Raw genomic sequence first — 57671 nt, forward strand, 5'->3', positions numbered from 1 at the left:
ATCTTTCAATGCTAAGATCAAAGCCTTTAGAGCAACATCGAGAGGTGTAAGGGATGTTAAATTCTTCTTATTCAGATTATCGAAAATATATGCATAAAAGATATCCCCCCAACTTTTCCGCTTGATCCTGGTTTACACAGGTTAGAACATAAAAAAAGTAATGCCGATAACATACTAATAGCGTATCCTAATGAAAAAACGTAGGGCTCGAAGGATAGACAGGGTAGAAAAAGAAGAGGCCGCTTTTTCAGAGGCTGAAGAGCAATTTATCAATTTAATAGCCCAAATAATAGTGAATATAACTCTTGAACAGGTCAAAGATCAAAACAAAAAGACTTGAAAGGTATCGTTTATACTAGTAAACGGGACTCGAACCCCGGATGTATAAGAAAGAGCTGATTTACAGCGCTATATGAAATGCTCATATGAAGTAATAGCAGAAAAGAGCATAAACGCAAAAAAATAACCGTCTAAATATCAGGGATTTAGATGGTTATTTTTATGTTCTTGCGGAATGGACGGGACTCGAACCCGCGACCTCCTGCGTGACAGGCAGGCATTCTAACCAGCTGAACTACCACTCCTTTTGTTCCCCTTTAAAGTTAGAACCTCTTGTCTCTTTCGAGGTTGCAAATATAGAGACTATATATTAATTCGCAAACTTTTTTTTCAAATAATTGCAACTACTTAATTTGCAGCACCTTCTTGCATCTTTTCAGCATTTTCAGCAAACTGAAGGGCATCGATAATTTCCTGAATCTCGCCATCCATGATGGTTGGCAGGTTATACATCGTTAAACCAATGCGGTGTTCGGTAACCCTTCCCTGCGGATAGTTATAGGTCCTGATCTTTGCTGAACGGTCGCCGGTTGACACCATTGTTTTACGTTTAGCCGCAATATCACCGTTCTTTTTCTGCAATTCGATGTCGTAAAGTTTACTACGCAGCATTTCCATCGCAATAATCCGGTTACCCAATTGCGAACGTTCACGCTGGCACACCACTACAATACCCGAAGGCTTATGCGTTAACTGTACCTTGGTTTCTACCTTATTTACGTTCTGACCACCCGCACCTCCCGAGCGCGAAGTTTGCAACTCGATATCGGCAGGGTTAATATAAAGATCAATTTCTTCGGCCTCAGGCAATACCGCTACCGATGCCGCCGAGGTATGTACACGTCCCTGGGTTTCTGTATCGGGCACACGTTGTACGCGGTGTACACCACTTTCGTATTTTAACTGGCCGTAAACATCTTCGCCACTCACTTTTAAAATTACCTCTTTGTAACCACCTGCTGTACCTTCTGTTACATCAACGGTTTCTACATTCCAGCCTTTAGTTTCGAAAAAGCGGGTATACATCCGGTATAAATCGCCTGCAAATAATGCGGCCTCATCTCCACCTGTACCACCACGAATCTCAAAAACAGCGTTCTTAGCATCTTCCGGATCTTTAGGAATCAGCATCACACGAATGGCACTTTCCATTTCTTCCTGCTGTTTTAACAGTAAATCCAGCTCCTCTTTCGCCATTTCGCGCATTTCAGGGTCTTTCTCTGCCGTTAAAATTTCTTTATTGGCATCGATATTACTCATCACATTCTTGTAAATCTTGTATTCATCTACAATTTTGCCCAAGTCTTTATATTCTTTATTTAAAGCCGCAAAACGTTTCATATCCTGTATTACATCAGGATTACTCAATTGCTCTTCTACATCTTCCCAACGTAGCTTTATAGCTTCTAATTTATCTAACATATTTATTCTTGTTGAAATTTTCCCGTGTCTGGCATAGGCCAAAAATTTGGGAAAATGCAAAAATAAGGAAAAAAGCTGAATTTGTTTGTTTAGACCGTATGGTTAATTGGCCAACTGTGTGAATTGATTAAGCGCTTATGCATAAACTGAAAGCCAGATAGCTTTATTGGAAAACGAAAGGTTCTGTTCCAATGGCAGCCAGTAGCCCTGCTATCTCTCCAAGTCCTCGCTCATACTTTGCTCCGGGCTTTCCGTTCTATCAGATTTAGGAACAGCAGGCATTTGCCAGACATGAGCTTATTCTAATCCTTCGGCTTGGTAGTATTCCAACTTTAACTCTTCCCCGTCAAATACAGCATAGGAATTGTAATTGAGCCATTCGCCAATGTTTACATATCGGCTTCCCTTACCCAGATCGATATCGAGCGGCAGGTGCCTGTGCCCAAAAATAAAATAATCGAAATGTGTTTGCTGCAATTGTTCTTTAGCATAAATGGCCAGCCATTCTTTATCCTCACCTAAAAAAACTTCCTTTTCTGTTTGCGCGGCCCGGCTTCCCCTGCTCCAGCTATTGGCAATACCAATGCCCAAATTGGGGTGTAAACGCGCAAATAGCCATTGGCAAAGCTTGCTTCTAAAAATCTTCCGTAAAAATTTATATTTACTGTCGCCCGGACCAAGGCCATCACCATGGTGCAGGTAAAATTTCTTTCCGCCGCGCTCCATAATCATTTCATCACTGATAATTTCCATCCCAATTTCCCTGGTAAAATAATCGCGCACCCACATGTCATGGTTTCCTTTAAAGAAATAGATTTTTATACCCGAATCGGCCATTTGTGCCAGTTTTCCCTGCAGCCGAATAAAACCTTTCGGTATTACCTTCGCATACTCGAACCAGAAATCGAAAATATCGCCCATTAAAAAAAGCTCGGCGCAGGTTGGTTGTATGAAATTTAGCCAACTTACAATGCGTGCCTCACGTACGCGGCTTTCAGCATAACTGGGTGTACCCAAATGAAAATCGGAAGCGAAATAAATATTCTTGGCCATGTACCCGCAAAGGTAAGGTAAAAAGACTAAAGCTTAAAGGTACATAATCAGTGTAATCCTAAAATCTGTGCAATCCTCCCCGAAGGGAAAAAAGACTAAAGCGAAAAGACTAAAACATAAAGCCTTATGATCCTTGTAATCCTAAAAATCTGTGTAATCATCCCCGAAGGGTAGAAAGGCTAAAGCGGAAAGACAAAAGGCCAAAGCCACTTAATCGGTGCAATCCTAAAATCTGTGTAATCCTTTTATAAAAACATATATTAGTAAATAAATCTTGTTGAATATGAAAAAACAAATTGTATTGAGCTTATTTGCAGTAAGTCTTTTCGCCTGTAAACCAGAAAAGCAAGCCGCAGAAAAAATAACATTAATGAAATATCCCAACACGAAAAAAGATAGTACCACCGATAATTACTTTGGCAATAAGATAGCCGATCCTTACCGCTGGCTGGAAAACGATACATCAGCCGAAACCAAAGCCTGGGTTGACGCTGAAAATAAGGTAACCCAAAATTATTTGGAACAGATTCCTTACCGCGCCGATATTAAAAAACGGTTAACCGACCTCTGGAATTACCCCAAAGAAAGCGCTCCATTTAAAGTTGGCGAATATTATTTCTTTACCAAAAACAATGGCTTGCAGAACCAAAGCATCTGGTTAATTAAAAAAGGGCTGGATGGTGCAGAAGAAGTTTTCCTCGATCCAAATAAACTCACTGCTGATGGAACTGCTGCTGTTTCGCTGCTTGGCTTTTCGCACGATAAAAAATACCTGGCATACTCTGTTGCCCAGGCCGGATCAGACTGGAGTAACATATATGTAATGGAAGTGGCCACCAAAATGAAACAGGGCGACGAACTGAAATGGACCAAATTCTCGGGTGCGGCCTGGCGTGGCGATGGTTTCTACTACAGCAAGTTCGATGAGCCGGTAAAGGGCACCGATCTTTCTGCAGCTAATAAGTACCAGAAAGTATATTACCACAAACTAGGCGATCAGCAGAAAAATGATCAATTGATTTTTGAGGATAAAACCAACCCGAACCTGTATTTTGGGGCCAGTGTTACCGAAGATGAACGCTTCTTAGTTATTTACGCCAATGCCGGTACTTCGGGCAATGCTTTATATTATCAGGATTTAAAATTAGCCGGCAGTAAAATTGGCCTGCTGGTAAAAGGTTTTGAAAATAACCATGGCGTAGTAGATAATGTGGGCGATAAACTTTTATTAAGCACCGATCTGGGTGCCGAAAACAAACAGATCGTACTGGTCGATCCGAAGAATAACGATCCTAAAAACTGGCAGAAAATAATTCCCGAGTCAAAGCTGGCCATGGAAAATATTGCTACAGGCGGTGGCTTTTTATGGGCAACTTATTTAAAAGATGCCAGCACCAATATTGTTCAGTTCGATTTAACCGGCAAAAAAATTAGCGAAGTAAAGTTACCCGCTATTGGTACAGTTGATGGTTTTGGCGGCTACAAAGAAGATCAGGAATTCTTCTATTCCTTTTCTAACTTTACTACACCAAGCTCCATTTACCGCTACGACCTGAAAAAAGGCGAATCTACTTTATACAAAAAATCGGCAATACAGCTCAATACCGATAACTACGAAACCAAACAGGTATTCTATCCTTCAAAAGATGGCACAAAAGTGCCCATGTTCATTGTACACAAAAAAGGCATCAAGCTTGATGGCAACAATCCCGTTTATTTATACGGCTATGGTGGTTTCCAAATTAGCTTAACACCCGGATTTAGCCTATCGCGCATGTTGTTTTTAGAGCATGGTGGTATTTATGTACAGCCCAGCTTGCGTGGCGGAAGCGAATACGGTGAAGCCTGGCACAAAAGCGGTATGCTCGAAAAGAAACAAAATGTTTTCGATGATTTTATCGCCGCTGCCGAATACCTGATAAAAGAAAAATATACCAATCCAGCTAAAATTGCCATTTCAGGTGGCTCAAACGGAGGGCTTTTGGTGGGTGCCTGTATGACCCAAAGACCCGAGCTTTTTAAAGTGGCCCTACCAGCAGTTGGTGTTTTAGATATGTTGCGCTACCATAAATTTACCGTAGGCTGGGGCTGGGCAGTAGAATATGGAACCAGCGATAAAAAAGCTGATTTCGATTACCTGATCAAGTATTCGCCGCTGCACAATATAAAAAGTGGCGTAAATTATCCGGCTACTTTAATCACTACGGCCGATCATGATGACCGCGTGGTACCTGCACATTCGTTTAAGTTTGCAGCTACTTTGCAGGAAAAATATAAAGGCGATAACCCGATGCTGATCAGGATTGAAACCAAAGCTGGTCATGGTGCCGGGAAACCAACCACAAAACTGATTGAGGAATCTGCTGATGTATGGAGCTTTGTATTTCAGAATTTAGGTATGGGGTGGTAATTTTTTGTCATTCTGAGAAATTCGACCCAATGCGAAAATCCGTCATTGCGAGAAGGCTTTTTCAGCCGGCGAGGCAATCTTACAATGATCGCTACTTAGTGAGCACATTAAGATTGCCTTGTTCTTCAGGATGGCGAAACAAACATATCCCACTAAACCTATAGACCAATTATAATTTGCTTTAAAACCTCAAAAAACCTTAACTTTTGTTTTTAATAGCAGCAGAACATATAAAATATTGAATACAACAGATTTACAAAATTATCTGGAATATTTCTAAATAACAAAATTGATAATACTTTATTTCGTAACTTTGCATCAAATTTTTTTTTAATGATCACTACTGATATAGCCGTAATAGGCGCTGGTCCGGTGGGCTTATTTGCCATTTTTGAAGCCGGTTTATTAAAAATGCGTTGCCATTTAATTGACTACCTTCCTCAGGTTGGCGGTCAGCTGTCTGAAATTTACCCTAAAAAACCGATATACGATATCCCGGGCTACCCTTCTGTTTTGGCTCAGGAGCTTATTGATAACTTAATGGAGCAGGCCAAGCCTTTCCACCCAACGTTTACTTTAGGCGAGCGTATTGAAGGCTTAGAAAAGCGTGGCGAAGCCGATTTCGTTTTAACTACGAACATGGGTACCGTTATCGAAGCTAAGGTTGTGGTAATTGCAGGAGGTTTAGGTTGCTTTGAGCCACGTAAACCAGCAGTAGAGAACTTAGAAAATTTTGAAAACGGAAAGGGTGTTAACTACATGATCCTTGATCCGGAAAAATACCGCGATCAGAAAATGGTAATTGCCGGTGGTGGCGACTCTGCTTTAGACTGGACGATTTACCTAGCTGAAGTTTGTTCGGAACTTACTTTGGTACACAGAAGCGAGAGTTTCCGTGGTGCACCAGATTCGGTTGCTAAAGTAATGGCACTGGCCGAAAGCGGAAAAATTAACCTGATTTTAAACAGTAACCTTCAGGCTGTACACGGAACCGATAAATTAGAAAAGGTTGAGATTGTACAAAACCGTACCATGGAAAAAACGGTTGTAGATGCCGATCATTTAATTCCTTTATTTGGTTTGAGCCCTAAATTAGGCCCGATTGAAGACTGGAACCTAAACATCAGCAAAAGTGCAATTGAGGTAAACGTTGATGATTATTCGACGAATATCCCAGGTATTTATGCAATTGGCGATATCAACACCTACACCAATAAGTTAAAATTAATTCTGTGTGGTTTCCACGAGGCGGCATTAATGAGCCACAGTGCTTATTCTTACATGAACCCTGGTGTGAAATATACCATGAAATATACAACTGTAAACGGAGTTTCAGAATTTTAAGCTTTCTGCTATATTTGCGGTTATAAAGAGAGCTAAAAATGGAGAACAACATTAACATATATATGCAAGAGCCGGATGGCTCGGTTACCGAACACGTTGCACCAACCGACATGGGCCTAAGCCTGATGGAGTTTTTAAAGGCATCAGAATATGATATTCTGGCTACCTGCGGCGGAATGGCCCTTTGTGCTACCTGCTGTGTCGACGTTTTGGAAGGTGAAGAGAAACTTAACGAAATGACAGACGATGAGTATGCCATGTTAGATACTTTACCTGATTTATTACCCAATTCGCGTTTAGCCTGCCAACTGCAGTTAAACAACAATATGGACGGACTAAAAGTGAAATTGCACGGCGTAAGCTAATTGCAAACTACATAAAACTAAAAAAGGCGATACCAAAAGTATCGCCTTTTCTATTTCAGACCTCACAGGTTTTAAAAACCTGTGAGGTCTTGTTTCTTCTACTGAATACTCACCTTTTGCGTGGCCACATTCCAGCCATACACCTCAACTGCTAAATTATTTTGCGTGCCAGTATATTCTACTGTAACGGTTTTACTTTCGCCCGGTAAAATACTCACATAGTTATCATCATAAAATGCAGGTAATATCCTTTCGTTGCTGGTACCGTTAATTAAGGCTACACGGTTAAAAAATGCAACCGGATTTCCTGAAGCATTGCTTAAGGTAACTTCTACCTTACCATTCTTTTTAACCGCAGCAACTTTCAATGGTGCCTGTTTTATGTTTTTCAGGCCAGAATATTCGCCATCTTTTCCAGGCAGCCAGTAAATATTTTCGCTCAATATGTTTTGCTTCTGATCCAAAATTCTTAACGAAACAAATACCCCATCTTTTTTATCGAGCTTGGTTAAAAACTCATTTAAAGGGAACAACCTTCTTACCGACGATGGTCCAACTGAATTAAATACCTGCGAGTAGAAATAATCCTTCCCATCCATATCGTAGGCTTTGGCCTGCACCATCAGGTTGTTACGGGTAGTAAAACCATTGTTTACGATGGTTACCATACTATCCAAAGGATTCATCATTACGTGTAGCGGTTCGCTACCTTTTCTTAAACCATATAAACAGGCGTTAGGGTCGAGGTAATAATCGTACATCTGCCCGCGCATGGCTGTCCACGGGTTTTGGGTTTTCCAGATGATGGAACCGGTGTACCAATCCCACATTTTGTTCGAGAAACCTTCCATTAAAGCACGGTACTGATCGTAATTGGCCAGTTGCGCTTTCATGGCAAAGTCTTTAGCATCTTTTGGTTTACCATAAGGATTAAGATATTGCTCGTACGAAATGTATTTATGATAATCCCATACCGAATCTGGCTTGGCTTTATATTGAGGTGCAATCAGGTTTTTCTCCGGTATAAAGCGAAGTAAAGAAGCATAATCGCCCACTCCTACCGAACCTACCTCCGAGTTGTAAGGGAATGTTTGTGTTCCCCAGAAGGTTTTAATATCCTGAATGCCATAAGGTCCATCGCCGTTACCACCAATAGCATTGTACGACATTTCATCGCTATTAGAGAAATCGAAAAACTGACGTGTTCCGTCTAACCTTGGAAGAATATCATTTTTTAACGGATTTAAAATATCATCAGGTGGGGTAATTTCATTTCCACCGCACCAAAACGCAAGTGAAGCATGGTTTCTGATTAACTTGATCTGATCTTCAATCGCAGTTAAAACCAAAGGATGATCATCCGGATAGTTTCTTCTGGTCCATTGATCTTCTTTTTTCATCGGATCTACCCAACGGCCATTACAATCGCCGCTAAACCAAAAATCCTGAAAAACCAACAAACCATATTTATCGCAGGCATTGTAAAACTCCGGCCTTTCTAAAATGGCTCCGCCCCAAATCCTGATCAGGTTCAGGTTCATATCTTTGTGGTAACGCACTTCAGCATCGTAACGGGCATCGGTAAAACGCAGCATCGCATCCGAAATAATCCAGTTACCGCCCTTTATAAAAATCTTTTGACCATTTACAAATGTGCCCATGCTTTTGGTATGGTCGTTCCAGATATTGTCAATCTGGCGGATGCCTACTTTAAGTGCTTCCTGATCCAATACCTGTGCTGAGGCAACAAATTTGATCTTTAAATCGTAAAGGTTTTGATCGCCATAGCCACTTGGCCACCACAGTTTCGGATTTTCTATTTGTAAATCAGAAAGCTTAACAGTAGTAGTTTGGTTGGCAGCAATTGTTGCAGGTTGTTTAATTACCTTTCCTGCTATTTCGTATTGTAGCGTGCCAGAAATCGTGTTGCCGGTTGGGTTTTCTACTTCAACAGTAACCTTCACCGTTGCCGGATTTTGCTTACCCATTGCTAATCTTTTACCCGGAACCAACGTAACTACATGAGGGTTTTGGAGATTTATGCTTTTGGTTTTTTCGATGGTAACTTTGTCCCAAATACCGGTGTTACGGTCGCGGGTAGGCTGAATCCAGTCCCAACCCGCAGTATATTGTGTGGTTAACCCTTTGGCAATAGTTCCGTCGCCACCCTGGCCACCATTGGGATTGCCAGGAAAATCGGGCGGATATACAATTACGGCCAACCTGTTTTTACCATTAGCCGCAAGTAGTTTGGTAATGTTATACTGCGCCCTCAAATGCATCCCCACCTGAGTTTTAGGATTTACCTTTTTACCATTCAAATAAATTTCGGCTTTGTAATTAATTCCCCTAAACTGTAACCAAACCTGCTCATTCCCTGTTGCACGCTCGTCAAAATCTTTTACAAACCAATAAGTATAATGATCGTTACCGGTGTGGTATACATCGGCAATCTTTTCGTTGTTCATGCCATAAAATGGATCGGGCACTTTTTTATTGTTCAACAAAGTGGTAAGCACCGTTCCGGGCACAGTAGCCGGCATCGAGTTATTGAGCACGAAACCTGTTTTAGAAATTGCTGTACCATCTGATTTAACATCTTTGACATTGGTACAAATCCATCCCGAATTTAATTCGTAACGCTGTTGCGCACCTGCGATTAAACCCGAGCAACATAAAAGAAGTAGAAATATTTTCTTCATACAATGAATGAGTGAGTGAATTAATGAATGAATGAGAGAATTTTGAATGACGGAATTACCTTTTGTCGTATCTTAACATTCTACCATCCTCTCATTCATTTTATATTATTTATTTGAAAAAGGTCTGTCTGTAGGTTTTACACCCCAGGTTGCCGATGGCGTATTGCCCATATAAATCTGCATATTTCCACCGGCCATAACAGCTTTGTGCAAAATAAACGATTTGGTGTAGGGCTTGCCGTTTAGTACAATTTTCTGGATGTACTTATTTTCGGCGCTATTTCCGATTACTTTAATATCGAACTTTTTGCTCCCTCCAAGTGCAATGCTGGCTTCGTTAATTAATGGTGTACCGAAAACATAAGCGCCATTTGCCGGATTTACCGGATAAAAACCCATAGCGGTGAAAACATACCAGGCACTCATTTGCCCAACATCTTCGTTGCCGCACAAACCATCGGGCTTAGCAGAATAAAAGTCTTTATCTATTTTGCGGATCAAATCGGCAGTTTTCCAGGGCTGACCTGCGTAAGTGTATAAATAAGGAATGTGGTGGTTGGGTTCATTTCCCTGGGCGTAATTACCAATCAGGCCACTGATATCGGGCGAACCATTGGTTCCCAAATCTAAAGGTAGGGTAAACAGCGAATCGAGTTTATTGATAAAAGGTTTATCGCCTCCAAAAAGATTAATCAGTCCTTCTACATCCTGAGGTACCAGCCAGGTATATTGCCAGGCGTTACCTTCTACATAATCATCTTCACGGTGTTTGGATGAAAAAGGATCGAATGGACTTCTCCAGTTCCCGTTGGCCATTTTTCCCCGCATAAACTGAACATTAGGATCGAAATACTTGCTGTATAATTTTGCTCTTTTACTGAAGTAGTTGTAATCGGCGGTTTTGTTCAGTGCCTTAGCCATCAGCGCAATACAGTAATCATCAATGGCATATTCCAAAGCTTTACCAACCGATTCGTTTACCTTATCTGCAGGAATATATTTTAGCTCCTGAATGTACTCGATTCCATCTGTTTTCTGCATGGCCGATTGTTTCACTGCTGCATAAGCCAGGTTTACATCAAAACCACGATATCCTTTCAAATAAGCGTCAACAATAACCGGCACAGCATGATAGCCTACCATGGTGTTGGTTTCGCTTCCCATTAAATGCCAAACGGGTAATTTGCCCTGCTGCTTATAAATGGCCAGCATAGTATTCACCACATCGTTCACTTTATCCTGGTGCAGGATGGTAAACAATGGGTTGGCTGCACGGTAAGTATCCCACAGCGAAAAAGTAGTTAAATTATTAAAGCTGGCTTTTTTGTAGACCTTTTTATCGGTGCCCAGGTAATCTTTATTGACATCGTTGAACAACGAAGGCGCAACCATGGTATGGTATAAAGCGGTATAAAATACTTTTTTGGTGTTATTAGAAGCATCGATTTTCACCTTAGCCAGTTCTTTTTCCCATTTCGCATCGCTGTTTTTAACAGTTGCGGCGAAATCCCAGTTGGGTAGCTCTGTTTTTAAGTTTAAAATGGCATTATCGATACTTACCGGCGACAGCGCCACTTTGATTTGCAGTTTATTATTATTGATGGCTGCAAAATCGACAACTGCTTTCAGCTTTTTACCTGTTAATGCTTTTCCACTTTTAACAACAGTACTATCATATAAAGTAATGGCTTTAAATGGTTGCGAAAGCTTAATTACAAAATACAAGCGCTGATCGCTGGACCAGCCTTTCGAATTTCTGTGCCCAACAATCGTAGTGGCATCGAGTTGTTTAAAGGAGGCTGATACCGGGGCATCCCAGCCAATCCCTTCAATTAAATCGATGATAATATGTGGGGTTTCGGCGGCATTTTTAAAGGTATATTGGTGAAAGCCTACCCTTTCGGTAGCCGTTAATTCGGCTTTGATTCCATACTTATCGAGTAATACACTGTAATAACCAGCTTTTGCTACTTCATTCTCGTGCGAAAAGGTAGATAAATAACCTGCCGGATCGCTGGCTGTTTTGCCTTTTTCTAAGCGGGTTTTTCCGGTGGCAGGCATAATGGAGATATCGCCTAAATCGCCGATACCCGTACCGCTCAAATGGGTATGTGCAAAACCGGTAATCGTGTTACTCACGTAATTGTAACCACTGCACCAGTCCCAGCCTTCGAAAATGTTATTGGGTCCGAGCTGTACTGCACCAAAAGGCACATTGGCACCAACAAAAACGTGACCGTGTTTTGCCGAGCCAATTAGCGGATCGACATATTGGGTTAATTCCGTTTTTTGCTGCGCAAAGGCTTGATTAACGCATAAAGAGGCAGTTAAAAATAGAATAGATGAGATTTTGTTGAAATGCATGGTGTATCCTACGATAGGTTTTAAAGCCCTAAAAGTAAAACGTTTTACGTTAATTTTCATTTAAAATGAAAAAGAATTACATCCAAGCTATAATAACTCAAGCTATTTATTTCGCTATTTCCAACACAATTACATGGTCTGGATCGGTATTACCCACCCTGGTATTTATGCTTATTTTTCCGTTTTTAAAGGTATAATTTACTGCCGTTTTATCTTTTAGCAAATAGGCTTTATTAACTTTTTTAGCCGGAATATTTTCTAAATCAAGCGTAGTGGTTTTACCATCCAAAATGTGGATATAGATATTTTTATCGGTTTGGGTAATACTTCCCCAGTCTTGTGGTTTAATGAATCCTGCATTAGTGTTGTAAATACTTTCGCCATAAACCTTCAGCCAGGCACCCATGCCTCCCAAACGCTCCTGAAACTCGGGCTGGATTTGACCATTTGGCATTGGCCCGATGTTAAGCAACAGGTTAGAACCCAAACTGGCAGCCTTAACTAACATACTTACCAGTTCTTTGTTCGATTTGTAATGCGTATCGCTCAAATTATAGCCCCACGAGTTTGAAATCGTTTCGCAGGTTTCTAACGGAAGTTTATCTGATGCTTTCTGAAAACTTAATCCCGACTTATTTTCTCCGGGAAGATCGCGTTCAAACATCTGGAAATCTTCGCCGGCAAAAGGACTCAGGTGGTGGTTATTCCCGATCATACATTGCGGCTGTAACTTATGGATGAGACCGTAAATTTCATCGTATTTCCAATCTATACGCGAGGTTCGGTCTTTTTCACCTTCGGGTGCAGTTTGGTCCCAATGGCCGTCGAACCAGATGCCACCTATTTCGCCATATTTGGTTAATAATTCGGTAAGCTGATTTTTCATAAACTGCAGGTAACTGGCATAGTCGCCTTTACCAGTTCTACCCGAATTTTGGCCGGTACGCCCGGTTTCATGCGGATAATCTTCACGGCGCCAATCCAGCAAAGAATAATATAAGTAAAGTTGTATCCCCTGTTTATGGCATTCATCGGCCATCATTTTCACAATATCTTTTTTATATGGCGTGTTCATGATGTTGAAATCCGAATATTTGGTATCCCACATACTAAAACCATCATGGTGCCTTGTAATTAGCGTAATGTACTTCATACCGGCATTTTTGGCCATGGTTACCCATTGTGCAGCATCAAACGACGTTGGGTTGAAAAAATCTTTCAGGTTGGTATAGTTGTGTACATTCAGCTTCCGTTCGTTCATAACCCATTCGCCACTTCCGGGAATACTAAATGGCCCCCAGTGAATAAATAAGCCAAACCGGGCATCGTTAAACCAGGCGCGTTGTTTTAAATTGGATGCTGCAGGCACATAATCCTGCGCTTTTAACTGCAGGCCTAACAACAGGACAAAGCCCAATATTGCTAATTTTTTCATAAGACGGATGTGGTATATTTGGTTATTTTTTTAGTTTATCGAAGCAGTAGCCTTAGTTGGTTTTCCAATTACTTTATAGTTTCCATCACCTTTTAAAATGGCTAAAATCTGTGTTTGGTTAGTAAACAGGTTTTTAGCCGCAGCCAGTTCTTTATCATATTGAAAACTTTGCTCAATCCTTCCCTTTTCGTAAAAATAACGGCTTACAATCTGGGTTTCGAGCACTCGTTTAATTTCTGCTTTATGATTTACCAAATCTGTTTTTTTAGAGGAAGTAAGCTTGTATTTCAGATTTTCGAGATCGGCTTTTACTTCAGCAGATTTGTTTTCTTTTTCAGCCTCCGCGCGCAGGTCAGAAAGTAATCTTTCGGTGCGGCTAAGGTAGGTTAAATCTTTATCAGCCAAACTGCCCGAAAATATAGCATAATCGGCATCAGAAAGTTGAAAGGTTTTAGCTGCAGCTACAGTTGGTTTTTCTTTTTTGTACTGGTTAGCATAACTGAAGAACAGGTTTTTATTCAGCATAGAGATCGTTATCGGACTCAATTTTGATGCTTCGACCACTATATCCGGATAAACGCCATTGCCACTATACACATTTCTACCGGCTTTGGTTTGGTACATTACCATGGTAGAATCGGCAAAGCGTTCGGCCACACCATCAGCATTTTTATGGGCGTAATCCAATTTCTGAATACAACGGCCTGATGGTGTATAATATTTAGCTACGGTTACCTTTACTAAACTGTTATAAGGCAGGTTAAATGTTTGCTGCACCAAACCTTTGCCATAACTGCGCTGACCAATTACAATGGCGCGGTCTAAATCCTGCAAAGAGCCTGCTACAATTTCGGAAGCCGAAGCTGAATTTCCATTTACCAGGACCACCAAAGGAACTGAGGTAGAAACCGGCGCAAAAAGTGTTTTATAGGTAAGGGTTTTTTCTACATTTTTACCTTTTTGGGTAACCACTAACTGATCTTTATTTACAAAAAGGTTTACAATTTTAACTGCTTCCTGCAAAATCCCTCCACCATTATTTCTCAAATCGAGCACTACGCCCTTGGGGTTTTCTTTTTGGATGGCCAGTAAAGCATCCTTAACCTCCTGACCTGAGTTTTCTAAAAATTTATCGAGTTTAATGTAACCAATACCATCGCCCACCATGCCCGAGTAAGAAACATTCGGCTGTTTAATTTCTTCGCGGGTTAGTTTTTTGGTCAATTCTTTACCATCCCTGATCACAAGCAAATCAACCGGAGTACCTTTTGGGCCACGTAACAGCTGACTGATTTCGGCACGATCTTTACCTTTAACAGCAATTCCGTTAATACTTACCAACTGATCGCCAGGTTTTACTTCGCTTTTATAAGCCGGGTATCCTTCGCTAATATCATTTATAAATAGTTTGCCATCAATAAAAACGGTACTGGCTCCAATACCACCGTACTGCGTGCTTACATATTTCAGCTTATAATCTTCAATTTCCGATTCTGGTACGTATTCGGTATAAGGATCCAGGCTATCGAGCATGGCATCAATTCCGGTACGCATCAATTTTGGCGCATTGGTATCATCAACATAGTTAATATTGATTTCCTTATATAGCGAGGCAAAAATATCCAGGTTTTTAGAAACCAGAAACAAATCTTCTTTGAAAGAAAAAGATAAAGCAGCCACACCCAGGCCAGCTGCTAAAAGACCATATTTTAGTTTCTTCATAACCTTATTATTTTAGTCCCAAAAGGCGCATTTAAATAAAAGGCTGCTTATGGGGGAAAATTATTTATCGTTTTAGTAGAAACGTAAATGTACAAAAAGCAATAAATATTAAAAACAGCTTATTTGGGGCAGGCGTAAATTAAGCGTTACGCAATAAATCCTGCAAATAATAGGAATATATGGGTTAATCTTTTTTATTTATGCCGGGCAAACAGCCAGGCGGGTATTTCGGGTGTGAGCAATAGCGGAATGGTAATGAGGTTATGATCTAACTTGTTATAGGTGGTAAAGTACAAATTGGGATTGCCTTTCATCTCCTGATATAAATGTTCGCTTCCCTCGTATGGATTTTCATTGTCCTGTCGGCCATGAATTAACCAGATCGGTTTTTGACGGATTGCGCTTATATTACCAAAATCGGGTACTGCAGCAATAAAAACCATAGCAGCAAAGGTTTTTGGCGCAATATTCATCAGATTTTGCGCGGTAGATGCCCCCATAGAATAGCCCACCAAATAGATGCGCTTAGTATCTATCTCCGGGTATTTATTTTTTACCTCGCGGATCAACTCCAACAGTAAATGTACATCTTCTGATGGTTTAGAGATCAGGCAATTCCGCGTGGAATCCAGATAATAATTGGATGAACGCGTTTGAAACTGTGGTGCAATTACGAATGCCGGATATTGCTGGCGAATATCTGGTCGCAACCAAATTCTGGCCAGTGGTTCTAATTGCCTTTCATTATCTGCGCCTATCCTGGTTGAGTTATGAAAGGTAATAACCAGCGGGTATTTTACATTTTTGGTGTAATTTTCCGGCAATAACAATCTATAATTAAGCGATGTACTCCCTTTAATAAAAGTTTGTTTGAGATATTGATCGGCAGATAAGTCGTTTAATTGTTTTCTGGTTTGAGCCGATGTTAGGCTGTCAGGAAAAGCATCGTTAAATACCTGTTGTTGTGCCGATAATTTAAGGGCACTTAACCAGAGCAAGAATGCGAGTATAAAAGATGCAAATTGCATGAGAAAGCGAGGTAAAGCGAGCGCCTGTACGTATTAAATTGACAACAAAAAGCTTAAATATGTTGTACTTAGAAAGGTGAAAACTGGAATCTTACAGCCTGTTTCCCTTGGTATCGGCCAGTGCTTTCTGAATGGTAAACTCAACGTAGGTACGGTCGCGTTTAACCAGGCGCATTAAGTCTTCAACCAGTTGATCTTCTTTACCAGGCTCAAATGCCAAAGGTTCGTTCGCCAGATCGCGGTATTTCCGTAAGAATTTGGTTTTTACTTTAAATGCGGTTTCAGAAGTGAGTTGAAAATTAGCCATGGCATATTTTATTTGATGCAAAAGTAAAAAATATTTGTTCAGGTTAATACCTTTTTATGTGATCTGACAAAAAAAACAGACATTCGCGAAAAATTCTTGCACGATAATTGTGTTAAAACTGCGTTATAAAATCTAACCCGGAACAAAAACCACAGGGAGCGTTTTAAAAAGAGGCCATATTGCCAGATCAATTTAAAATTCGCGCAAGCAGGTTTTTGATTTTATAACCTTAAAAATTAAACTAAAATGAAAAAGATCATCTTCTCTATTGTTTTCCTGACATTGGGTTGGGCAACATCAAAGGCACAAACATTTAACCTGGGGGTTAAAGCAGGTGTGAACCTGGCTAAGTTGAATTCGGATTTCGCGAGCGAAGAAAACCGTTTAGGCTATCAGATCGGTGCATGGGCACGTATTGGCGGTGCAAGTTTTTATGTACAGCCAGAGGCTTACATTGGCAGCAAAGGCAACAAATTTATCAGCTTCCAGCAGGATAATGGTAACGAAGTATCGGCAGAAGGAAAAGTAAAATTTACTACACTTGATGTTCCGGTTTTACTGGGAACAAAATTTGGCGCTAAAAACCTTAACTTCCGTTTAATGGCTGGTCCGGTTATTTCATTCATATTAGATGAAAATTCGACCTTTAGCTCGGCTTACCAACAGGCAACAGATTTCGATAACTATAAAAACCAGGCACTGGGCTTACAGGCAGGTGCAGGTGTTGATGTAGGCAGTATTTCGGTTGATTTACGTTACGAAGCTGGTTTATCTAACATCAGCAAAAGCGAAAAGTATAGCCAGAAACCTAATCTTTTCCAATTAAGTTTAGGATTTAAGATTTTGTAAAAATTTACAACAAAGGGCCTGTTAAAATATACTTAACAGGCCCTTCTTCATTTAGCCAAAAGTTTATCTTATAATTGTTAAGCTTCCGCTTATTTTGCCACAATCGGTTTTCATATCAATAACAAAATAATAAACACCAGCCGGGAGTGGTTTTCCGTTGTAGGTTCCATTAAATTCTTTTGCATATCCCTTTGAGTAAAACAGCCGATTCCCAAGCCTGTTAAAGACAGAAAATTCAGCTTCCGGATGGTTTTCTGCTCCATTAATCTTCCAGGTATCATTTACACCATCGCCATTGGGGCTTATAGAATTCGGCACTTGTAAAACCCTGTCTTCAACCTTTGTTAAGTCGATAACTTCGCTTTTTACTTCGCAACCATATTTATCTTTTACCCATAACTGATACTTATCAGGTTTAAGTTTTTGAAAATTAAGTGTATTGGCGGCTACATTGCCATTTGCATCGGTCCAGCTATAAGTAAAAGGGTTGGTAGATCCGACTACGTCTACCCCGCTAATACTTACCGATTTTCCATCGCAACTGATAGTGGAGCTTATTTTAGAAAAATCGATTACAGAGAGCGGCGCAATGCCTACTGTAAAAGTACCAACTACATTTGTACAACCATTCCCATTGGAGGCCGTTAAGGTGTATGCTCCGGCTGCTACATCGCGCAAAACCTCTTCGTTACTCACTATTGTACCAGTTTGATCTGCCCAGCTAAAAGCCAATGGGGTTTGGGTCTCATATGCGGTAATACTTACGCTGCCATTATTTTCGTTGCAGGTTAGGGGTTTAATTTCAGCAGCTTTTGCCTTATAGCTGATATTGGTATTCAGGATGGTATAAACGGCAGAGACAGATTCGCAGCCACCGGGCTGACCTACTTTTAAATAATATGTTCCACCGGGCACATTTTTAAGCTCCCGCTCATTGCCAACCAGATTGTTATTGGCATCAAACCAATTAAATACACTGGCATCACTTACATCCAATTGGGTAATACTACCCGTCGAATTTCCACAAAAGGCATCTTTGATAATTTTATTCGCGTCTGATATAATTGATTTGGAGAATGCAGCGGTAGCCCCATCCACATTGGTACCCGTACTGGTTATTGCGGCTGTTAACGTACCGTTATATTCCCATGTCCCGTCGGCACCGGTTGGTATTGAGGCAATAAAAGTTTTACCCTGGCAATCCGGGCATTCATCATCGTAAAAAAGTTCGATAAGTGCATTTGGAAGGTAAATACCGCTTGCTGATGTAGCAGTAATTGTTGTAATCCGCGAAGGTGTAATGTTTTTACCGGGCGGGATATCTTTAAAAGCAATTGCAGCTAATGTATTACAATATGTGCTATTTTTCAAGATACTAACCGGATAAGAAGCATCGACCAATATGCCCAATTCATTATAGGCAATTACATTCTGATCGGCAACATCTACACCACCAATAACGCCTGCCAAACAATTATACAATTCGATGCCGTATTTTGTATTTCCAAAGTTTTCACTGTTTAGCCCAGGCCCGATTACATTACGCCTAATCGTATATTTTTGTTTTACATTGTCGACTTTTATCCCTTTTAACTGTGAGGCAATGTAATTATCGGAAATGATAAGATTTACATTTTCACCATTGGCAAAAATGCCTGTAGACTGTAGTTGTGGAAAGGTTTTTGTTTTAGTAATATCAAAACCAATTACATTAAAAGAAATATTCACATTCCCTGCTAAAGCACCTAATGAAATGGCATTGGAATTACCTGAAACAAGGTTTCCGTGGGCAGCGGTATTTCCGCCAATTGTCGAATTTTTGAGATAACTCAAATCAATACCTACAACATTTCCGGCAGGACTCTTTCCACCTGGATCTAACCCGATAATATTGGAAGAAATGGTAATATCATCCTGCACAAAAGGCTGGGTTGGCGAAATTACAGAGGTATAATTATTGCCAAAACCGTTTTGCTTATTGGGCGCTCCGATAATAACGTGTGCTGCATTTTTCAAAAAAACCGCGGCTTTTCTGTCGTCTGCAGGAATACCAGCCTGAGATATAAAATTACTGAAGTAAATACCATAAATCTCAATATTCATTATTCCATCTATAACCAGGCCGTGAAAAAACGGGCTTGCACCACGAACTAATTTAACCTTAATGCTTGGGCTTTCCAGTAAGCTAGTAGGTTGGGTGGTGGCATCTATTACTATGTTTGAAGTGAGCGCAGGTAATTCTTCGGTAAGGGTAATGGTTATGTCGCCTGCTGAGATTGCAGGTATATTGAACTGAATGAGATCGGCTGTTGCTGTACCGTTTGCATTGGCTCTGAGAATAGCTTCGCGCAGAGAGCCTGAGCCAGCGTTTGCGTTATTTACCACCACAAATGTTGCCGCTTCCAGCCGGAAACAACCTAGACTAATAAGCAGAAAAAGATATAAAAACCTCATTTTTATGCAGTTAATCGGTTTTACAAGTTAGTAAAATTGGCAAACAAGAACAAGAAAGCCCTGGTTAATAAAACCAAGGCTTTCATAATACATTAAAATACGGCTATTGATTGGCTGTATTATCCAGCAATGGCCTGTTCGCTGCTGTAGCGGAGGTTACTGTCATATCTCCCCTGGCACCAACAGTGAAGGCTCTTCCGCCCAAAAAACCTACGACACCATTTGTTGTCCCATTTCGCGAAATAATATTGGTTGACGAAGATGGGTACCTTACATATAACTCATAACTACCCACGGGTACAGCAATAAATGCAGATCCGCTTTTATAACCAATATTGGTTGCCACTACAGTTTCTACTGCGGTAACTGAATTCTTAATTACCAGGTTCATTGCCGCTGTTCCGTTTGGAATAGCATTAACAAAACGAACATACGAAACCGTATTGCTTGATGTTGACGGAGGCAATACATCTTCTAAAACAAACGACTCGGCTGTTTTAGTTGTACTGTTGTATATGCCACAGGTGTATAGCGAATAGTATTTTCCATTGGCCAAAGCCGGATTCACCTCAGAGATAGTAACGTTTGCATTAGCTGCAGCTGTTGAAGGTATAATTCCATTTATCTTATAAGTGCCGGGGTTGATAACACTATAATTAGATGCCGGATATACGCCTCCGTAAGCTGTTCCGGTTGTACTTTCTGAACCAGTAGCACTTAATATCCCTGAAACTTTTGTACCGTTGGCATAAAAATTTACAGAAGGCGCACCAGCAGCAAAATTGAAATATTTAATCCTGGAAATACTTGTTGCATCTACAGGCACATCAATAACCTGTATGCTATCATCTTTCTTACAAGAAGATGTAAAAACCGTTACCAGCGTAACCGCCAGCAAACCTATATATTTTATTTTCATAACGTGCTAATTAAGGTTGAACAATCCAGGTTTGTTTAGTGTGATAATCGGTTGCCAATCCACCAATTACACTTAGTGCATCTCTGTTCCAAACATACTCTGAGTTATAACGCGGACGAATTCTGTAAGCTGGTTTACCCGCATTATCAGAGTATAGCGTAGTTGGAAAAACATAGCCCAGGTATACCTGCTTCCCTGTTGCAGGATCGGCATCGGTGTAATGATACCTTCTCATGTCCATCCAGGTTTCTAAATGTCCCCAGCCCCATTGTGCAATATATTTCTGACACATAATCTGTGTTAGGGTTAAATCGGCTGCTGCTGCAGGAACAATTGCAGTAGCACTCATGTAAGCTGTTTTTTCTGCACTTGTGATCTGTGTTGGCGACTGATTATCTTCAATGTTTCTGGCGTTAACAAAATCAATGTGTGCTGATATACCATTTTTATAGGCTGCTAAAGCAGTTTCCTTATCACCTTTTTTAAATGCCGCTTCTGCTTTAATAAACTGCAATTGAGCATAGGTCATTACAGGCAGCTTGCATTTATCAGAGAAAATATATCTCCCTTGCGTGTTGGCTGCCGGTGCAGAAATTGACGCAATGTTCCAGAAGTTATTAGGCAGCTGACTTGCTGTAAATGCTCCTGTTCCTGCCGCTGTTACAATTCCCCTGTAAACACCGTCTGGTGCTGGCGCCAACATACGTGTCATTCTTGGATCTACTACTCCCGTAAATTGCGTTCCATTCAGTAGATTAACAATAAAAGGAGTTTGTCTGTAAGTTTGCATATTTCCCCTTGTTGGGCCTAAGAAATTTCTGTCGTCATTTCCTGTAACACCTGGATAAGCCATCAAAGCATCGTCTGCGTTACTTGTAAAAGATTTATCAACCGCAGCAATTACATCATCTGGCTTGTAACTGGCTTTATTGCTATAATGGTTTAAGTTCAAGGCCAGCATGGCATAGGCCAGCTTGGTCCATTTAGCACGATCGCCTTTGTAAATCAAGTCTGTTTTACCTAAGAAAGCCGCATCTACTGCCCCGTCTGTTCTGGCTAAATTAGCTATAGCAGCGGTTAACAGGCGCTGAACCTCCTGGTAAGCATATTCCTGACTGTCGTAATTAAACAAATACTTGGTTGGATCTATGGCTTCTTTGACAATAATCTCTCCATGTACATCGGTTAACGACTGCCATCCCCATGCTTTTAAAATCTGGCCAACGCCTAACAAATCCCAACGTTGCTCAGCCTCTGCCTTAGTATTCATATCTACTAAATTCTGACCTAAGCTCCAATACACATCTCTCCACAATTCAGCGCCGTTATCAGATGCCGGATCGTAACCTTGCAAATCCCAGGTAGTACCAGCTGTTGTCGAAGTCCAGTTTTGGGTATACCTTCCAATAAACCTTCCGTCGTATTGTGGTGCGGTTACCATCCAATGCAACATTGGCGACAAATATAAATTTGCAGTTACTGTTTGCGGGGCATTTGGATTAGTATTTACATCCAGATATTTCTTGCAGCTACTTAGGGTAAATAAAAACCCTGTTAGTAGTGTTATATATATATATTTCATAATCTTTTCCATTATAATCCAATCTTAATTCCAAAGTTTAAACCAATAGGCATTGGAAAATTACCATAATCGATACCAGAAGCACCCGAGCCACCAACAGCAGCAGTATTTCCGTTAACAACAGGATCTAAACCAGTGTAGTTAGTAATCAAAAACAAATCTGTTCCGGTTACAAAAACACTTGCACTTTTCACAAAATTCTGTTTCTTAAGCATCGTTTGTGGCAACTTATAACTAAAAGTTACATCTCTTAGTCTAATCCAGTTGATATCCTTTTCTATAAATAGCTCTTCGCTTGCCGTTGAATAAAATGTATTTTGATAATAAGGAACAAATGCTATGTTATTCGGAGTTGGGCTTGCGGTATTCTCTCTACCATCTTGCAACACCCCTGGAATAATCCTCGGGGTCATTCTATCCACAGTATTGTTAGCTAAACCAATGGTAGTTAAGAAATGCTGGGTAGCGTTCAATACATCTCCACCCTTCCTGATATCGAGCAGGAATGACAATGACATATTTTTATAGGTAAATGTATTAGATAAACCAATTGTAAAATCAGGTTGTCTGTCATAACCACCTTCAATAAAGGTAGTAGAACGTACAGGAACTCCTGTTGTAGGATTGATTAACAACTGGCCCTGGTTATTCCTTAAATAAAACAACCCGGTTAATGATCTGGTCGAATTGCCTGGTGTGTTACCATTACGCACATTGGCGTATAACCAGGTATCAGACACATAAGATTCTGGAAGGGCATTAGGAAGAGAAAGTACTTTACCTCTTGCCGACTCGAAGTTGGCTAATACATCCCAGTTAAAATCATTTGTTTTTACCGGATTTCCGCGCAAGGTTAACTCAATACCCTGGTTTCTGGTAGAGCCACCATTAAGGTTTAACAAGATAAAACCTGTTGCGTAACTACTTCTAATATCATTTACAATCTGATCGGTGGTTTCTTTACGATAAACCGTTATATCGAGGCCTAACCTGTTATTTAAGAAACCTAATTCGGCACCAAATTCATAAGATTTGGCAAATTCTGGTTTTAAGCCTGGATTTGGACCTGTAAATCCATAGCCATAACCACCACCAGAAGTTGTTTTATTCTCTAATGTTGGTACGTAAGCGTATGGCCTGGCATCTTTACCCACATTTGCATAGGCAGCCCTTAACTTACCATAATAGAACACATTTTTAAGCCCTTTGAAAGCGGGTACATCCGTAAATACAAAACTTCCCTGAACTGATGGATACCAAAAAGAGTAACGATCAATCGGAATGGTAGAAGTACGGTCATTCCTAATGGTTCCGGTTAAAAACAGGTAATTTTTATAGTCGAAAGTAGCTCTACCGAAGAAGCTTACCAAACGGCGTTGGCTAATTGAAGTTCTAACTAATTTTGTAGCTACGTTATTTAGTGAATTAAAATTAGGATCTAAAAATCCTTCACCATATCCGGCATCAACATTTGATTTTAAATTCTGCAGGGAATTACCAAGCGTAGCATCAAAGGAAATATCTTTGGTTAGCTTTTGCTTGTTAAAATTAATCAAGTTTTGCAGGTTAATATTTCTGGTTATGTCGTTGGCAACATCAATTGTTCCGCCTCTGCTAAATGCTGAAGCACTTTCGGGGTGACGCACAATTAAGTTCTGATTGGTATAAGAATCCATACCAATATTGGTTTTAATATTTACCCACCTAAATGGTGTAATAGTTAAACCCAGGTTTGAAATGATCCTGCTTGTTTTTGAATTGATGATATTCTTATTTACATTAAAATAAGGGTTATCAATTTCAGCATTACCTGCCGATCCAAAGGCGAGCAGTTTTCTCGTTCCCGCAGCAGTTAAATAGTTCGATGCATCATCGGTTTGTGGCCAGGCCAATAAGCCTAATAAAGGACCTATACTGCCTTTTAGCGGCTGATCGTTGACTGCATAACTGTAATTCATAGACAAATCAGTTTTCAACCAGCTATTTACAATACCCTGAGAAGCTCCGGTTAAGTTGATTCTCTGATAGTCGGAGTTTGGCACAACACCACTTTGATCGGTGTAAGCACTCGAAATACGGTAATTAACTTTATCCGAACCACCTTCAAATGAAAGGTTATGTTTTTGGGTAAAGCCCGTTTGGAAGAAATCTTTTACGTTATCATAAAACTGTGTTCCATCGGGATAGGCAGGGCCGAAATACTGGTAAATATTGTTCAGGGTAGACACAGATCCGGGAACGCCACTACCGCCTAAACCATATTGTTTTTGAATTTCCGGATAAGCACGGGTGGCCTCTACCCTAAAACTGTTGCTGTAATTAACTGCACCAGCACCGGCCTTTGCCCGTTTGGTTGTAATTACAATTGCTCCGTTTGCTGCATCGATACCGTAAAGTGCTGCTGCCTCAGGACCCTTCAATACAACCAGGCTTTCGATATCTTCGGGGTTGATATCTGCAGAACGGTTAGTAAAATCTACTCCCCTGTTGCTAAAAGCAGTATTTGAACTCGCATCAGATACAAATGCAGAAGTATTTAAAGTTTTATTATCAATAGGCAATCCATCCACAATCATCAGTGGCTGGTTACTGCCGCTGATAGAACTTACCCCACGTATGGTTATTGATGATGAAGCACCGGGAACTCCTGAAGAACTGGTTACTTCAACACCTGCAACCCTTCCTTGTAAAGCATTGATAAAGTTTTCGCGTTGTGTTTCGGCTATGGCTGCACCACTTACCGTTTGTTGCGAAGTTCCAAGTTCCCGTTTTTTAACGGTATTACCCAAGGCGGTAATTACGACCTCATCCAAACCCTTTGAATCGGATTTCAATGCCACATTAATGGTTGTGTTCGCTCCAACGGTTCTTTCTATAGTGGTATAACCAACAAAAGAAAATACCAGCACATCGCTTCTTAATGCTTTAATTGTATACGATCCTTCTGCACCTGTTTGCGCAACAATGCTGCTTCCTTTTACACGAATGGAAACGCCTGGTATAGGCCCGTCTTCCGACGTAACCCTACCGGTAACGGTTATTTGTTGCGCAATGGCGTGAGCCAGCAACAAAAACGTACCAATAAAAATTAATAGTAGCTTTTTTTTCATAAACTGCCAGTTTAGGGAATGAAATGATTGTTTAGTTGTTTTTAGTTAGTCTTGCAAAAACACGCACAATAACGCATTTTAATGCTAATATCATAAATGTTTTGGAATAAAAAAACTAATTAACAAACTATTTACCAGTAGCTAACAACATTAAATTGCAAAAACACGCAAAAACACGCAATTTTTAGAAAATTTAAAAATCTTTGTTACATTCGCTCACCAGACAATATTTTATGCTGAAGAAAGAACGTCATGATTTCATTATGCGCCAGATTAACCTGCACAATCGCGTGCTCACGTCTGATCTGGTTCAATTGCTGAATGTTTCGGAGGACACGATTAGAAGGGACCTTCAGGAATTGGTTGATGCAAACCTGTTGTATAAAGTGCATGGTGGTGCCTTATCTAAATCTTATCACAGTTCTTTTGATGACAGTACGGTTTATGCACGGGACAGCAAGATTACCATTGCAAAAAAGGCCGCCAAACTGATTAAAGACGGTATGGTGATTTTAACCGGCGGAGGAACCACAATCCTGGAGTTGGTAAAACTATTGCCCCAGGGCATTTCGGCTACTTTTTTTACCATTAGCCCCCTGGTAGCTGTAGAACTGGCGAAATACAACAACGTTGAAGTAATTTTAATTGGTGGCCTGTTTTCGAAAAACTCACAGGTTACCTATGGCGGACAGGTGATTACCCAGCTTTCTGAAATAAAAGCCGATTTATGCCTGATGGGAACCAGCGCAATTCACCCGGAAGAAGGTTTAACCGATACTTATTGGGAAATTAACCAGTTAAAGAAGGCCATGTTGGCCTGCGCCAAAAGAACTGCAGTATTGTGCATTTCAGAAAAACTGGATATCGCCCTGCGACTAAGGGTTTGCCCCTTAGAAAGCATCAGTTACCTCGTAACTGAATTGGATACAAATGATGAATCGCTTTCGCGGTACCGCGAAAAGGAATTGAATATTTTATAAAAAAGCTTCTCAGATTCAAGCCTGAGAAGCTTTTTTCTTTATTAAAACGATGGGTCGGGGGGCGTATTGGTATTGTTATCCCGCTCGGGAAAAGGATAAGGGAAGAAATTACGCTTACGATCTGTTAAAGGCTGATTAAACCGCCTCATGTCTTCGAGTTTTAAGCCCGACATAAACAACTCAATACAACGGTGCTTGTAAATGAGATCTAATAGCTCCTGCTGGGTATATGGTCCAGTTAAAGGAAGCAATCCTGCGCCAACCCCTAAAGGATCCTGAGCAGGCGTTTTAGTAACTACTTTATTTAGCTCTGTTAAAGCACTGACCAAATTAGGTGTTGCCTGACGGGCATAAACCTCTGCTTTAATTAAAGTCATCTCACCAGGAAGGTAAAGCGGAAACGGAGCCAGGGTGCTGGCCGCAAAACCTTTAATGCGAACAGTAGTATTAATTGTAGTGTAAAACGGAATACGCAAATCCCCGGCATCAGGCATAAAGACGCCAGTTTGACCCAGGTTGATATTTTTTGGCTGCACCACATTATTGGTGGAAGTAGCAACTTCAAAAATGGAATTCAAATTCTGGGCATCGTAGTTGAATAAAGACGTTTTGGTCAGATCAACCGCATTAGCAGCACTTAAAGCAAGCGTATAGTTACCCGCAAATAGCGCATACCTGGCTTTTAGGGCATTCAGCGTATTTGGAATATCTACTCCTGCCGGAACATTACCTAAAAATGTTGCGCTGATTGGGTTTGCCGCGATCACTGCTTGAGCACTCTCAATGGTTGCAACCGCTTTGTTAAAACCTTCTGCCCGGGTAATAAAACCAATGTTCTGACCAATGCCCGCTGGAACTTTTTCCCAATATTCGGAAAGGTTTCCAAGAGCCATAGCTTTAAAAATGCTGGCATGAGCGATTAAACCCGCAGCATAATTTTTATCGGCTAAATTGGCTGCATTGTTGATCACATTATCGGCATCAAAGATAACCTTGTTTGCCGCAGTCCAAACATTCAGTACAACGCTATTGGTACCATCAACTTGAACTCCTCCTACCATTAACCTTTCCTCAGAAGTATTTCCGGTATTGATCGAAATCAGTTCATTTGTGGTAATCCCATTTAGTGTAACAGAAGCGTATAAAAGGCCGGCACGTGTTGTCGAAATACTTTTTTGGAGTCCCGTGGTTACTCCGGTTAGCGCCCTTGAAGAAGTCATTACATCTTCAGCAACGGGGGCATTAGGATTGAGATACTCCTTCTTACAAGCAGACAGGGCAAACAATCCCATAAAAAACGTATAAAGCGTATATTTTTGTCTTAAATTTTTCATAACCATTATTTTAAAATTAGAACCTTGCCTGTAAACCAATAGAAAAGGTACGTGGAATTGGCACTGAGCCAAAATCGATATTCCTTAAAATTGTCGATTGCCCTCCTGCGTTTACCTCGGGATCATAACCTTTGTAATTATCCCATGAAACTAAATTCCGTCCACTTAAATTAACTGTTAAATCTTTTACAAATTTTACTTTGCCGATGTTATAACTCAGCGAAATTTCTCTCAGTTTTACGAAAGAACCATCATCTATACGCCATTCTTCTACGTTATAAACTCCTGCCACATACCCTCTTGGCAATTGCCCTAAATCTTCAGCTTCAGTTACTTTGCCGTTACCTACCCCTTGTCGGGTCCTCCAATCGGCATTCCATATATCGCCACCCTGAACAGCATCTAACTGAATATGGAGGCTTAGTTTTTTATAGGTAAAGTCGTTTACTAAAGATCCGGTATAGTCGGGATTTGGATCGCCCAATACTTTACGCAAAACAACACCCGAAGGCTGGCCATTGGTTCGTTGCGCATCGTAAGTGGTCGAGGTGAGTTGCTTACCCAATTCTGTTTGCGGAATCCCCAGAGCGTTTGTTAATAAGCTACCATCGCTATTTCGTGCAAAGAAAGTTCCATAGAAAACCCCTACCGGATATCCATCGGTTATTGATACCGGTGCTCCGGCATTGGTTGCAATTAACCTTTGCGCACCTGAACCTACAATTTTGTTCCTGTTGCGGTTATAAATCAAAGTGGCCGTCCAGGTAAAATCTGTTGTTCTAACCGGCACACCTGTCAACATCAGCTCAATTCCTTTATTTTTCAAGGTACCTCCAATGTTATCCAATACGCTCGAATAACCTATGGTTGGTGCCACAATCACATTAAGCAACACGTCTTTCACCCGCTTATCGTACCAGCTAAATGTTAAGCCTAAGCGGTTATTGAAAAACGACATATCTGTACCGATTTCCAGCTCTTTCTGGCGCTCTGGTTTTACACCGGTATTGGCCAGAATACTACTTGATGTTAGTGACGTTTTGCTCGTAATTGCGCCAGGCGTATACACATTAAACCTATCGTAAGCACCGATACCGGTTAGATTTCCTGATTCTCCATAAGCCGCACGAAGTTTAAATGCATTCCACCAGGATGAAACACCAAGGTTTTTCCAGTAATCAGCCGAAGATAAAACGTAACTCACATTTGCTTTTGGATAGAACTGCGTGCGGTTATTTTCGCCAAACACCGTTGATTGATCTACCCTAACTGCACCTGTTACAAATAAGTGGTCTTTATATTTGAAATTCTGTTGCAGATAGGCTCCGCTAATCGAGAATTCAGACCTGTTATCGTTATTGGCTAAAATAGTACTCGCTCCGTTAACCGTTTGTACAAAAGGTGCAAGTCCGCGACCATTAAGCAAACTGAACAAATCTTTCTGATATTGGAAAGAGCCCCCCAATTGTGTGGTAGAGCTTAACCTATCAGATATTTTGGCATCGTAAGTAAAATTTAACTCATTGTTAAATAAGGTGGTGGTTGCATTCGCAGCGCTGGCATATCCATTTAAAGAAGGGTCGAGGCCAGGCCCGCCGCCATAAAACCCTGTACTTACATTATACGCAAAGGGTGGAATATAAGTAGTTCCATTTTGAATGCTGTTATCAACCCCCATGGTGTAATCGATGGTAAGATTTTTAACTGGTGTTAACTTTATTCCTGCATTAGCAATGATGCGGTTGGTAAACTGACGCTGCTGAATATCTTCAATTACCGAAACAGGATTTACCCTCCCACGTTCACCAACAGATTTTAGGTTCCCCGAAACGTCTCTGGTGAAAAGGTCATGAAAATTGCCGATAATGGTTACGGAATTCATTGGCGAGAAAAAGGAGTTTCCATCTGGTTTTTCGTTAGCATCGCTGTGGATATAATTAAACCCAGCTGTCATTTTGGCCCACTTATTAATGGTTTGATCCAGATTAGCCCTAAAATTCATCCTCCTGAAATTGGTATTTTTGATAATACCCTGATTGGCAAAGTATCCGGCAGAAGTATAAAACTTAGTATTGTCATTTCCACCCGAAACAGAAACGGAATTATCGGTACCCACACCTGTACGGAAAATATAATCCTGATAGTTATAACGGGTTACCGGAGTGGTATTGGTTAAAGTTGGCGTTAAGATATCCTGAGTTTGCGCATCAACAGAGCCACCAAACTTAATTGGAGCCTGATTTACCTCTATCTGCTTCCGTAGCTCGCTAATGGTAAGGCTGGTATTGAAACTCACCTGTGGTTCGCCGGTTTTCCCACGCTTGGTAAAAATCTGAATTACACCCGCATTTGCCCTCGAACCATAAATTGCCGCAGCAGCTGCACCATTTAAAACCTCAATGTGGTCAATGTCTGCCGGACTAATATCCACCATCCTATTCTGCCCGAGGCTTCCCACCTGAATACCATTATTGATATTGTCGTAATTGCCAGATGTATTGGTTACCCTTGTGGTAGAGTTATTTATAATTACTCCGTCAATAATATAAAGTGGTTCTGACGATGAATTAACTGAGCTGATACCCCTTAAACGAACTGAAATCCCTCCTGCCGGATCGCCCGAATTCTGGCTGATCTGCGCTCCGGGTGTTTTGCCTTGCAAGGATGCCAGGGCATTTCCGCTGGGTGCTTTGTTTAAATCGTCGCCTTTTACAGTACTTACATAACTACCCAACTGTTTCCGGGTGGTTCCCTGCGAAGTACCGGTAACAATAACCTCATCAAGGCCTACTGCATCGCCAGCAAGTTTCACACTGAGTTGCACTTTATCGCTGCTACCCAAATCAACTGACTGCAGGCTACTTTTATAGCCCACATAAGAAAACTGAAGCTGGTATTTTCCGGGATTTAAATCAACCGAAAAGGTATAACCTCCGTTGGCATCGGTACTGGTAGCCAAAGTGGTATTTAATATTTTAACAACCGCCCCAGGTACAGGATCGTTGTTAGCTGCATCGGTAACCTTGCCGCTAATGGTGTACCGTTTGCTTTGTGCTTGTGCCATTCCTGTAAATAAGAGCAACAGAAATGGGATCATCAAAATTACGAAGAGCTTTGACAACCATTTTAGGTAACTTTTTTCCATAAAATTTGGTTTTGGGTTGAAGATTAGTTTAAAACAAATTAAACAAAATACTGCACAAACCAAACTTTAAGCTACACAAACTACTTTACAATCAGCCGATAACGCTCGTTTGAGCTACTCTGGCAAGCTGATTTTACCCATACAAACCGCTGGCACTCCCTGCCGGTTTCCAAAATTTATTGGTTTACCGCAAAGCGTTTCGTTGGCTAAAACAGCAAATAAAACAGCTTCCTTAGCATCAGGGTTGATATTCAGCTCATCAGTGGTTGAGAAATTACAAAAAGGCAGTTCGTTATGAAGCAGTTTTACCAGTAAAGGGTTGTGCATGCCCCCACCGCTCATGTAAACCGAGGCTTTCGCTTCATCGCCAAAACACCTCCTGATGGCATCGGCAATTGTGCGTGCCGAAAAGTGGCATAAAGTGGCCATCACATCCGCTTTTGGAATATCTGTAGTACCCGACTGCTGCTGTGCATTGCTCAGGTATTCGAGATTAAATAGTTCTGGTCCCGTTGTTTTAGGGAAACCCAATTCAAAGAAACTGCAGTCCAACAGTGCATGCAAAAGCTTTTCGTTTAACTGACCAGAGCCGCCCACCGCTGCATTTTTATCATAAAACAGGTTAAAGTGCTTTTGCATGTACTGATCCATTAAAGTATTTCCGGGGCCAACATCTGTCGAAAAAACCGCACTGGCTTCAGTACTTCCAGGCAGGTAGGTAAAGTTTGCAATTCCACCAATATTAAGCATTACACGGTCTTCGCCGGCCTTTGAAAAGATCAGATAATCGCCGTAAACCGCCAATGGAGCGCCCTCGCCACCTGCTGCTAAATGTTTCTGCCTAAAATCAGAAAGTGTAATGATACCCGTTTTAAGTGCAATATGATCTCCATCGCCTATCTGCAAAGTTCCGTTCGGGTAATCTCCGAGCCGATGCAATGATTTGGGTGCATGAAAAATAGTTTGCCCGTGGCTGGCGATAAAATCGATGGCTTCATGATTATACCCCCACCCCTGCAAGGCTTCGTTAATTAATTGGGCATGTGTATTGGCAATGTGCTCGTTCATGAGACACACCAACTGCAAATCGACCTCTTTTTTAGAGAAAACAGCTTTAATCTTCGCCCTGAAATCATCGGTATAATCGCCTGTTTTAAATTCCAGAACTTTTATATCGGTTTCGGGTCCGCTATGCTTAACCGAACAGAGCGCAATATCCAGCCCGTCCATAGAGGTGCCACTCATTAGTCCTATAATTAAACGCTCGGCTTTAGCTGCTTTTTCGTACAACTTTTGGATCTGTGTGTTCATATTGATTTTTACTTAAAAACGAACAAACGTTTGTCTGCACCATTAACTCAATTTTATAAAAATACTTGCAATAAAAGTAAATATCCTGTGTTAATAATTGGGCATAACTCTCTATATTTACTGCTCCGTACATTAAAATCCATATAAAAAAATGGCTAGATTAAATTTACTGGAGGAGACACGTTTCGAGAAACTACCCGTTAGCGTGTTCGAAAATCCAAAAATTGCTTCCATTAATGTAGCAAACCGCATCGCGGAACTCATTAAATCAAAGCAAGCAAACAACGCACCTGCAGTACTGGGCTTAGCAACAGGTGTTACTCCAATTGCAGTATATGCCGAACTGGTTAGACTGCACAAAGAAGAAGGTTTAAGTTTCAAAAACGTAATTACGTTCAACCTGGATGAGTATTATCCAATGGCGCCAACTGCGGCACAGAGCTACGTTACTTTTATGAACGAGAATCTTTTCGATCATATCGACATCGATAAAAAGAATGTTCACATTCCTGACGGAACACTTGCACTTGAAGACATTCCGGCGTTTTGTTTAGATTACGAAAAGAAAATTGGTGATTTAGGCGGTCTTGATATCCAGATTCTGGGTATTGGTCGTACCGGTCACATCGGGTTTAACGAGCCGGGCTCTGCACCAAACTCAGGAACACGTTTAGTTACCCTTGATGACCTTACCCGTCGCGATGCTGCACGCGATTTCGGTGGTAAAAGCTTTGTACCAACAAAGGCGATTACCATGGGTATTGGTACCATTTTCAAAGCCAGGGAAATTATATTAATGGCCTGGAGCCGTAAAAAAGCTTCGATCATTAAAAAAGCGGTAGAAGGAGAAATTTCTGGCGATGTACCTGCTACATTCCTTCAGCTATCTGATCATGTTGAATTCATTCTTGATGCTCCGGCAGCTTCAGATTTAACACGTTTTGATACGCCATGGTTGGTAAAAGATTGTATCTGGACCGATGCTTTAATCCGTAAGGCAGTGATCTGGTTGGCCAATACTTTAAATAAGCCGATCTTAAAATTAACCGAAGACGATTACAACAACAATGGTATGGCACAACTGGCAACCGAAAAAGGGCCGGTGTACAATATCAACATCCATATCTTTAACAAGTTACAACACACCATTACAGGCTGGCCAGGTGGTAAACCAAATGCCGACGATTCTCAACGTCCGGAAAGGGCTGAACCAGCTAAAAAAAGAGTAATTATCTTTTCACCACACCCTGATGATGATGTGATTTCGATGGGTGGTACTTTTATCCGTCTCGTTGATCAGAAACACGATGTACACGTGGCTTATCAAACTTCCGGAAACACCGCTGTTTGGGATGATGACGCACTTCGCTTTGTAGAGTTCAACGTAGATTTTACAGAGAAAATGGGCATGGATAATTCGCATTTAAAGGAGCTTTACAATAACATGAGAGCCTTTATTGAGCAGAAAAAACCAAACCAGATAGATACACCGGAGATCCAAACCGTTAAAGGCTTAATCAGAAAAGGAGAAGCTATTGCAGGAGCAAGATATTGCGGTTTAGAAGATGATCACATTCACTTTCAGGCGCTTCCTTTCTACGAAAGTGGTAAAGTGCAGAAAAATCCGGTAACCGATGCCGACATCGAGTTAACCATGGAGCTTTTGCAAAAAGTTAAACCCCACCAGGTTTATGCCGCCGGCGATTTCGAAGATCCACATGGTACGCACATTGTTTGTTTCAATATCATTCTTGCAGCTTTAAAGCGCCTGCGTAAAACTGAGGCCTGGGCCCAGGATTGCTGGCTATGGATGTACCGTGGCGCATGGCACGAATTCGAAACTCACGAAATCGAAATGGCTGTGCCAATTTCTCCGCAAGAACTTGAACGCAAAAAATATGCAATTTTCAAGCACCAGAGCCAAAAAGACAGAGCTGTTTTCCCTGGCGATGATTCAAGAGAATTCTGGCAACGTGCCGAAGACCGTAACCGCGAAACAGCTAAGGCTTACGATGATTTAGGTCTTGCAGAATACGAAGCCATGGAAGCTTTTGTACGCTGGAAATTTGAAGATTAGATTTAGTTAATCGATATCAATCCTGCTTTGTTTACTCAAAGCAGGATTTTTTTTCTCTTCCTCCCAAGTCTGAAAGGCCAGGAGGGCCACACTCCGCGAAACTTCGTAAGCAAGTTATTTCTCATTGTAAAAACAATACTATAAATTAGTTTTATCAAACCAACTAACCATGACCGAAACTAAACAAAGATTGCTTTCACTGGATTTTTTTAGGGGATTAACGGTAGCCGCAATGATTTTAGTGAATAATCCGGGTAGTTGGGGACATATTTATGCTCCCTTAGAGCATGCTGAATGGAACGGGTGCACACCAACCGATTTAATCTTTCCATTCTTCCTGTGGATTGTGGGTGTGTCTATCGCTTTTGCCATGAGCAGCAGCAAAGCTGATCCGGCCACGCATCAAAAAACCATCATTAAAGCGATAAAACGTGGTGTTACCTTGTACCTCTTAGGATTCTTTTTAGCCATTTTCGGAAAAATTATCAGCGCAATCACTACCGAAAGTACAATCCTAGAAGCTTTCCAAACGGTTAGGTTATTGGGTGTATTACAAAGAATAGGTATCGTTTTTATCATTAGCAGCATCATCTTCCTTAAAGCTTCGGAAAAAACAATATTTAAAACATTAATCGTAATACTGGCGGTTTACTGGGCCTTAATGAATTTTATCCCCGTACCTGGTGTAGGCTATCCGAATCTGGAGAAAGAAACCAATTTAGCGGCCTGGATTGACAGGGGTATTTTAACTGAAGCACACACCTGGGCCTCGTCGAAAACATGGGACCCCGAAGGGATTTTAAGCACATTACCTGCCGTTGGCACTTGCTTATTTGGTATTTTGGTTGGTATTTGGATGCGCCGAAAAGATGTAGATAATGCCACAAAAGTAGCCTGGCTTTTTACCGCAGGCATTGCCGCCGTTGTATTGGGTCTCCTTTGGGATTTACAGTTCCCGATTAATAAAGCACTTTGGACAAGCTCATATGTACTTTACGCAGGTGGGTTGGCAAGCATTGGCCTCGCGCTATGTTACTGGATTATTGATGTACAGGGCTACAGGAAATTTACAACCCCCTTTGTGGTATATGGCGTTAACGCCATCACCGTTTTCTTTTTGGCAGGTTTAATGCCCCGGGTGTTAAACCTCATTCAGGTTACCAAACCTGACGGAAAAAAAACCGGATTGTTGGTCAGGTTTTATGAAACCTGTTACACGCCGTTTTTTAGCCCAATAAATGCCTCACTGGTTTGGGCCGTTACCTATGTACTGGGTTTCTATGTATTATTATATTTCATGTACAAAAAGAACATTATTATTAAGGTTTAGTACATTTATACACTATTATTAAATCGACCTCTAACTCAAAAATTGAAAAAGAAAACCACTATATACGACATTGCAAAGGAGCTGAATGTTACGGTATCTACCGTTTCGCGAGCATTAAGTGGCTTTCCGGCCATAAGCGATACCACAAGAAAAGCAGTGGTAGATATGGCGAAGAAATTAAATTACAGCCCAAACAAGCTGGCCTCAGCATTAAAATCGGGCAAAACACATATTATTGGGGTTATTGTACCCAGCGTACAGGCTCATTTTTTTGCATCCATTATCCACTGCATAGAAGATGGTTTAAAAGATAGCGGATACCGCGTAATTATCTATCAGTCTAACGAATCGGTAGAGAATGAAATAAATGGTGTAAAAACTTTATTAGAGGCTCAGGTTGATGGAATTATGGCTTCTCTATCGCTGGAAACGCAAGATGTAAGTCACTTTGCCGAAATTGTTAAGCAAAATAAGCCTTTGATTTTATTCGACCGGGTAAACGCAGATTTAAAGGTACCGACCATTACCCTCGATGATTTCAGGGCAGGATATATTGCCACGCAGCATTTAATTGATAGTGGCTATAAAAAAATTGCTTTTGTAACTACTATCCACCAGATTAAGATATTTAACGATCGCCTCGAAGGTTATAAGGCAGCACTTGCAGATAATGGCCTGCCTTTAATGGAAGAATACATTATTTTTGGCGGCTTATCCATTAAAGACGGCCGTTTTGGTGCGGGGAAACTGATGCGCAGCCCAAACAAACCCGATGCTATTATTGCCGGAGACGACTTTACCGCTGTGGGTGTAATTAAAAAACTTAAAGAAATTGACGAAACGCCTCCCGAAATCGGGGTTATCGGTTTTGCCAACGAAGCATTTTCGGCCTATATTACCCCTAATTTATCTACCATCGATCAACATGCACCTCAAATCGGTAAGGCATGTGCTAAGATGTTCCTGAAAATGATTAACCAGCAAAATCCTTACAGCAACATGGAGCATATCGTACTCGACCCCACAGTTGTAGAAAGAGAATCGACCAATAAAAGGGCGCTTTAGCCCTTTATTCTTTGGCCAGCGGCACTTCTACCCCTACCGGACCACTAGGTTCACTTTCATTTTTTAAGCGGTCTAAAGCCGTTACCAGATAGCTATAGCGCTTTCCGCTCTCTATACCGGTATCAATAAATGAAAGATAATCTTCAAAACTTATTTTGATGATGTTTTTAGGATCGAGTATCGAAATTTTCTCGCCCTCACTAAAGCGGTAAACTACAAAACCCGAAGCGGTTTCACCATCTTTAGCTTTCAACGGAAGTTGCCATTTCAGGTGCACACCATCTTTCATGGCATCGGCAGTTAGGGCCTGTGGTTCGTTTGGCGGTACTTCATCCAGCCAGGGCATTTGAGGAGGTAAAGCCGGATATTTATAAAAATCATTCTTTAACGAATCGCCTACCGCCTTTGCTACGGTACTCAAAGATTTTGAGCTAAAGAACACGCTTCCCTGAATCCGGTTGTTATCTCTTAAATACCTGATCTGATTCGGAATTTCGCTCATGTTTCTCCATGCAGCCTCTGCCCTCGAGTTTACCAGATAAGCCCCCTGGCCAATATAAACGTGCCTGCCATAAGTATTGTTGCTCCACCAATCAACCAAAACACCATATGGCGCAACCCTTCTGGTAAATGTAAAATAAATCTGCGGGTTAATATAATCTATCCATCCTTCCCTTACCCATTTACGGCTATCGGCAAAAAGCTCGGCGTAGTTAGATAAGCCACTTGTAGCCGAACCTTCAGGGTCTTCATTTTTATTTTTCCAGATCCCGAAGGGACTGATCCCGAATTTTACCCATTTTTTGTAGTGGTGAATACTATCGTCTAATTGTTTAATCAACAAATCAACGTTATTGCGCCTCCAGTCTTTAATGTCTGAGAAATTATTGGGGTATTTGTAAAAAGTATTGCCATCGTTAATGGTTTGGCCTTCTACTTTGTAAGGATAAAAATAATCGTCGAAATGAATGCCGTCTATATCATATCCTTTTACTACATCCAGAATAACCTGCACAATGTATTCCCTAACCTCAGGAATCCCCGGATCGAACTGCTTTTTACCACCATAGGTGAAAAACCAATCAGGATGTTTACGATAAGCATGGTTCTCGCTCAATACAGCATTACTGCTCATACTGGCCCGGTATGGGTTAAACCAGGCATGTAATTCCATTCCCCTAAAATGTGCCTCTTTAATGGCAAAAGCAAGCGGATCGTAACCTGCTGCAGGTGCCAGACCTTGTTTACCCATTAGCCACTGGCTCCATGGTTCTCTCGATTTGGCGTAAAAAGCATCGGCCGCAGGCCTTACCTGCAAAACAATGGCATTCATGCCCTGACTTTTATGGCGCTCGAGAATACCAATAAGCTCCTGTTTTTGCTGATCTACACTTAGTCCGGGTTTGGAAGGCCAGTCGATATTCGTAACAGTTGCCACCCATACTCCCCTAAACTCCCTTTTTGGTGCAATTTTTGATAAAGGTTGTGCATTTAATATATAAGGTAATACAGTTAAGGATAAAAGTGCGTATAGGAAGTTTTTAAGCATTATTTCTGTCTTATTTTTTTATTCAGGTTGTGTGTTTGTGTTAATTTGAGTACAAATGAACATTAGCAAGTAAACGATTTTTTTTAAAAACTCTTATAAGTTTATTAAAAATTTTAATTTGCGCCTCCTAAAATTAATTGTGTACCCCCATTTACCTATGGAGAACAAAAGTATATTAATTTAAAGAAGATACAGCGTTATTAAAAATGGAATCACAAAAAGTCAATAAAGGTGATAGGAACAAAATTTACTTTCTGGTAATTGTTATAGCGGCTTTAATAGGTACAAATGCTTATTTGTTTCTTAAAGACCGAAAGCAGAGCGAGAGGTTTGTGACCGTAAGCACGGAGAAAGATAAACTGCGGCTCGAGGTCGAAAAAATTGAAGTTGAGCTGGACAAGGTTAATGCGCTTAATTTAGATTTAAACGAAAAGCTGGTTGAAGAACAGAAAGAAGCACGCCAGAAGATCGATGCGCTTAAGCTGGCCTTGCAAAAAAACCAGATTACTCAGGTTGAACTGGATAAGGCAAATGCCCAGATTAATGAGCTAAAAACCTTTGTTAAGAATTATAGCGACCAGATTATCCAGCTGCAGAAAGACAATATCTTTTTAAAAAACAGCCGAGATAGCCTCGAAAACACCTTGCGAAGCATTAGTAACAAGGCATCGAACCTAGAAAGTGAAAACAGCAACCTCAATGCCAAAGTGAAAACGGCAGCAGTATTAAAACTTCAATCGGCCGAAATTGTAGCTTTCAGAACTAAATCGAGCGGAAAAAAAGTAGAGGTAACCAGATCATCTACTGCTGAAAAGCTAAGTGTTCGTTTCACCATTATCCCAAACCAACTGGCAGAAAAAGGCCATCATAACATTTACCTGAGGGTATTCGATCCGGCAGGAAACCTGCTGGCTGATGAAGGTAACCACTTTGAAGCCGACGGACAGGATATGCAGTACAGCCATTCTATTTTTATCAATTACAATAACGATGACAGTACTTATGTTATCGACTGGGCGAACCCAAAGCCCTTTATTAAAGGTATTTATACCGTAATCTTATATGCCGATGGTAACACCATGGGTAAAGCCCAGGTAGAACTGCGGTAAAATTACATTAACGCTTCTTCCCGACAATTACTTAAGCCAAAGGGAAATTTAAATAAAACGTGGTTCCAAGGCCGCTTACTGAAGTAAATTTAACGGTACCGCCTGCGTTTTCTACAGCTTGTTTAACAAAAGCCAGCCCCAGGCCTGTACCCGATGATTTGGTGGTAAAATTGGGCACGAAGATTTTATCCTGCAAAGATGGCGGAATACCTTTTCCGTTATCCTTAATTTCGATATAAGCGTTTTTCGCATCCATGTAAACAATGATGGTTATGCAGCACAAAGTATCTTCATCAATGGCTTCGATTGCATTTTTGAGCAGATTATTAAAGGTACGCAACAGCTGATCGTGATCGGCCATGATTTCGATGTCCTTATCACTTTTGTTTAGCACATCAATGGTTACATTATCGGTACTTTTAAATACTTCTCGGGCCTGTTCAATAATGGGCAATAATAAAAGCCGCTCCAACTTGGTGTCGGGCATTTTAGCGAAATTAGAGAACTCAGAAGCGATTTTAGAAAGGCTATCAATCTGTTCGATAAACGATTTGCTGAATTTATTAAACTTCAGTTCAAAGTTCGGGTCTTTTTCTTTCCACGATTTTTCCAGTAACTGAACACCCAATTTGAGTGGAGTTAAGGGATTTTTAATTTCGTGCGCAACCTGCTTAGCCATTTCGCGCCAGGCGCTCTCGCGCTCTGAGCGGGCCAGCTTAAGGGCACTATCTTCTAATGCCGCAATCATGTTGTTGTATTCTTTAATTAACGAACCAATTTCATCGTGCCTGCGCCACACAATAGGCTCGTTACGCTGTCCTATTTTTGTCCGGCTGATACTCTCCTGAATAAACGTTAAAGGACTGGTAATCTGGTTAGCAAGAAAGATAGCCAATACCCCAATCGCAACGAAAACCAGTGCGTAAATATTGATCAGGTTACTGACAAAAAGGGCTATTTTATCGCTATATTCTTCTTCGTTCGAATAATTGGGCAGGCTTAGATAGGCGATTGTTTTATTTTGGGAATTACGTACAGGTGCATAGGCCGCAGCGTAGGTTAAACTTCCAATTTTCTCCTCAAGGTTAATAAACTCCGAGCGGTGCAGTCCATTTAAAGATATAAAGGCCAATGGCCCCATTTTCCGGCCAATAATTTTATAGCTATAAAGTTTCGGATAGGTGGTCATCATCAGGTTACCGTTCAAATCATACAAATTCAGGTCGGCATTGTTAATGTCGGCAAAGTTGTTAAAATCTGCTGCAGCGCTTTCATCGTTCGAAATCATACCGTTGTTAAAAACCTGCTTTTCGAAATTCTGCTGCACCTTCCTGATCTTATCTTTCAATATCGCATCCTGCTGCCCCCGGTATTCTTTATCCATATAGTAATAGGTTACCCAACCTACAATAACTAAAGTGGCCACAACCGATAGTACAATTACGACCTGAATACGTGTTTTATATAAGATTTTATTGGCATTGATCATTAACGACCGGTTAATACTGAACCAGCCAACTTTGTCGTCATCCAGGTTCTTAATCAGCCATATTAACCCGTAAAGCAGTAATGAGAAGATGATAAACACCAGGAAAAAGAAAGATAAAGCGGCTAAACGCTCCACATAATCTACCTTTGCCTTACTAATGACAACCATTTTACTTGCCGATGGCTTATAAATTAAATGGCTATAATGCAAACTATCGTCGCTAAGGGTAATAAAGTCATCCTTTTTACCTTTAAATAAACTGCCATCTAAAGGGAAAGTATAATTACCAGATTGGTTAAGCAATTTGTTATTGCTGTAGAAAGCAATAGAATAACCTCTGAAATCTTCGTCCTTTGCCTGTTTTTGATCTCCCAAAAGATCGGGCAGCCTGTTATTGTAATTGTAGGGTTTAGAGCGCAGCTCGATAATCAGCGTACCCAATAAATTACCATTATCAACCACCGAAATAATCCCGAAGTAATCCTGATAGCCAAAAGTATTGTTTACCTGATAGAAAAAGTTAGAACCATCAATTTTTACCGAACCCGCTTCAACCAGATTTTTATATTTATCAATTGGCGGGCTATCGGCATTACCCATTGCCGTACCTAACCTGTCGTATGGATAAATCTGCGAATCGTAGCGGCTTAGATAGCCATCGAGATAATCTTTAAGGTGGTTTTTAAGCACCGCGTAATTGGCTGTTTTATTTTGATTAAAGTACCGGGCTAAAAAGTCATCTTTAGCAATTTCATTGCCCAGCGATCCGAGTGCAATAATGGCATTCAAATCCTCCGACGATTGTATTTTACGCGCCATTGGTTCGCGCAAGTTCCTTTCCTTAATATCTTTAAAGCGGGTGTATTTGATAGAAGTATTAAAGGCCAGGCAGAAAAAAACAATGGCAAACATGCCAATCGAAAAATTACGCTCCTTTAAGTAAACAGCCCTAGCAACAATAAATAAAACGAGGGCAAAAACAATGAAAAAAGCATTAAAATCGAAAAACAGCTTATAAACAAATACTCCGGTAAACCCGATCAGGAAAATAATAATCCGCTCTTTGTTGGTTACGTTTAGCTGGCTGCTAACCGTCGCCGAAATTACAGTAATAAGGTAAATCTGGAACCAGGCCAGGCACAAAATCACAATCCCCACCCAACTGGTACCGCTAAGTTTTAAGATGTTTACGATATCAAAATTGATTCGGGAGTTAAAAATCAGCCCGAAGAAAATATCGTCGGTATCCCAAACAATCTTACCGATGAAAACCATTAAGGCAGCCTGGATAAACAAACCGACAACTTTATTGCGTTTAATCCAGCCCGGAAACTGATACTGTGCCTTGTGGTTGTACATAAACAACAGCAACCAGGTAATGGCAATTACATTGAGCAGAAAATCGCCAAGCGAAGGCATTAAAAAGCTATCGGCATATATTTTAGGATCGAAAAGATCTAAGGTAAAACGATGGTTAAACCAGCCGAAATACAAATCTGTTAATCGAAAGGCCAGAAAGAAAAAGAGCAGTAAAAAAGTGCCCCATGCAATATGCCCGCGCCTTGCAATAAACGAGGATAGGGAGTTAAAAAACATGCAGATACACAACATCCCCGCCACAAAAAGCCAAAGCTGGATGCCCGAATAATAGGTATCGGTATAGCCGGGTTTAACTTTTAGCCCGAATAAAAATTTATTATCGAGGCTTTTTATGGTGTAAACATCCTTATCGGTAAAAGATGCAAAGGTTAAAATCTTGGTATTGGATAACAGCGGATCGATATCGTTTTTAAAATACTGTGTTTCTTTAAAAGGATATTGAGACTGAATGGAGATGAGAAAAATAAAGCTAAAATTGCCCTGTATACTTTTAATTACTTCATACCATCCGTTTGAAAAGAACAGAACCGAACTGCCCTCTTTGATGGCGCTGGGGTCTATTTCTGAAACTTTATAGGTGCTCCAGAATTTAAGCTCGTTATTCTGATAGGTAAATAAGTTTATGCCGTTCTGCCTGCGGTACGATTCGATAAAATCTGTAGCATACTGAGGGTTTAAATGAAATTGTTTGGCTTTGGCTACCTCTTTCTTATTGGCTAAAAAATTTTCAACGGCTCTTTCTTTGGCCAAAAGGTTTTGCTGTATCTCGTTGGCATCATGATCGAGCAGTTCACTTTTGGTAGTAAAACGGCTTAAAGAAATGGAAGTTGCAATAAGGCAACAGCCTAAAACAAGCAATAGAAATCTTATTTTTACACCAAAGCTTATTTTCATCTACGGATAAAGATATTAAATATTGGTAAAAAACAACGCCATAAACTTTGGTTTATGGCGTCGGTATTATGTTTTAAGGAAATAAAAATTAAGCAATTGCAGCACTGCTGGTTTGCACTTCGCGGCTTACTTTTTTAACCAATCCCTGCAACACATTGCCCGGACCAACCTCAACAAATTCGGTTGCACCATCGGCAAGCATGTTCCCAACTGTTTGAGTCCAACGTACAGCACCGGTTAATTGTTTAATTAAATTTGCTTTAATTTCAGTTGGATCGGTATATGGCTTAGCATCAACATTTTGATATACCGGACAAACTGGTGCAGCAATATTAGTAGCTTCAATAGCAGCCTGTAGTTCAATTTTTGCCGGCTCCATTAACGGCGAGTGGAAAGCTCCACCTACGTTTAATTTTAAAGCTCTTTTTGCTCCGGCTTCAGTTAATTTAGCACAAGCCAAATCAATACCTTCAATGCTGCCCGAAATTACCAGCTGCCCCGGGCAGTTGTAATTTGCCGGTACAACAACGGCATCAATATCAGCACAAATTTGCTCTACAACCTCATCAGCCAGGCCTAAAATAGCCGCCATAGTAGAAGGTTGTGCTTCGCAGGCTTTCTGCATAGCATTAGCACGTGCAATAACCAGTTTTAAGCCATCTTCGAAACTTAGTGCATTTGCCGCAACTAAAGCCGAAAATTCGCCTAAAGAGTGACCAGCAACCATATCGGGTTTAAAATCGGCACCTAAAACTTTAGCCAAAATAACCGAATGCAAAAAAATTGCAGGTTGCGTTACCTTGGTTTGTTTAAGTTCCTCGTCGGTTCCGCCAAACATAATGTCGCTAATGCGGAAACCAATAATTTCGTTCGCTTTTTCAAATAATGCTGCAGCTTCAGGGTTTTCGTAAAGGTCTTTACCCATGCCTACAAACTGTGCTCCCTGTCCGGGAAAAATATATGCTTTCATATTGTTAGTTTAGCGTATCACGAAGCATTTAGCGTTTCTACGCTAAATGCTTCGTGACACTTTCTACTTGTTATCCTAAATTAATCTAAACTTGCTGTAATTAACCTCAAAAACTCAGCCCTTGTTTTATCGTTACTTAAAAAAGTACCGGTAAAGGCCGATGTAGTGGTTACTGAATTCTGCTTTTGTACGCCGCGCATAGCCATACACAAGTGCCTGCACTCCATTACTACTGCAACCCCCATTGGGCTTAAGGTATTTTGGATACAATCCCTGATTTCGTTGGTTAAACGCTCCTGTACCTGTAGACGGCGTGCGAAAGCATCAACCACACGGGGAATTTTGCTTAAGCCAACAATATGTCCGTTAGGGATATAGGCAATATGCGCTTTTCCAAAAAACGGCAGCATGTGGTGTTCGCACATCGAATATACTTCAATATCTTTTACTACAACCATTTGGCTGTAATCCTCTTCGAACATTGCCGATTTTAAAATCTCATCGGGTTTTAAGTCGTAGCCGTGTGTTAAATATTGTAAGGCTTTTGCCACACGCTCTGGGGTTTTCAATAAACCTTCGCGCTCAGGGTTTTCGCCTAAATGACCCAGAATATCTTTATAATGTGTAGCTACAGCTTCTATTTTATCATCGTTATAACGGTCTATTTTTACATAACCATCTATCGATTCGCCTTTTAATACGTCTTTATCGCTCATTAATGTAGGTTTTTAGCCAAAGTATTCAACATAATTGTTTTCAGTTTCGTAGATTTTTACGCAATGTAAAATTGCACCGCTTTCTGCAATTGGTGCCCACAACTGTTTCCAGATTTCGATTGCCAGATTTTCGGTTGAGGCCAGTTTGCCTTTCATAAAATCGACATCAAGGTTTAAGTTCTTATGATCTACCTTATCTACAACATAATTATTCATTACATCTTTTAACCATTTCAGGTCAACAAGGAAACCCGTTTCGGGATTAACTTCGCCTTTAACGGTAACGTATAACCAATAGTTATGGCCGTGCCAGTTTGGATTGGCGCACTTGCCATAAACCTCACTATTTTTATCATCATCCCAATCGGTTCGGGCCAGCTTATGCGCTGCGTTAAATGATGCTTTTCTCGTTATGTAAATCATTACTATAAAATAAACCGCAAATATACTGATAAAGCATTAAGCCTAAACACCAAAGCTTAAAGAAACCAAAGTTTATCGAAACAAAGCCTTAAATTTACACTATGAAAACTTTAGTTGTTGCAGCCACAAAGGCCGAACTTTCTTACTTTTATCAGCATTTTAATTTACCGGAAGGCGATTTTGTAGAAAGCAAAAATTTTGATTTGCTGATTACCGGAGTGGGTATGGTGGCAACAGCTTTCGCATTGGGCAGGCACCTATCGCACAAATATACCCTGGTGATAAATTTCGGTATAGCAGGTTGTTTTAACCGCAATATTGAGTTGGGAACGGTATTGAATATTACTGAAGATACCTTTGCCGAATTGGGTGCCGAAAGTGGCGACGATTTTTTAACCATTACCGATCTGGGCTTTGGCGATAACCATTACACTTCGCGCGGCCAGCATAAAATAGATTTGCCCCAGGCTAAAGGCATTACCATGAATTGTGTTACGGGAAGTGAAAAAAGCATTAAACATTTGGTAGAACGCTTAAGTCCCACAACCGAAAGCATGGAAGGTGCAGCCGTTTTTTATGCCTGCAAACAGCTCCATATCGATTGCCTGCAAATCAGAAGCATATCCAATTATGTTGAACCACGCAATAAAGACAACTGGAAAATAGGACTTTCTATTAAAAACCTGAACGACTGGGCCATTGCTTTTATTGGAGAAATGAACTGAGCATGACGGATTAGTTTACCACAGTAGTTAATTTTGATTTATGAAACTTACCCTTGGCTTTTCGCCCTGCCCTAACGATACTTTTATTTTCGACGCTTTAATTCACCATAAAATTGATACCGAAGGTTTAGAATTTGAGGTTTATTACGATGATGTGGAAACGCTGAACCAGAAAGCACTAAAGGGCGAATTAAATATCACCAAATTAAGTTTTCATGCTTTTGCATATGTGGCCAATCAATATGCCTTACTCGATGCCGGCAGCGCTCTGGGCTTCGGCGTTGGCCCGCTGTTGATCAGTAAAAACCATTTTCAAGGCGAAAATGATCCGGCACTCCGTAATCCTGATGCAGGGCTTAAAGTAGGTATACCGGGCAAATATACTACTGCAAATTTCCTGCTGGGCATTGCCTACCCCGAGTTACAGAACAAACAGGAGCTGGTATTTTCTGAAATCGAATCGGCCTTGCTCGAAGAAAAGATTGATTTAGGCTTGATTATACACGAAAACAGGTTTACTTATCAGGACAAGGGTCTGAACAAAATTATAGATCTTGGTGATTACTGGGAAAAACTAACGGGCTGTGCCATTCCTTTAGGCGGTATTGTAATTAACCGTAACCTCGATCGCGAGGTACAATTAAAAGTAAACCGCTTAATCAGGCAATCGGTAGAATATGCCTTTGCACATCCAAAATCGAGTATCGATTTTATTCGTGAGCATGCCCAGGCCATGGAAGAAAGCGTAATGTACAAACACATTGAACTTTATGTAAACAAATACAGCATTAACCTGGGCGAAGAAGGCCGTAAAGCGGTTGATACTTTGTTTAAACTGGCTCAGGAAAGAGGAATTATTCCGGCCATTGAGAAAAACTTATACTTATAGGTTAAACGTTGGAAAGTTGAAACGTTCTAATATTCAACTTTCCAGCGTTACAACATTTCAAATGTTTCCTAATTCACCAATAACTTATAACCTTTTCCGTGTACATTAATAATTTCTACAGCCGGATCGGCGCGCAGATATTTCCGCAGTTTGCTTAAAAACACATCCATACTGCGACCATTAAAGTAATTGTCGTCATGCCAGATACTCAATAAAGCCTCTTCACGGGTTAACACGGTATTCTTTTTCAGGCACAACAAACGCAACAACTCTGCTTCTTTGGTAGAAAGTTTTTGCTGAAGATCGTTACTGGTAATAATCTGTGTGGTATAATCGAAATGATACTGGCCAATAGAAAACTGTGTTTCTGCCGATTCATCAGCACTATCGGTTTTATTGGCTACACGTTTAAACATGGCGTTTATGCGCAACAAAAGCTCTTCAATACGGAAAGGTTTGGTAATGTAATCATCGCCTCCCAAATCGTATGCTGCTGCCTTATCTTCCAGCATGGTCTTAGCAGTTGCAAAAATAATAGGCACATGCGCATTGGCCTTTCTAATATCTTTACCTAAGGTGAAGCCATCCTTCTTGGGCATCATTACATCTAAAATGCATAAATCGAAGCTTTGCTTGCCAAAAGCCCGCAGCCCTTCTTCACCGTCAGTGCATAGCACTACATCAAATTTACCCTTTAGCTGTAAATAGTCCTGCAATAATAAACCTAAGTTTGGATCGTCTTCTACCAGAAGTATTTTCTTCATTTTCTTAATTTTATTCACATATGTAGCGTTACCTACACTGAAAGTTTGATTCGAAATCTGCATAACGGTTTAATTTATACGTAACTTTAAATTAATACGCTACTATATTAAGTAAATTAAACCTGTTCTATTTTAATGTATCGATAAAGCAAGCTTTTGTACCGATGGTTAACAGCTTTATAAAGGTAACGATATTTCGAATGTAGTTCCTTTATCTTTTTCGCTACTTACTTTAACGGTTCCGTTTAATTTTTTAATGATATCCTGAACGTAATTCAGCCCCAGGCCAAAGCCTTTAACATCGTGTAGGTTACCCGTAGGCACCCTGTAAAACTGATCGAAAATGCGTTTAGCCTGTTCTTTAGTCATGCCTATACCCTTATCTGCAATTTCGATAATTAAATGCTTGCCGGTATTGCGCGTGCTAATGGTTATATCAGGCGTATCAGTACTGTATTTATTGGCATTATCGATCAGGTTATAAATTACATTCGATAAATGCAGCTCATCGCCAAAAACAGTGGCATTTTCGGCATTGGTATTTACGGTTATTACTGCATTTCTTTTTTGCAGCTGCAATTCCATACTATCCAGAACAATCATAATCAGATCGTTCATATCCACCTCGGTATTTTCCATATTAAGTTCGCCTTTTTCCAGCCTGGCAATACTTAAAACCCGCTCAATATGGCTACCCAGCCTAACATTCTCATCGTATATAATACCTGCCAGCCTTTTTAGCCTCGCTTTATCTTCGGTTACCTCGGGGTCTCTTAAAGCCTCGCTGGCAATCATAATGGTGGCCACAGGCGTTTTAAACTCGTGGGTCATGTTGTTGATGAAATCTGTTTTCATCTCCGAAATTTTCTTTTGCTTTAGAATGGCATACAGCGTATAAGAAAAGATAAAAACCAGCACCAGCAGCAAGCCAACTGATGAAGCCAGGGTTGCACTTAAATTAGAAACAATGGCCGAGTTTTTATCAGGGAAGCTCACAAAGAGCATTCCCGGATCACGAAAAATATCGTTTCCGAAAAGTGGTATTTTGTAGGTATTTCCGGGTAAAAACTCTCCTTTTACGTTCGAAGCCGTCATAAAGATCGTCGAGTCTTTTTTGGCCAGCGAAACACGGTATGAAGGTGCAAGGGTAATGTTATTGGCCAAAAGCTCTGCCCGCAAAATACTGCCTAACGAATCGAAATTAATGCGTTTATAAATGGGAACATTGGTTTCCTGCAATTCTTTCGATACATCTTCAACCATGCTTAAGCGGTTGTAAGAGAAGGTGTCTTTGCCTAAGGCTGCAATTTTCAGTTCGAGCTTTTTCTTGGCGATTTCATCATCACGCTTAAATTTTTTATCTAAATCAGTCGGGATTTTGGGCACATTGGCAAAACCCGGACTACCATCCCTCGGATCGAAAACCAGATACCGTAAAGTATCGGGCAAATTTTGTAAGCTTTTAAACTCGAATGCTTTGGGTGGAGCAGAAAAAGGCTTGCTGCGCATGCTATAGCCCTTTAATATCAAACTTTTGATATCAATAAACGCATCCATCTGCAAATCGAGCTTATCGCCGTTTTTGGATGTTAAGGAGGTATATTCCCTTTCCGAAATTACATTGGGCGCACGGTATGATACCCTGATAATACTATCCTGTTGGTTGAGGTAAGCTTCAATCTGGTTTTCTCTTTCTGCCTGACGCAGTTCTGCTTCCTGCACATATTGCTGCCGCAGGTCTTTAATATCAAGGGTGCGTTGCCTCGAATCTTGAATTTGCTTAAGCTTATTTTCGGCATCTTTCCGGTTAAGGTGATCGGCAACGTTTCTCCGCTGAATTTTATTCACCACGGTAGAAAGTGTTTGGTTTACCTGTTCGTCAAAAAGCTGGGATTTTAGTTTATAGGACTCCCGGATGTAATACAATTGCATTACAAACACACCGAGCAGCGCCACTGTCATTAAAACAGTAATTAACCAAAAACTTCTTTTCTTCATGAATAAGTTTCGTAACCTGGAATAAAAAACCGAAAATGAGTTATTAAAAACCCTTCAGTTTATCAAAAATACTTATTAACAGCGCCAAATGCGTGTTTTTAACATATTTTAACAGCAGGGTTAAAAAAAAATGCCGGGGCATAGGCCCCGGCATTGGTTCAAAATTGTTTGCTTAAAAAAGATTCTTTATTTAGAAAGGCAAATCATCATCCTCGCCTGGTGCATTACTTACATCAACCGGAGCTGCATAAGCTGGAGCGCCTGCTGCCGGAGCACCTGCAACTGCATTGATGCGCCAGATAACCAAACTGTTAAAATATGATGTTTTACCTGTTTTATCTGTCCATGGACGGCCACGTAAATTAAAGAAAACCTCTACCTCGTCGCCAGTTTTAAATGTATCTAATAATGCAGTTTTATCTTGTAAAGCCTCAAAACGGATATATTCTGGATATGTTGGATTTTCTGCGTATTCTACTATTAAATCACGTTTTTTAAACGTTTCACTTACTTGTTGTGTGGCACCTATTTCGTGTACTTTTCCTTTAATTTCCATACCTAATACTAATAATGTACTTATAAACATCAAATCTCTATAATTTTATTGATAACTTCGCATATATTATGATGCAAGTTTTCCACAATAAAAGCAAGGTAATTATTACCTGCAACAAGCGCCTTTCACCCTATTTACAAGAAGAAGTTAAGGCTTTAGGCTACACTATCGAAAGAGCTTTTCCAACAGGTGTTGAGCTCAATATTACCGTTACGGAGTGTATAAAGCTAAATTTGAACTTGCGTTGCGCCAGTCAGATCTTATATTCGATCAAAAATTTTAAGGCCGTTACGCCCGATGATTTATACAACGAAATTAAAGCCATTGAGTGGGAAGAACTGATCGATTTTGCCGGTTATTTCTCCGTTACTTCAAATGTGGATAACCCAAATATTACCACGCCTCTTTTTGCCAATCTGAAAGTAAAAGATGCCATTGTAGACCGACTGAAAGAGAAAAAAGGTATCCGCCCAAATTCCGGATCAGACGTAAACAAAGCGGTGGTGCATTTATACTGGAAAGATGCCGAAGCCAATGTTTTTATTGATACCTCGGGAGAAACCCTGGCCAAACACGGCTACCGTAAAATACCGGGCAAAGCACCAATGCTCGAAGCCCTGGCTTCGGGTGTAATTTATGCCACCAACTGGGATAAAAAATCGCCATTTATTAACCCCATGTGTGGTTCGGGTACTTTGGCCATCGAGGCAGCCCTGATTGCTACGAACCGTGCCCCCGGACTTTACCGCATGAATTATGCTTTTATGCACATTCTGGGTTATAACGAGGAAGTGTTTTTTGCAGAGCGCAGGTTATTAAAAGATCAGGTGATTAAAAATATCGATATCAAAATCGTAGCTTCCGATCTTTCAGAGGATGCTGTTGAAGTAACACGCAGAAATGCAAAAACAGCTGGCGTAGATACTTTAATCGAATTCGAAGTTTGCGATTTTGAGCTTACCCCAGTGCCCGAAGATGGTAAAGGAGCAGTGGTGTTTAACCCCGAATATGGCGAGCGTTTAGGTGTGCACAGTAAATTAGAACTTACCTATAAGCGCATGGGCGATTTCATGAAAACAAAATGTAAGGGCTATTCTGGTTATATTTTCACCGGAAATCCTGATCTTGCTAAAAAAATAGGCTTAAAAGCTGCTAAAAAAGTTGAATTTTATAATGGTAAATTAGACTGCAGGTTATTGGAATACGAATTGTATGATGGCTCGAAAAGGGCTCCAAAAACAGAAGACTAGTCTTTTTCCCTGAAAATTAATATATTACACGCTCTTACGTTCCATAACGTAACCAATTTTAAAGAATATGGAATTCGATGACATGGATCATATGCCCGAATGGGAGCATTTTAGCCGCTTTGGCCGGGATGATGAGGATGAAGAAAATCTATCGTCTGATGATGCCGAAAAAGTGAGGTTAAAAGTATCCAGGGCTAAGAACTTATATAACCAGGCCCGGGCAGTATATAAATATGCTGCCCTGTTCTGCGAAACTCTGGAAGGCGAAATGGCCGAAATGACCGCCAATTTAATTATGCAGAATGCGCTGATGCTTTGCCCTAAAATTGTGGGGGCCGAGGGGGCAGATATGTATATTTTACGCATGGAAAACGCTTCCATTATCAGAACCAACTGCCGCGAACTCGAAACACAGGTAAGGGCCGCAGATATGTTTGGGATCTGTACGCCCGAATACAAGGACATTGTTCTGGCCGAAATCGAAAAATTCCGCTTATTGTTTATCGAGTGGGTTAAATATTTCGAAAAAGACGAATTTGAAGACGATTGGGGTTTATATTAAACAAAACCACCTGTCCATTCAAATCTACTCTTTCACATCCCCTATCATCAGTCCCTCAATAATCTCAGTACCGCTATCTCATTAACACGACCTCGTCCCTACAACGCCTCAAACCACTCACCCAAAACCAAGCTACCTGATTATCAGCAACACAACAGCAACCAAAACTTTTTCAAAATCTAATTGTTGCTAATAATAAGTTGCCTCTCCACTTAACGTAATTCCTAATAGTGCTAAAAAATCACTTTTTAGAAAACTATTGGTTTATAACTTTCGTAAATGAGAAGAGAAACGTTAAAATTTAACACCTGTTTATGGAAAATACACTGGCATCAAAGACAAAGAATGTTGCAGGAAATATTAGAAAAATTAGAGAATACAGAGACTATACTCAGGATTACCTTGCAGCAAAACTCAAGATATCTCAAAACGCTTATAGTAAAATAGAACTTGGCTATAGTAAACTAACTATCGATCGCCTGTTCCAGATTGCTGCAATTTTAGAAGTAGAGGTACCGCACCTGTTAACGCTTAACCACAACGATCTCATCAAAATTATTGCTGATGATGAGCGCAGGGCCGCTGCAGTGGGTTAGCCATCCGCTGTTGATATCATTTATTTTTCCCGCCAGATAATTCCAATACCTTTGGAAAAATTTAGCACAATGCAGCAATCTATTGAGAAAACCATCGATTTTGTAAAAAAAACTTTAGCGAATGCAGAAGCAGGGCACGACTGGTTTCACATTGAAAGGGTTTTTGAAACCGCAAAAACCATCAATCAGCAAGAAAACGGTAACGAACTCGTTGTTGCTTTTGCAGCTTTGCTTCATGATATTGCCGACCCAAAGTTTAACCATGGTGACGAAGAATTAGGGCCTAACATCGCTGCATCTTTCCTCGAATCGATTGCTGTTGATCCCGAAATTATTAGCCATGTTAAACTGATTATCCAGAACATGTCGTTCAAAAACAGCTTTGATGCTGGCGGTTTTACCTCTAAGGAAATGCAGATTGTTCAGGATGCCGACCGTTTAGATGCTATTGGTGCCATAGGCATTGCCAGGGCTTTTACTTACGGTGGTTTTAAAAACAGGGTGCTTTACGATCCGGCTATCCCACCCGAAGAGCACCTCAGCAAAGAGAGTTACAAAAACACAACTGCGCCCACCATCAATCACTTTTACGAAAAACTACTGCTTTTAAAAGATCTGATGAATACCGAAACCGGTAAAGTTATGGCAACTGAAAGGCACAATTTTATGCTGCTTTATTTAGAACATTTTTATAAAGAGTGGTCGGGCAAGTAACCGCCTGCGACAAAATACCTAGAACTAAGTATTTCAAAGGCGTGCATCCCGGCTTAACTTTACAAAAATTCATGTCATGCACGTCTATAAACTAAAATATCACAAAAACAATGTGATGCTTATTGCTATGATTGGCTTTCCCCTGCTTTTCATTTCGTTAGTGATGTACTGCATTTTTGGTTTATTTACCTCACTCTCAGAAGGGATGATGTTAATGCTGGTTTCCCTATCCATAGTTTCGATGGCACTTATGCTCTTCTGGGTAACTAAAGCGCTTGTCTTTGTGCGCAGCGAGGTATTAATCGGTGATGATGGCATTGGCTTTAAATTAAAAAGTACTTCTTTACTATACCGCCGGACAGATTTTTTTTCGGGCTGGGAAAATGTTAGCCGCGTAACCGAAGTGTTCGATAGCAATAATGGCGGTTATTATTATCAGATCGAATTTAAGAACCCAAACTTTGTAGCTAATTTTAATCCCGTACACGATCTGGAAGCCGAAGCCGATCGCTTCTTTTCAGAACTGGAACATTATCAGGAAAATTACCACATCGGAAGTCAATTACAGCTGAATGGCAAATTACTGCCTTCAAACAGCTTTTAATTAATATTCCCGAACAGAATAGGATTATCGCCACTCAAAATACTAATATTTTTAGTTTTTAACTATCTTTGTTAGTATTAAAACATCTACCCTATGTCTGACCGGATTCGTGAAAAGCTGAATATTCTTGCTGACGCCGCTAAATATGATGTTTCTTGTTCATCAAGCGGCGGCACAAGAAAAAACGACAATAAAGGCCTTGGCAACAGCCATGTATCGGGCATTTGCCATACCTATACCGAAGATGGCAGGTGCGTATCCCTGCTAAAAATCCTGCTTACCAACCACTGCATCTACGATTGTTTGTTCTGTGTTTCGCGAAAAAGCAACGACATCAAGCGCGCGGCTTTTACCGTTGATGAAGTGGTAGACCTAACCATGAACTTTTACCGGCGTAATTATATTGAAGGATTGTTTTTAAGCTCAGGAATCTTTAAAAATGCCGATTTTACAATGGAACGTTTACTACTTGTGGTAAAGAAACTGCGTTTAGAACAAAACTACAATGGTTATATTCACCTAAAAACCATCCCTGGTGCCAGCGATGAGTTAATTAAAGAAGCGGGCTTATATGCCGACAGGATGAGCATCAATTTAGAAATGCCTACTGAAGCAGGCCTGAAACTGCTCGCCCCCGAAAAAAACCATGCCGATGTAATTAAGCCGCTCGAATTTGTACAAAAGCAGATTACCCAGTTTTCGGCCGATAAAAAACTGATTAAGCATATTCCGAAATTCGTACCTGCCGGGCAAAGCACCCAAATGGTTATCGGTGCAACACCAGAAAGTGATAAGGACATTATGTACACCGCAAATGCCTTTTATAAAAACTTCTCGCTAAAAAGAGTGTACTATTCGGGTTATGTGCCCATTAGCAACGACAGCCGTATGCCGGTTCTAGGCACGCAACCGCCATTATTAAGAGAAAACCGCCTGTACCAAACCGATTGGCTGATGCGCTTCTACGGCTTTAAGGTTCAGGAAATTTTAAACGATGCCAACCCAAACCTTGATGTTGATATCGACCCAAAATTGAGCTGGGCCATCCGCAACATGCAACATTTTCCGGTTGATATTAATCAGGCCGATTATAAAATGATTTTGCGCGTTCCGGGGATTGGGGTAATGTCGGCCCAAAAAATTGTTCAGGCCCGCAAGTTTGGAAAACTGAGGATTGACCAACTGAAGAAAATTGGCATTGCCTACAATAAAGCACGGCATTTTATAGTTTGTGCCGATAGCCCTTATCAGTTAAGAGATTATCAGGGCACACAGATTAAAGCTTTTATCCTGGCCGAAAGTAAAAGCAAATATTTAAAAACAGATAATAATCAGATGCTTTTGTTTTAAAAACCATTGCCGTCATTTCGAGCGAAGTGCAACGAAGTCGAGAAATCTCCTGTAGATCTCTCCATTACGCTGCGCTCAGTCGAGATGACAATTTTTTTATAATAATGATCTACATCTTCGACGGTTCCCTACCCGGACTCTTAACAGCAGTTTTCGAATGGTTTGAACGCAAACCCGGCAAGGTTGTGCTCAAATCAATCGAAATGTTTCAGCCCGAAGCCTTTGCCGAAAGTTTTACGGTGATCACCGATACTTCTAAAGCCGACCGCGTTTGGCTGGGGCTTCAAAAGAAACTGACGAAAGCAGGGTTGCGCAAATTTTACTGCAGTTATTTATCCGAAATCCCGGATGCCTATAACCACCTCTTCCATTTTTCGGTTTATATTTTTAAGCAGGCCGCTGGTGCAGAGGGCAATTATGGCAACGAACATGTAATGGCGCTTGCTAAATATGCCAAAAGTGTAGAACGGGAGAAACACCGGATGGAGGCCTTTATCCGCTTTCAAAAAACGGGTGATGGTTTATTTTATGCCAGTATTGATCCCGATTTTAATGTGCTGCCCTTAATTTCCAACCATTTTAAAAACCGTTATGCCGACCAGCAATGGATAATTTATGATTTAAAACGCAAATATGGTTTACACTACAATTTAGATGCAGTAACTGAAATCACAATAGGTTTTGCCGAAGGGATTAACAAGCAAAAACCTGCGCCTGCACTGATGGACGAAAATGAAGCGCTTTATGCGGCCCTTTGGAAAGATTATTTTAAAAGTGCTAACATTGTAGCCAGAAAAAACACAAAATTACATGTGCAACATGTACCTAAAAGATATTGGAAGTACCTAACAGAGAAAACTTACGAATAAATTGACCAAATTCCGGAACAAGGGGGCAAACCTTAATTTCCGGGCTTAAAAAACCAGAACTTACTGCCATGCTGACACGCCCACAAGCAATTAGCATGAAAAGTTTGACAGTTTGGTGAAAATTTGTCCCTGAAAACCTATTGGCATAAAAAGTGTTAATTGTATGCCTAGTTAAAAAACAAAATCAAAATAAAAAAATAATAAAAGTTATGGCGTTAAACCTTAAACCAATTGCTGGCAGTTCGAACAGAGTAATAGTTGAACCGGCTGCAGCAGAAGAAAAAACTGCATCAGGTTTGTATATCCCTGATACTGCTAAAGAAAAACCATCTAAAGGAACTGTAGTTTCTGTTTCTGAAGAAGATGCTGAAGGTAAAAAAGCTAGCGTAAAAGTTGGCGATGTTGTAATTTATGGTAAATACGGCGGTACTGAGTTCCCTTACGAAGGTAAAGATTACCTGATTATGCGCGAAACTGATATCTACGCGGTTGTAGGATAGATAATTGAAATGTTGCAACGTTAAAACGTTGTAATGTTTATATAAACCGGAAGATTGAAATGTTTCAACCTTTCAACATTAAAACTTTAAAATATTCTTAAAAATGTCTAAACAAGTAAAATATAACGTAGAAGCACGCGATGCCCTGAAAAGAGGTGTTGATATTCTTGCAAATGCAGTAAAAGTAACCTTAGGTCCAAAAGGACGTAACGTAATTATCGATAAAAAATTCGGTTCACCAGCAATCACCAAAGATGGTGTTACTGTTGCTAAAGAAATCGAATTGAAAGATGCAGTTGAGAACATGGGTGCTCAAATGGTGAAAGAAGTAGCTTCTAAAACAGCTGATATTGCAGGTGATGGTACTACTACTGCTACTGTTTTAGCTCAGGCTATCATTACTACCGGTATTAAAAACGTTGCTGCTGGTGCAAACCCAATGGATTTAAAACGTGGTATCGATAAAGCTGTTGCTGCTGTTGTAGAAAACTTAAAAACTCAATCACAAACTGTTGGTGAGGATAACAACAAAATTAAACAGGTTGCTTCTATCTCAGCTAACAACGACGAGGTAATTGGTGCTTTAATTGCTGAAGCCATGAGCAAAGTAGGTAAAGATGGTGTAATTACTGTTGAAGAAGCAAAAGGTACTGAAACTGAAGTAAAAACTGTAGAAGGTATGCAATTCGACAGAGGTTATTTATCTCCTTACTTCGTTACCAATGCAGATAAAATGGAAGCTGAATTAGACAGCCCTTACATTTTAATCTACGATAAAAAAATCAGCAACATGAAAGAATTGTTGCCGGTTTTAGAAAAAACTGTTCAAACTGGTAAACCATTGGTAATCATTTCTGAAGATTTAGATGGCGAAGCTTTAGCTACTTTGGTAGTAAACAAAATCCGTGGTTCACTGAAAGTTGTAGCGGTTAAAGCTCCAGGTTTCGGCGACAGAAGAAAAGCAATGTTAGAAGACATCGCTATTTTAACTGGCGGTACTGTTATTTCCGAAGAAAGAGGTTACAAATTAGAAAATGCTGATTTAACTTACCTTGGTTCTGCTGAGAAAGTTGTTGTTGACAAAGACAATACAACTGTAATTAACGGTGCTGGTAAC

General features: G+C 40.5%; 43 protein-coding genes and 1 tRNA gene (1 of these 44 running past the window's edge). 20 read left to right on the forward strand and 24 right to left on the reverse strand.

Translation table 11 applies throughout. From position 1 onward, the window contains the following. Positions 1-510: 510 nt before the first annotated feature. The 3 genes from HWV58_RS13650 to HWV58_RS13660 all read right to left on the reverse strand — a co-directional run bounded on the left by HWV58_RS13650 (position 511) and on the right by HWV58_RS13660 (position 2814). Positions 511-584: transfer RNA gene (locus HWV58_RS13650), tRNA-Asp, on the reverse strand. Positions 585-687: 103 nt separating this feature from the next. Next, positions 688-1761, reverse strand: a complete 1074-nt coding sequence (gene prfA, locus HWV58_RS13655; RefSeq protein ID WP_124558805.1) for a peptide chain release factor 1 — start codon at positions 1759-1761, stop codon at positions 688-690. Positions 1762-2058: 297 nt separating this feature from the next. Further along, positions 2059-2814: a UDP-2,3-diacylglucosamine diphosphatase gene (locus HWV58_RS13660; protein WP_175634645.1), complete on the reverse strand. Its 756-nt coding sequence runs from the start codon at positions 2812-2814 to the stop codon at positions 2059-2061. A gap of 283 nt (positions 2815-3097) precedes the next feature. Here HWV58_RS13660 and HWV58_RS13665 point away from each other — a divergent pair, with 283 nt between their 5' ends. The 3 genes from HWV58_RS13665 to HWV58_RS13675 all read left to right on the forward strand — a co-directional run bounded on the left by HWV58_RS13665 (position 3098) and on the right by HWV58_RS13675 (position 6933). Continuing rightward, positions 3098-5224, forward strand: a complete 2127-nt coding sequence (locus tag HWV58_RS13665; protein ID WP_175634646.1) for a prolyl oligopeptidase family serine peptidase — start codon at positions 3098-3100, stop codon at positions 5222-5224. Positions 5225-5557: 333 nt separating this feature from the next. Further along, positions 5558-6568 (forward strand): NAD(P)/FAD-dependent oxidoreductase, encoded by a 1011-nt coding sequence (locus HWV58_RS13670; RefSeq protein WP_039477703.1) that lies wholly within the window; start codon positions 5558-5560, stop codon positions 6566-6568. Positions 6569-6606: 38 nt separating this feature from the next. Then, positions 6607-6933 carry a 2Fe-2S iron-sulfur cluster-binding protein gene (locus tag HWV58_RS13675; protein ID WP_025141835.1) on the forward strand — a complete coding sequence of 109 codons (327 nt, stop codon included), beginning with the start codon at positions 6607-6609 and terminating at the stop codon, positions 6931-6933. A gap of 98 nt (positions 6934-7031) precedes the next feature. Here HWV58_RS13675 and HWV58_RS13680 read toward each other — a convergent pair whose 3' ends face one another. From HWV58_RS13680 to HWV58_RS13705, 6 genes are all read right to left on the reverse strand, one after another. After that, positions 7032-9635, reverse strand: a complete 2604-nt coding sequence (locus HWV58_RS13680; protein ID WP_175634647.1) for a glycoside hydrolase family 2 protein — start codon at positions 9633-9635, stop codon at positions 7032-7034. 105 nt (positions 9636-9740) lie between these two features. Continuing rightward, positions 9741-12059: a GH92 family glycosyl hydrolase gene (locus HWV58_RS13685; RefSeq protein ID WP_235972731.1), complete on the reverse strand. Its 2319-nt coding sequence runs from the start codon at positions 12057-12059 to the stop codon at positions 9741-9743. 46 nt (positions 12060-12105) lie between these two features. Then, the gene (locus HWV58_RS13690; protein ID WP_175634648.1) at positions 12106-13434 is read right to left on the reverse strand and encodes an alpha-L-fucosidase; all 1329 of its coding nucleotides are present in this window, start codon (positions 13432-13434) and stop codon (positions 12106-12108) included. Between the two features lie 30 nt (positions 13435-13464). Next, entirely contained in the window at positions 13465-15156 is a 1692-nt protein-coding gene (locus tag HWV58_RS13695; protein ID WP_175634649.1) for a S41 family peptidase, read from the reverse strand. A gap of 194 nt (positions 15157-15350) precedes the next feature. After that, positions 15351-16184 (reverse strand): carboxylesterase family protein, encoded by an 834-nt coding sequence (locus HWV58_RS13700; protein ID WP_175634650.1) that lies wholly within the window; start codon positions 16182-16184, stop codon positions 15351-15353. A gap of 91 nt (positions 16185-16275) precedes the next feature. Beyond that, the gene (locus HWV58_RS13705) at positions 16276-16491 is read right to left on the reverse strand and encodes a hypothetical protein (protein ID WP_124558814.1); all 216 of its coding nucleotides are present in this window, start codon (positions 16489-16491) and stop codon (positions 16276-16278) included. 246 nt (positions 16492-16737) lie between these two features. Here HWV58_RS13705 and HWV58_RS13710 point away from each other — a divergent pair, with 246 nt between their 5' ends. Then, on the forward strand, positions 16738-17340 hold the full coding sequence (locus tag HWV58_RS13710) for a porin family protein (protein ID WP_175634651.1): 603 nt from the start codon (positions 16738-16740) through the stop codon (positions 17338-17340). A gap of 63 nt (positions 17341-17403) precedes the next feature. Here HWV58_RS13710 and HWV58_RS13715 read toward each other — a convergent pair whose 3' ends face one another. From HWV58_RS13715 to HWV58_RS13730, 4 genes are all read right to left on the reverse strand, one after another. Then, a complete protein-coding gene (locus tag HWV58_RS13715; RefSeq protein ID WP_175634652.1) occupies positions 17404-19794 on the reverse strand; it encodes a gliding motility-associated C-terminal domain-containing protein in 2391 nt (796 codons plus the stop codon). Between the two features lie 103 nt (positions 19795-19897). Then, positions 19898-20713: a DUF4397 domain-containing protein gene (locus HWV58_RS13720; RefSeq protein WP_175634653.1), complete on the reverse strand. Its 816-nt coding sequence runs from the start codon at positions 20711-20713 to the stop codon at positions 19898-19900. 10 nt (positions 20714-20723) lie between these two features. After that, positions 20724-22295 carry a SusD/RagB family nutrient-binding outer membrane lipoprotein gene (locus HWV58_RS13725; protein ID WP_175634654.1) on the reverse strand — a complete coding sequence of 524 codons (1572 nt, stop codon included), beginning with the start codon at positions 22293-22295 and terminating at the stop codon, positions 20724-20726. 11 nt (positions 22296-22306) lie between these two features. Next, entirely contained in the window at positions 22307-25405 is a 3099-nt protein-coding gene (locus HWV58_RS13730) for a SusC/RagA family TonB-linked outer membrane protein (RefSeq protein ID WP_175634655.1), read from the reverse strand. Positions 25406-25638: 233 nt separating this feature from the next. On the opposite strand from HWV58_RS13730, the gene HWV58_RS13735 reads away from it, so the two are divergent. After that, the gene (locus tag HWV58_RS13735) at positions 25639-26385 is read left to right on the forward strand and encodes a DeoR/GlpR family DNA-binding transcription regulator (RefSeq protein WP_175634656.1); all 747 of its coding nucleotides are present in this window, start codon (positions 25639-25641) and stop codon (positions 26383-26385) included. A gap of 41 nt (positions 26386-26426) precedes the next feature. On the opposite strand, the gene HWV58_RS13740 is transcribed toward HWV58_RS13735, so the two are convergent. The 3 genes from HWV58_RS13740 to HWV58_RS13750 all read right to left on the reverse strand — a co-directional run bounded on the left by HWV58_RS13740 (position 26427) and on the right by HWV58_RS13750 (position 32175). After that, complete coding sequence (locus tag HWV58_RS13740; protein WP_175634657.1) at positions 26427-27719, reverse strand: RagB/SusD family nutrient uptake outer membrane protein; 1293 nt, start codon at positions 27717-27719, stop codon at positions 26427-26429. A 16-nt stretch (positions 27720-27735) separates the two neighbouring features. Then, positions 27736-30864, reverse strand: coding sequence for a SusC/RagA family TonB-linked outer membrane protein (locus tag HWV58_RS13745; protein ID WP_175634658.1), 3129 nt, complete (start codon positions 30862-30864; stop codon positions 27736-27738). A gap of 114 nt (positions 30865-30978) precedes the next feature. Then, positions 30979-32175: an anhydro-N-acetylmuramic acid kinase gene (locus HWV58_RS13750; protein WP_175634659.1), complete on the reverse strand. Its 1197-nt coding sequence runs from the start codon at positions 32173-32175 to the stop codon at positions 30979-30981. A 151-nt stretch (positions 32176-32326) separates the two neighbouring features. Here HWV58_RS13750 and nagB point away from each other — a divergent pair, with 151 nt between their 5' ends. From nagB to HWV58_RS13765, 3 genes are all read left to right on the forward strand, one after another. Beyond that, entirely contained in the window at positions 32327-34252 is a 1926-nt protein-coding gene (gene nagB, locus HWV58_RS13755; protein WP_175634660.1) for a glucosamine-6-phosphate deaminase, read from the forward strand. Between the two features lie 169 nt (positions 34253-34421). Further along, the gene (locus tag HWV58_RS13760) at positions 34422-35582 is read left to right on the forward strand and encodes an acyltransferase family protein (RefSeq protein ID WP_175634661.1); all 1161 of its coding nucleotides are present in this window, start codon (positions 34422-34424) and stop codon (positions 35580-35582) included. A 42-nt stretch (positions 35583-35624) separates the two neighbouring features. Beyond that, entirely contained in the window at positions 35625-36647 is a 1023-nt protein-coding gene (locus tag HWV58_RS13765) for a LacI family DNA-binding transcriptional regulator (protein WP_175634662.1), read from the forward strand. 4 nt (positions 36648-36651) lie between these two features. Here HWV58_RS13765 and HWV58_RS13770 read toward each other — a convergent pair whose 3' ends face one another. Beyond that, on the reverse strand, positions 36652-38196 hold the full coding sequence (locus HWV58_RS13770; protein WP_175634663.1) for a glycoside hydrolase family 10 protein: 1545 nt from the start codon (positions 38194-38196) through the stop codon (positions 36652-36654). Positions 38197-38402: 206 nt separating this feature from the next. Between HWV58_RS13770 and HWV58_RS13775 the strand changes: the two genes are divergently transcribed. Further along, positions 38403-39305, forward strand: coding sequence for a hypothetical protein (locus HWV58_RS13775; RefSeq protein ID WP_175634664.1), 903 nt, complete (start codon positions 38403-38405; stop codon positions 39303-39305). Between the two features lie 31 nt (positions 39306-39336). Here HWV58_RS13775 and HWV58_RS13780 read toward each other — a convergent pair whose 3' ends face one another. From HWV58_RS13780 to HWV58_RS13795, 4 genes are all read right to left on the reverse strand, one after another. After that, positions 39337-43068 carry a sensor histidine kinase gene (locus tag HWV58_RS13780; protein ID WP_175634665.1) on the reverse strand — a complete coding sequence of 1244 codons (3732 nt, stop codon included), beginning with the start codon at positions 43066-43068 and terminating at the stop codon, positions 39337-39339. Positions 43069-43156: 88 nt separating this feature from the next. Beyond that, positions 43157-44038, reverse strand: coding sequence for an ACP S-malonyltransferase (fabD, locus tag HWV58_RS13785; RefSeq protein WP_175634666.1), 882 nt, complete (start codon positions 44036-44038; stop codon positions 43157-43159). 80 nt (positions 44039-44118) lie between these two features. Then, complete coding sequence (gene folE / locus HWV58_RS13790; protein ID WP_175634667.1) at positions 44119-44754, reverse strand: GTP cyclohydrolase I FolE; 636 nt, start codon at positions 44752-44754, stop codon at positions 44119-44121. 12 nt (positions 44755-44766) lie between these two features. Continuing rightward, positions 44767-45177, reverse strand: coding sequence for a 6-pyruvoyl trahydropterin synthase family protein (locus HWV58_RS13795; RefSeq protein ID WP_039477758.1), 411 nt, complete (start codon positions 45175-45177; stop codon positions 44767-44769). Positions 45178-45278: 101 nt separating this feature from the next. Here HWV58_RS13795 and mqnB point away from each other — a divergent pair, with 101 nt between their 5' ends. Continuing rightward, the gene (mqnB, locus tag HWV58_RS13800) at positions 45279-45902 is read left to right on the forward strand and encodes a futalosine hydrolase (protein WP_175634668.1); all 624 of its coding nucleotides are present in this window, start codon (positions 45279-45281) and stop codon (positions 45900-45902) included. A 40-nt stretch (positions 45903-45942) separates the two neighbouring features. Continuing rightward, a complete protein-coding gene (locus tag HWV58_RS13805) occupies positions 45943-46791 on the forward strand; it encodes a menaquinone biosynthesis family protein (protein WP_175634669.1) in 849 nt (282 codons plus the stop codon). Between the two features lie 68 nt (positions 46792-46859). On the opposite strand, the gene HWV58_RS13810 is transcribed toward HWV58_RS13805, so the two are convergent. From HWV58_RS13810 to HWV58_RS13820, 3 genes are all read right to left on the reverse strand, one after another. Further along, complete coding sequence (locus HWV58_RS13810; RefSeq protein ID WP_175634670.1) at positions 46860-47555, reverse strand: response regulator transcription factor; 696 nt, start codon at positions 47553-47555, stop codon at positions 46860-46862. Positions 47556-47732: 177 nt separating this feature from the next. Beyond that, positions 47733-49553 carry a sensor histidine kinase gene (locus HWV58_RS13815; RefSeq protein ID WP_175634671.1) on the reverse strand — a complete coding sequence of 607 codons (1821 nt, stop codon included), beginning with the start codon at positions 49551-49553 and terminating at the stop codon, positions 47733-47735. 190 nt (positions 49554-49743) lie between these two features. Continuing rightward, entirely contained in the window at positions 49744-50109 is a 366-nt protein-coding gene (locus tag HWV58_RS13820) for a DUF3127 domain-containing protein (RefSeq protein WP_175634837.1), read from the reverse strand. Positions 50110-50180: 71 nt separating this feature from the next. Between HWV58_RS13820 and HWV58_RS13825 the strand changes: the two genes are divergently transcribed. The 9 genes from HWV58_RS13825 to groL all read left to right on the forward strand — a co-directional run. Beyond that, positions 50181-51359: a THUMP domain-containing class I SAM-dependent RNA methyltransferase gene (locus HWV58_RS13825; protein WP_175634838.1), complete on the forward strand. Its 1179-nt coding sequence runs from the start codon at positions 50181-50183 to the stop codon at positions 51357-51359. A 67-nt stretch (positions 51360-51426) separates the two neighbouring features. Then, the gene (locus HWV58_RS13830) at positions 51427-51921 is read left to right on the forward strand and encodes a hypothetical protein (RefSeq protein WP_124558832.1); all 495 of its coding nucleotides are present in this window, start codon (positions 51427-51429) and stop codon (positions 51919-51921) included. A gap of 314 nt (positions 51922-52235) precedes the next feature. Next, positions 52236-52517, forward strand: a complete 282-nt coding sequence (locus HWV58_RS13835) for a helix-turn-helix domain-containing protein (RefSeq protein WP_175634672.1) — start codon at positions 52236-52238, stop codon at positions 52515-52517. Positions 52518-52586: 69 nt separating this feature from the next. Continuing rightward, positions 52587-53231 carry an HD domain-containing protein gene (locus tag HWV58_RS13840; protein WP_175634673.1) on the forward strand — a complete coding sequence of 215 codons (645 nt, stop codon included), beginning with the start codon at positions 52587-52589 and terminating at the stop codon, positions 53229-53231. 76 nt (positions 53232-53307) lie between these two features. After that, on the forward strand, positions 53308-53835 hold the full coding sequence (locus HWV58_RS13845) for a hypothetical protein (protein ID WP_175634674.1): 528 nt from the start codon (positions 53308-53310) through the stop codon (positions 53833-53835). Between the two features lie 93 nt (positions 53836-53928). Continuing rightward, a complete protein-coding gene (locus HWV58_RS13850) occupies positions 53929-55185 on the forward strand; it encodes a putative DNA modification/repair radical SAM protein (protein ID WP_166208251.1) in 1257 nt (418 codons plus the stop codon). A 104-nt stretch (positions 55186-55289) separates the two neighbouring features. Then, a complete protein-coding gene (locus tag HWV58_RS13855; protein ID WP_175634675.1) occupies positions 55290-56054 on the forward strand; it encodes a TIGR03915 family putative DNA repair protein in 765 nt (254 codons plus the stop codon). A gap of 209 nt (positions 56055-56263) precedes the next feature. Then, positions 56264-56554 carry a co-chaperone GroES gene (locus HWV58_RS13860; protein ID WP_010599229.1) on the forward strand — a complete coding sequence of 97 codons (291 nt, stop codon included), beginning with the start codon at positions 56264-56266 and terminating at the stop codon, positions 56552-56554. A 103-nt stretch (positions 56555-56657) separates the two neighbouring features. Next, positions 56658-57671, forward strand: partial view of a chaperonin GroEL gene (gene groL / locus HWV58_RS13865; protein WP_175634676.1) — the 5' portion only. It continues 621 nt past the right edge of the window; only the first 1014 of its 1635 coding nucleotides appear in the window; its start codon is at positions 56658-56660; the stop codon falls past the right edge of the window.

Origin of the sequence: Pedobacter ghigonis (assembly GCF_903166585.1) — a bacterium.
Classification (GTDB): Bacteria; Bacteroidota; Bacteroidia; order Sphingobacteriales; family Sphingobacteriaceae; genus Pedobacter; species Pedobacter ghigonis.

Bases quoted from the DNA above. Each gene is read 5' to 3' on its own strand.
- folE (WP_175634667.1), bottom strand. From the start codon at position 44,754: ATGAGCGATAAAGACGTATTAAAAGGCGAATCGATAGATGGTTATGTA.
- HWV58_RS13695 (WP_175634649.1), bottom strand. From the start codon at position 15,156: ATGAAGAAACTAAAATATGGTCTTTTAGCAGCTGGCCTGGGTGTGGCT.
- prfA (WP_124558805.1), bottom strand. From the start codon at position 1,761: ATGTTAGATAAATTAGAAGCTATAAAGCTACGTTGGGAAGATGTAGAA.
- HWV58_RS13750 (WP_175634659.1), bottom strand. From the start codon at position 32,175: ATGAACACACAGATCCAAAAGTTGTACGAAAAAGCAGCTAAAGCCGAG.
- mqnB (WP_175634668.1), top strand. From the start codon at position 45,279: ATGAAAACTTTAGTTGTTGCAGCCACAAAGGCCGAACTTTCTTACTTT.
- HWV58_RS13705 (WP_124558814.1), bottom strand. From the start codon at position 16,491: ATGGCTAATTTTCAACTCACTTCTGAAACCGCATTTAAAGTAAAAACC.
- HWV58_RS13770 (WP_175634663.1), bottom strand. From the start codon at position 38,196: ATGCTTAAAAACTTCCTATACGCACTTTTATCCTTAACTGTATTACCT.
- HWV58_RS13820 (WP_175634837.1), bottom strand. From the start codon at position 50,109: ATGGAAATTAAAGGAAAAGTACACGAAATAGGTGCCACACAACAAGTA.
- HWV58_RS13720 (WP_175634653.1), bottom strand. From the start codon at position 20,713: ATGAAAATAAAATATATAGGTTTGCTGGCGGTTACGCTGGTAACGGTT.
- HWV58_RS13685 (WP_235972731.1), bottom strand. From the start codon at position 12,059: ATGAAAATTAACGTAAAACGTTTTACTTTTAGGGCTTTAAAACCTATC.
- fabD (WP_175634666.1), bottom strand. From the start codon at position 44,038: ATGAAAGCATATATTTTTCCCGGACAGGGAGCACAGTTTGTAGGCATG.
- HWV58_RS13680 (WP_175634647.1), bottom strand. From the start codon at position 9,635: ATGAAGAAAATATTTCTACTTCTTTTATGTTGCTCGGGTTTAATCGCA.
- HWV58_RS13795 (WP_039477758.1), bottom strand. From the start codon at position 45,177: ATGATTTACATAACGAGAAAAGCATCATTTAACGCAGCGCATAAGCTG.
- HWV58_RS13780 (WP_175634665.1), bottom strand. From the start codon at position 43,068: ATGAAAATAAGCTTTGGTGTAAAAATAAGATTTCTATTGCTTGTTTTA.
- HWV58_RS13775 (WP_175634664.1), top strand. From the start codon at position 38,403: ATGGAATCACAAAAAGTCAATAAAGGTGATAGGAACAAAATTTACTTT.
- HWV58_RS13715 (WP_175634652.1), bottom strand. From the start codon at position 19,794: ATGAGGTTTTTATATCTTTTTCTGCTTATTAGTCTAGGTTGTTTCCGG.
- HWV58_RS13830 (WP_124558832.1), top strand. From the start codon at position 51,427: ATGGAATTCGATGACATGGATCATATGCCCGAATGGGAGCATTTTAGC.
- HWV58_RS13735 (WP_175634656.1), top strand. From the start codon at position 25,639: ATGCTGAAGAAAGAACGTCATGATTTCATTATGCGCCAGATTAACCTG.
- HWV58_RS13855 (WP_175634675.1), top strand. From the start codon at position 55,290: ATGATCTACATCTTCGACGGTTCCCTACCCGGACTCTTAACAGCAGTT.
- HWV58_RS13670 (WP_039477703.1), top strand. From the start codon at position 5,558: ATGATCACTACTGATATAGCCGTAATAGGCGCTGGTCCGGTGGGCTTA.
- HWV58_RS13760 (WP_175634661.1), top strand. From the start codon at position 34,422: ATGACCGAAACTAAACAAAGATTGCTTTCACTGGATTTTTTTAGGGGA.
- HWV58_RS13730 (WP_175634655.1), bottom strand. From the start codon at position 25,405: ATGAAAAAAAAGCTACTATTAATTTTTATTGGTACGTTTTTGTTGCTG.
- HWV58_RS13815 (WP_175634671.1), bottom strand. From the start codon at position 49,553: ATGAAGAAAAGAAGTTTTTGGTTAATTACTGTTTTAATGACAGTGGCG.
- HWV58_RS13725 (WP_175634654.1), bottom strand. From the start codon at position 22,295: ATGAAATATATATATATAACACTACTAACAGGGTTTTTATTTACCCTA.
- HWV58_RS13850 (WP_166208251.1), top strand. From the start codon at position 53,929: ATGTCTGACCGGATTCGTGAAAAGCTGAATATTCTTGCTGACGCCGCT.
- HWV58_RS13805 (WP_175634669.1), top strand. From the start codon at position 45,943: ATGAAACTTACCCTTGGCTTTTCGCCCTGCCCTAACGATACTTTTATT.
- HWV58_RS13860 (WP_010599229.1), top strand. From the start codon at position 56,264: ATGGCGTTAAACCTTAAACCAATTGCTGGCAGTTCGAACAGAGTAATA.
- HWV58_RS13745 (WP_175634658.1), bottom strand. From the start codon at position 30,864: ATGGAAAAAAGTTACCTAAAATGGTTGTCAAAGCTCTTCGTAATTTTG.
- HWV58_RS13710 (WP_175634651.1), top strand. From the start codon at position 16,738: ATGAAAAAGATCATCTTCTCTATTGTTTTCCTGACATTGGGTTGGGCA.
- HWV58_RS13660 (WP_175634645.1), bottom strand. From the start codon at position 2,814: ATGGCCAAGAATATTTATTTCGCTTCCGATTTTCATTTGGGTACACCC.
- nagB (WP_175634660.1), top strand. From the start codon at position 32,327: ATGGCTAGATTAAATTTACTGGAGGAGACACGTTTCGAGAAACTACCC.
- HWV58_RS13690 (WP_175634648.1), bottom strand. From the start codon at position 13,434: ATGAAAAAATTAGCAATATTGGGCTTTGTCCTGTTGTTAGGCCTGCAG.
- HWV58_RS13665 (WP_175634646.1), top strand. From the start codon at position 3,098: ATGAAAAAACAAATTGTATTGAGCTTATTTGCAGTAAGTCTTTTCGCC.
- HWV58_RS13845 (WP_175634674.1), top strand. From the start codon at position 53,308: ATGCACGTCTATAAACTAAAATATCACAAAAACAATGTGATGCTTATT.
- HWV58_RS13825 (WP_175634838.1), top strand. From the start codon at position 50,181: ATGCAAGTTTTCCACAATAAAAGCAAGGTAATTATTACCTGCAACAAG.
- HWV58_RS13840 (WP_175634673.1), top strand. From the start codon at position 52,587: ATGCAGCAATCTATTGAGAAAACCATCGATTTTGTAAAAAAAACTTTA.
- HWV58_RS13675 (WP_025141835.1), top strand. From the start codon at position 6,607: ATGGAGAACAACATTAACATATATATGCAAGAGCCGGATGGCTCGGTT.
- HWV58_RS13740 (WP_175634657.1), bottom strand. From the start codon at position 27,719: ATGAAAAATTTAAGACAAAAATATACGCTTTATACGTTTTTTATGGGA.
- HWV58_RS13835 (WP_175634672.1), top strand. From the start codon at position 52,236: ATGGAAAATACACTGGCATCAAAGACAAAGAATGTTGCAGGAAATATT.
- HWV58_RS13810 (WP_175634670.1), bottom strand. From the start codon at position 47,555: ATGAAGAAAATACTTCTGGTAGAAGACGATCCAAACTTAGGTTTATTA.
- HWV58_RS13700 (WP_175634650.1), bottom strand. From the start codon at position 16,184: ATGCAATTTGCATCTTTTATACTCGCATTCTTGCTCTGGTTAAGTGCC.